Source organism: Citrobacter sp. LST-B2 (genome assembly GCF_057983045.1).
The window spans coordinates 4658759-4715828 of the sequence record NZ_CP192598.1 but is presented as its reverse complement, the minus strand read 5'-3'; the positions used below and the strand labels follow the sequence as shown (position 1 = coordinate 4715828).

Annotated in this window: 53 protein-coding genes (2 of these 53 cut by a window edge); 28 read left to right on the top strand and 25 right to left on the bottom strand. The window is 54.0% G+C overall.

Annotation, left to right across the window (positions count from 1 at the left end):
- On the bottom strand, positions 1 to 517 hold the 5' portion of the coding sequence (pepE, locus tag ACQ0PY_RS22745) for a dipeptidase PepE (protein ID WP_109739590.1). 173 nt of this gene lie to the left of the window's left edge; only the first 517 of its 690 coding nucleotides appear in the window; the start codon lies at positions 515 to 517; its stop codon lies off the left edge, out of view.
- Between the two features lie 812 nt (positions 518 to 1329).
- Here pepE and ACQ0PY_RS22740 point away from each other — a divergent pair.
- Entirely contained in the window at positions 1330 to 1875 is a 546-nt protein-coding gene (locus ACQ0PY_RS22740; protein WP_042998998.1) for a hypothetical protein, read from the top strand.
- Positions 1876 to 2147: 272 nt separating this feature from the next.
- Positions 2148 to 4838, top strand: a complete 2691-nt coding sequence (locus tag ACQ0PY_RS22735) for an autotransporter outer membrane beta-barrel domain-containing protein (protein ID WP_224788350.1) — start codon at positions 2148 to 2150, stop codon at positions 4836 to 4838.
- Between the two features lie 63 nt (positions 4839 to 4901).
- Here the strand turns inward: ACQ0PY_RS22735 and ACQ0PY_RS22730 are convergent, their stop codons facing one another.
- The 8 genes from ACQ0PY_RS22730 to ACQ0PY_RS22695 form a co-directional block, all read right to left on the bottom strand.
- Positions 4902 to 5714: a shikimate 5-dehydrogenase gene (locus tag ACQ0PY_RS22730; RefSeq protein ID WP_109739588.1), complete on the bottom strand. Its 813-nt coding sequence runs from the start codon at positions 5712 to 5714 to the stop codon at positions 4902 to 4904.
- Position 5715: 1 nt separating this feature from the next.
- Complete coding sequence (gene sorE, locus ACQ0PY_RS22725; protein WP_109739587.1) at positions 5716 to 6936, bottom strand: L-sorbose 1-phosphate reductase; 1221 nt, start codon at positions 6934 to 6936, stop codon at positions 5716 to 5718.
- Positions 6937 to 6989: 53 nt separating this feature from the next.
- On the bottom strand, positions 6990 to 7814 hold the full coding sequence (locus tag ACQ0PY_RS22720; protein ID WP_042999002.1) for a PTS system mannose/fructose/sorbose family transporter subunit IID: 825 nt from the start codon (positions 7812 to 7814) through the stop codon (positions 6990 to 6992).
- Between the two features lie 11 nt (positions 7815 to 7825).
- Entirely contained in the window at positions 7826 to 8623 is a 798-nt protein-coding gene (locus tag ACQ0PY_RS22715) for a PTS mannose/fructose/sorbose transporter subunit IIC (RefSeq protein ID WP_042999003.1), read from the bottom strand.
- A gap of 262 nt (positions 8624 to 8885) precedes the next feature.
- Complete coding sequence (locus tag ACQ0PY_RS22710; protein WP_042999004.1) at positions 8886 to 9380, bottom strand: PTS sugar transporter subunit IIB; 495 nt, start codon at positions 9378 to 9380, stop codon at positions 8886 to 8888.
- A complete protein-coding gene (locus tag ACQ0PY_RS22705; RefSeq protein ID WP_054176735.1) occupies positions 9380 to 9787 on the bottom strand; it encodes a mannose/fructose/sorbose PTS transporter subunit IIA in 408 nt (135 codons plus the stop codon). Before ACQ0PY_RS22705 ends, ACQ0PY_RS22710 begins: the two co-directional genes overlap by 1 nt.
- 9 nt (positions 9788 to 9796) lie before the next feature.
- Entirely contained in the window at positions 9797 to 10603 is an 807-nt protein-coding gene (locus tag ACQ0PY_RS22700; RefSeq protein WP_044268567.1) for an SDR family oxidoreductase, read from the bottom strand.
- Positions 10604 to 10673: 70 nt separating this feature from the next.
- The gene (locus ACQ0PY_RS22695; RefSeq protein ID WP_044268586.1) at positions 10674 to 11621 is read right to left on the bottom strand and encodes a sugar-binding transcriptional regulator; all 948 of its coding nucleotides are present in this window, start codon (positions 11619 to 11621) and stop codon (positions 10674 to 10676) included.
- 552 nt (positions 11622 to 12173) lie between these two features.
- Between ACQ0PY_RS22695 and rluF the strand changes: the two genes are divergently transcribed.
- Positions 12174 to 13049, top strand: coding sequence for a 23S rRNA pseudouridine(2604) synthase RluF (gene rluF / locus ACQ0PY_RS22690; protein WP_054176733.1), 876 nt, complete (start codon positions 12174 to 12176; stop codon positions 13047 to 13049).
- Here rluF and ACQ0PY_RS22685 read toward each other — a convergent pair.
- From ACQ0PY_RS22685 to rtcR, 7 genes are all read right to left on the bottom strand, one after another.
- Positions 13046 to 13318, bottom strand: coding sequence for a YjbD family protein (locus ACQ0PY_RS22685; RefSeq protein ID WP_042321003.1), 273 nt, complete (start codon positions 13316 to 13318; stop codon positions 13046 to 13048). The two genes, rluF and ACQ0PY_RS22685, sit on opposite strands and share 4 nt — an antisense overlap.
- A gap of 63 nt (positions 13319 to 13381) precedes the next feature.
- Positions 13382 to 14140, bottom strand: coding sequence for a DeoR/GlpR family DNA-binding transcription regulator (locus tag ACQ0PY_RS22680; RefSeq protein WP_044253400.1), 759 nt, complete (start codon positions 14138 to 14140; stop codon positions 13382 to 13384).
- Positions 14127 to 14990, bottom strand: coding sequence for a Cof-type HAD-IIB family hydrolase (locus ACQ0PY_RS22675; RefSeq protein WP_109739586.1), 864 nt, complete (start codon positions 14988 to 14990; stop codon positions 14127 to 14129). The genes ACQ0PY_RS22680 and ACQ0PY_RS22675 overlap by 14 nt, the downstream gene beginning before the upstream one ends.
- Before the next feature lie 15 nt (positions 14991 to 15005).
- Complete coding sequence (locus ACQ0PY_RS22670) at positions 15006 to 15848, bottom strand: beta/alpha barrel domain-containing protein (protein WP_044253395.1); 843 nt, start codon at positions 15846 to 15848, stop codon at positions 15006 to 15008.
- A gap of 27 nt (positions 15849 to 15875) precedes the next feature.
- The gene (locus tag ACQ0PY_RS22665) at positions 15876 to 17462 is read right to left on the bottom strand and encodes a PTS sugar transporter (protein ID WP_109739585.1); all 1587 of its coding nucleotides are present in this window, start codon (positions 17460 to 17462) and stop codon (positions 15876 to 15878) included.
- A 247-nt stretch (positions 17463 to 17709) separates the two neighbouring features.
- On the bottom strand, positions 17710 to 18648 hold the full coding sequence (gene panS / locus ACQ0PY_RS22660) for a ketopantoate/pantoate/pantothenate transporter PanS (RefSeq protein WP_042999013.1): 939 nt from the start codon (positions 18646 to 18648) through the stop codon (positions 17710 to 17712).
- Positions 18649 to 18759: 111 nt separating this feature from the next.
- Positions 18760 to 20340 carry an RNA repair transcriptional activator RtcR gene (gene rtcR / locus ACQ0PY_RS22655; protein WP_042999014.1) on the bottom strand — a complete coding sequence of 527 codons (1581 nt, stop codon included), beginning with the start codon at positions 20338 to 20340 and terminating at the stop codon, positions 18760 to 18762.
- Positions 20341 to 20791: 451 nt separating this feature from the next.
- Here rtcR and ACQ0PY_RS22650 point away from each other — a divergent pair, with 451 nt between their 5' ends.
- Genes ACQ0PY_RS22650 through ACQ0PY_RS22640 form a run of 3 tightly spaced genes read left to right on the top strand, consistent with a single transcriptional unit; the run spans position 20792 to position 23943 of the window.
- Complete coding sequence (locus ACQ0PY_RS22650) at positions 20792 to 21919, top strand: slipin family protein (protein ID WP_044326844.1); 1128 nt, start codon at positions 20792 to 20794, stop codon at positions 21917 to 21919.
- A 5-nt stretch (positions 21920 to 21924) separates the two neighbouring features.
- Entirely contained in the window at positions 21925 to 23151 is a 1227-nt protein-coding gene (locus ACQ0PY_RS22645) for an RtcB family protein (protein ID WP_109739584.1), read from the top strand.
- 6 nt (positions 23152 to 23157) lie between these two features.
- A complete protein-coding gene (locus ACQ0PY_RS22640; RefSeq protein ID WP_109739583.1) occupies positions 23158 to 23943 on the top strand; it encodes a nucleotidyltransferase domain-containing protein in 786 nt (261 codons plus the stop codon).
- A gap of 97 nt (positions 23944 to 24040) precedes the next feature.
- Here the strand turns inward: ACQ0PY_RS22640 and lysC are convergent, their stop codons facing one another.
- Entirely contained in the window at positions 24041 to 25390 is a 1350-nt protein-coding gene (gene lysC / locus ACQ0PY_RS22635; protein ID WP_042999018.1) for a lysine-sensitive aspartokinase 3, read from the bottom strand.
- Between the two features lie 293 nt (positions 25391 to 25683).
- Here lysC and pgi point away from each other — a divergent pair, with 293 nt between their 5' ends.
- From pgi to ACQ0PY_RS22610, 5 genes are all read left to right on the top strand, one after another.
- Entirely contained in the window at positions 25684 to 27330 is a 1647-nt protein-coding gene (pgi, locus tag ACQ0PY_RS22630) for a glucose-6-phosphate isomerase (RefSeq protein WP_044253378.1), read from the top strand.
- A gap of 403 nt (positions 27331 to 27733) precedes the next feature.
- Positions 27734 to 27976, top strand: a complete 243-nt coding sequence (gene yjbE / locus ACQ0PY_RS22625; RefSeq protein WP_042321038.1) for an exopolysaccharide production protein YjbE — start codon at positions 27734 to 27736, stop codon at positions 27974 to 27976.
- A gap of 63 nt (positions 27977 to 28039) precedes the next feature.
- Positions 28040 to 28678 carry a YjbF family lipoprotein gene (locus ACQ0PY_RS22620; protein WP_042999020.1) on the top strand — a complete coding sequence of 213 codons (639 nt, stop codon included), beginning with the start codon at positions 28040 to 28042 and terminating at the stop codon, positions 28676 to 28678.
- Positions 28675 to 29412, top strand: coding sequence for a capsule biosynthesis GfcC family protein (locus ACQ0PY_RS22615; protein ID WP_042999021.1), 738 nt, complete (start codon positions 28675 to 28677; stop codon positions 29410 to 29412). The genes ACQ0PY_RS22620 and ACQ0PY_RS22615 overlap by 4 nt, the downstream gene beginning before the upstream one ends.
- Positions 29412 to 31508: a YjbH domain-containing protein gene (locus ACQ0PY_RS22610; protein WP_090050358.1), complete on the top strand. Its 2097-nt coding sequence runs from the start codon at positions 29412 to 29414 to the stop codon at positions 31506 to 31508. Before ACQ0PY_RS22615 ends, ACQ0PY_RS22610 begins: the two co-directional genes overlap by 1 nt.
- Before the next feature lie 12 nt (positions 31509 to 31520).
- Here ACQ0PY_RS22610 and ACQ0PY_RS22605 read toward each other — a convergent pair whose 3' ends face one another.
- Both ACQ0PY_RS22605 and ACQ0PY_RS22600 read right to left on the bottom strand, forming a co-directional pair.
- The gene (locus ACQ0PY_RS22605; RefSeq protein ID WP_044264141.1) at positions 31521 to 31985 is read right to left on the bottom strand and encodes an acyltransferase; all 465 of its coding nucleotides are present in this window, start codon (positions 31983 to 31985) and stop codon (positions 31521 to 31523) included.
- Positions 31986 to 31995: 10 nt separating this feature from the next.
- The gene (locus tag ACQ0PY_RS22600) at positions 31996 to 32505 is read right to left on the bottom strand and encodes a GNAT family N-acetyltransferase (RefSeq protein WP_109739582.1); all 510 of its coding nucleotides are present in this window, start codon (positions 32503 to 32505) and stop codon (positions 31996 to 31998) included.
- Between the two features lie 140 nt (positions 32506 to 32645).
- Here ACQ0PY_RS22600 and psiE point away from each other — a divergent pair, with 140 nt between their 5' ends.
- Positions 32646 to 33056: a phosphate-starvation-inducible protein PsiE gene (gene psiE / locus ACQ0PY_RS22595; protein ID WP_042999025.1), complete on the top strand. Its 411-nt coding sequence runs from the start codon at positions 32646 to 32648 to the stop codon at positions 33054 to 33056.
- 92 nt (positions 33057 to 33148) lie between these two features.
- Here the strand turns inward: psiE and malG are convergent, their stop codons facing one another.
- The 3 genes from malG to malE all read right to left on the bottom strand — a co-directional run bounded on the left by malG (position 33149) and on the right by malE (position 36957).
- The gene (malG, locus tag ACQ0PY_RS22590; RefSeq protein ID WP_044253369.1) at positions 33149 to 34039 is read right to left on the bottom strand and encodes a maltose ABC transporter permease MalG; all 891 of its coding nucleotides are present in this window, start codon (positions 34037 to 34039) and stop codon (positions 33149 to 33151) included.
- A gap of 103 nt (positions 34040 to 34142) precedes the next feature.
- Positions 34143 to 35687, bottom strand: coding sequence for a maltose ABC transporter permease MalF (gene malF / locus ACQ0PY_RS22585; RefSeq protein ID WP_044253367.1), 1545 nt, complete (start codon positions 35685 to 35687; stop codon positions 34143 to 34145).
- 79 nt (positions 35688 to 35766) lie between these two features.
- Complete coding sequence (malE, locus tag ACQ0PY_RS22580; protein ID WP_109739581.1) at positions 35767 to 36957, bottom strand: maltose/maltodextrin ABC transporter substrate-binding protein MalE; 1191 nt, start codon at positions 36955 to 36957, stop codon at positions 35767 to 35769.
- 369 nt (positions 36958 to 37326) lie between these two features.
- On the opposite strand from malE, the gene malK reads away from it, so the two are divergent.
- The 5 genes from malK to ubiA all read left to right on the top strand — a co-directional run bounded on the left by malK (position 37327) and on the right by ubiA (position 42450).
- Entirely contained in the window at positions 37327 to 38436 is a 1110-nt protein-coding gene (gene malK / locus ACQ0PY_RS22575; RefSeq protein ID WP_042321056.1) for a maltose/maltodextrin ABC transporter ATP-binding protein MalK, read from the top strand.
- Between the two features lie 74 nt (positions 38437 to 38510).
- Positions 38511 to 39836, top strand: coding sequence for a maltoporin (locus ACQ0PY_RS22570; protein WP_042999029.1), 1326 nt, complete (start codon positions 38511 to 38513; stop codon positions 39834 to 39836).
- A 107-nt stretch (positions 39837 to 39943) separates the two neighbouring features.
- Positions 39944 to 40888 carry a maltose operon protein MalM gene (gene malM, locus ACQ0PY_RS22565; protein ID WP_044253364.1) on the top strand — a complete coding sequence of 315 codons (945 nt, stop codon included), beginning with the start codon at positions 39944 to 39946 and terminating at the stop codon, positions 40886 to 40888.
- A gap of 179 nt (positions 40889 to 41067) precedes the next feature.
- Positions 41068 to 41565 carry a chorismate lyase gene (ubiC, locus tag ACQ0PY_RS22560; RefSeq protein WP_042999031.1) on the top strand — a complete coding sequence of 166 codons (498 nt, stop codon included), beginning with the start codon at positions 41068 to 41070 and terminating at the stop codon, positions 41563 to 41565.
- Positions 41566 to 41577: 12 nt separating this feature from the next.
- Positions 41578 to 42450 (top strand): 4-hydroxybenzoate octaprenyltransferase, encoded by an 873-nt coding sequence (ubiA, locus tag ACQ0PY_RS22555; protein WP_044253361.1) that lies wholly within the window; start codon positions 41578 to 41580, stop codon positions 42448 to 42450.
- A 130-nt stretch (positions 42451 to 42580) separates the two neighbouring features.
- Here ubiA and plsB read toward each other — a convergent pair whose 3' ends face one another.
- The gene (plsB, locus tag ACQ0PY_RS22550) at positions 42581 to 45001 is read right to left on the bottom strand and encodes a glycerol-3-phosphate 1-O-acyltransferase PlsB (protein ID WP_042999033.1); all 2421 of its coding nucleotides are present in this window, start codon (positions 44999 to 45001) and stop codon (positions 42581 to 42583) included.
- Positions 45002 to 45171: 170 nt separating this feature from the next.
- Between plsB and ACQ0PY_RS22545 the strand changes: the two genes are divergently transcribed.
- The 4 genes from ACQ0PY_RS22545 to ACQ0PY_RS22530 all read left to right on the top strand — a co-directional run bounded on the left by ACQ0PY_RS22545 (position 45172) and on the right by ACQ0PY_RS22530 (position 48022).
- Positions 45172 to 45540 carry a diacylglycerol kinase gene (locus ACQ0PY_RS22545; protein ID WP_042999034.1) on the top strand — a complete coding sequence of 123 codons (369 nt, stop codon included), beginning with the start codon at positions 45172 to 45174 and terminating at the stop codon, positions 45538 to 45540.
- 122 nt (positions 45541 to 45662) lie between these two features.
- A complete protein-coding gene (lexA, locus tag ACQ0PY_RS22540; protein WP_042321072.1) occupies positions 45663 to 46271 on the top strand; it encodes a transcriptional repressor LexA in 609 nt (202 codons plus the stop codon).
- A gap of 85 nt (positions 46272 to 46356) precedes the next feature.
- Positions 46357 to 47682 carry an MATE family efflux transporter DinF gene (dinF, locus tag ACQ0PY_RS22535; RefSeq protein WP_044264129.1) on the top strand — a complete coding sequence of 442 codons (1326 nt, stop codon included), beginning with the start codon at positions 46357 to 46359 and terminating at the stop codon, positions 47680 to 47682.
- A 130-nt stretch (positions 47683 to 47812) separates the two neighbouring features.
- A complete protein-coding gene (locus ACQ0PY_RS22530) occupies positions 47813 to 48022 on the top strand; it encodes a CsbD family protein (RefSeq protein ID WP_044264125.1) in 210 nt (69 codons plus the stop codon).
- A gap of 77 nt (positions 48023 to 48099) precedes the next feature.
- On the opposite strand, the gene zur is transcribed toward ACQ0PY_RS22530, so the two are convergent.
- Positions 48100 to 48615: a zinc uptake transcriptional repressor Zur gene (gene zur / locus ACQ0PY_RS22525; protein WP_044264124.1), complete on the bottom strand. Its 516-nt coding sequence runs from the start codon at positions 48613 to 48615 to the stop codon at positions 48100 to 48102.
- Positions 48616 to 48896: 281 nt separating this feature from the next.
- Here zur and ACQ0PY_RS22520 point away from each other — a divergent pair, with 281 nt between their 5' ends.
- From ACQ0PY_RS22520 to pspG, 3 genes are all read left to right on the top strand, one after another.
- Positions 48897 to 50207, top strand: a complete 1311-nt coding sequence (locus tag ACQ0PY_RS22520; protein WP_044264122.1) for a conjugal transfer protein TraF — start codon at positions 48897 to 48899, stop codon at positions 50205 to 50207.
- 84 nt (positions 50208 to 50291) lie between these two features.
- Complete coding sequence (gene dusA / locus ACQ0PY_RS22515; protein WP_042999037.1) at positions 50292 to 51287, top strand: tRNA dihydrouridine(20/20a) synthase DusA; 996 nt, start codon at positions 50292 to 50294, stop codon at positions 51285 to 51287.
- A 133-nt stretch (positions 51288 to 51420) separates the two neighbouring features.
- Positions 51421 to 51663 (top strand): envelope stress response protein PspG, encoded by a 243-nt coding sequence (gene pspG, locus ACQ0PY_RS22510; protein WP_044257370.1) that lies wholly within the window; start codon positions 51421 to 51423, stop codon positions 51661 to 51663.
- 179 nt (positions 51664 to 51842) lie between these two features.
- Here the strand turns inward: pspG and ACQ0PY_RS22505 are convergent, their stop codons facing one another.
- Entirely contained in the window at positions 51843 to 52826 is a 984-nt protein-coding gene (locus ACQ0PY_RS22505; protein ID WP_061069528.1) for a quinone oxidoreductase, read from the bottom strand.
- 64 nt (positions 52827 to 52890) lie between these two features.
- On the opposite strand from ACQ0PY_RS22505, the gene dnaB reads away from it, so the two are divergent.
- The 4 genes from dnaB to aphA all read left to right on the top strand — a co-directional run.
- Positions 52891 to 54306, top strand: a complete 1416-nt coding sequence (dnaB, locus tag ACQ0PY_RS22500) for a replicative DNA helicase (protein ID WP_042321088.1) — start codon at positions 52891 to 52893, stop codon at positions 54304 to 54306.
- 95 nt (positions 54307 to 54401) lie between these two features.
- Positions 54402 to 55481 (top strand): alanine racemase, encoded by a 1080-nt coding sequence (alr, locus tag ACQ0PY_RS22495; protein WP_109739580.1) that lies wholly within the window; start codon positions 54402 to 54404, stop codon positions 55479 to 55481.
- Positions 55482 to 55611: 130 nt separating this feature from the next.
- Entirely contained in the window at positions 55612 to 56805 is a 1194-nt protein-coding gene (tyrB, locus tag ACQ0PY_RS22490) for an aromatic amino acid transaminase (protein WP_046401383.1), read from the top strand.
- Positions 56806 to 56979: 174 nt separating this feature from the next.
- Positions 56980 to 57070: the 5' portion of an acid phosphatase AphA gene (gene aphA / locus ACQ0PY_RS22485; protein ID WP_042999042.1), read on the top strand. Its footprint extends 623 nt past the window's final position; only the first 91 of its 714 coding nucleotides appear in the window; the start codon lies at positions 56980 to 56982; the stop codon falls past the right edge of the window.

Below are 57070 nucleotides of genomic sequence, written 5' to 3'. Positions count from 1 at the left end.
GTTCACGCGTTTCGCCTTTGTGTCCTTCCGGCAGCGCGTTAGTGAAATGCGGGTTAATCTGCAACGGGAACAGGCCCAGCGCATCAAAACCTTGCGGATCAACAATCGGCATGTCGTTGGTGGTGCGGATGGTCTTGCAGGCGAGGTTGGCACCCGCACTCCAGCCAATGTACAGCGCACCGCGTTTAACCACGTCAACAATCGGTGCCAGTAACCCGCGCTTGCGGCTCTCTTTCAGTAACTGAAAAGTATTACCGCCGCCGACAATCACCACTTCCGCATTTTCAATGGCCGCCACCGGATCAGTCACGGTGTGAATACCCACCACCTTGACGCCCATAGGGGCGAAGATTGCAGCCGTTTTTTCTGTGTATTCATCCCAGGTTTGCGTGACGCCTGCAAAGGGTATAAATACTGCCGAACGGCGCCCCTCAAGTTGCTCCGCAATCAGCGGCAGCGCATGCTCCATCCAGCCTTTACCCGGCAGTGTCGAGTTACTCAATAAAAGCAGTTCCATTCTTTCTCCCTGTAATCAGTAAATGACAAAACGCGGTCATGCTACCACTGACAGTGTAGCGCCTTACTGACATGGCTCACGATGTTGGAAGGGGGTGTAGAAAGGACCACTGACTCAATAATGAAAAATGCACGATATGCGTATTAAAGCGAGTGAAGATATTTCTCACTCTGCCAGTATGAACATGTAACGCCTTGATAATACAATAAACCAGGTGTGATTGAATTTATCGTAGTTGAAATGTTTATTCACTCTTTATGAAAAGTGAGAAGGGGATTTTTAAATTTTGACGGTTACTAATTTAAAACAGCAACATTGCGGCATTGCCCTGGATTTATCCCGAACAGGCTTAAGCGTATTGCGATAAGCACTATGAGGTTTCTGGCCCATGCTGAAGCATTGGCGTCTGTCCTCTGATCAACAACAGTGTCGCTATTTTCATTATTATGTAACTAAACATTTCAATTCGAATGGAAAAATTATTGTAACTCACTGAAATATAGGATTTTTACCAAAAATTAAAATTTATGTATCTTTTTGTTTTACTTACAAACAGTAAGGTAAATTCCGAAAAAAAGATCGATTACAACGATCGATACCTTTCAAGTGATAGTCTTTAACTATTGATTTTGTTTTATCGATCAGGTTTGACAATCAATATTGCTCATGTACTATTCTGTTTGAATCAATATTATACCGACAGCAGCAGAGTGGGTGTGCCGGACATCGTCAGAATAAATAACCTCGCCGGATAATAAATACCCCCTGAAAATAAAAAACAGGCTGTCCAGGATATAGGGAGCATCATCTGTATGACAAAGGAATATGTAAAGAAGAGCCATATTGCCAGTTGGCCTGAAAATGATGTTTATTTTTCCACGGGTATCTCTGCGCTGGCCAGAAAAGTGACTAATTCTCATTCCGGCTCAGACTATCTGTTTATTAATCTTAATAGTTATACCTTAAAGCTTTTTTTTCGATCGTTCTCTCAATTGAGCAAGAGTGGTTATCAGTTGATTATTATTTCAACCCAACGACTCATGCCGCTGGCTTTTTTCTGGCACCTGAAATGTCACGCCGTCAGCGCAATCTTCGAATCGCGTTGCTCTGTTCATGATGTTATTCGCGGTCTGGATACTGTCGCGACCGGGCGGCAGATCGTCTGGTCCTTCCCGGGGCCTGCCTGTTTACTCTCTTCAAGAGACGTTTTACTTCTGCGGCATTATCTTGAAGGGGGAAGTATGGGCTATTTACAAGAGAAACACTGCCGCGCGTATTCCACCTTGCAGGGATGGAAGACTACAGTCGCGCGGAAATTTAAAGTACGAAAACTCGAACATCTCCTTATTTCGAATTAATCATCATTGTCCAGTATGAATATTTCTGATGCCTGAGCGTCCAGTGGAATATTTATAAGCAAGATAGAACTGCCCGTTTAATAGGGATCTTATTAACTATGGATGTAGATATGAAACGCGTTTTTTACCATGCTTTTTTCCCCGCGTTATGTTTAACCGCGTACCCACTGACTGCGGCGGAAATGCTTCCCACACCTTATCCACCCGTGCAAACTACCACGATGCCGGACGACTTATTATCGAATTCGGATTATACGAATCACTGGGATTGGGTGAAAGAAACCTGGGAGAAAGGCTATTCCACTTTTTCCATCAAAGATAAAAAATATATTGCTAACCAGGAAATTACGCTGATCAATCCTGCTTTTTCTAAACAGGTCGTGACGTTATTAAATGAGTCGTATAGTTATAACAATACGTTGAATTCTGTGCAGCTTAATATCGGTGACGGTATATACGATGCCGCCGGTTCTGAAGCCGTGAATACCACGGTGAAAGGGGAATACACCAATAGTAAAGGGAATATTGAAACAGGTGTATTGCAACTTAATGGCGACGGGAAAGCCTTCCATACGCTGGTTGAGAATAACGGTGCCCTGACGATGAATGGTGATTCACAGGCGTATGACACCGTGGTGAAAGCCGGTGGTCGACAGACTGTTGGAGGCCGTGCTTATGCTCAGGCGAATCTCATCGATGGCGGTATTCAGGTGCTCTCAGTCACCAGTACGGCGTTGGCTGAAGATACCATTGTGCAAAACGGCGGCCAGCAAATCATTTATAACGGGACCGCGAAAAACTCGCACATTGGCGCCAACAGCTATCAGCTTGCCAGCGGTCTGGCTTTGGATACGTACCTGTATAACGGCGCATTCCAGCAGGTGTTTAGCGGTAAAGGCGAAGAGTTCGTTGCGGACCGCAATACCACCGTTTATGCCGGTGCGCGACAAACGATAACCTCGGGTATTTCAGAAAATGCGCAGGTCTATGGCACGCAGGTGATTACCGGCGTAGACGGTCAATGGAGCGATGGAGACTGGGTTTCCGACAGTAATTCCAACGTTCGTGTCAACGGGCAGCAGGCGAAAGACGCCACTATCCATGCCGGTGGTTTGCAACGTATTCAAACCGGCAATGCCGATGGCACACAGGTCTATGGCACTCAACTTGTCAATGGTCAGAAAGGTGGCTGGGTTGGGGGAAACTGGGTGGAGCAATCTGGATGGACCGGTGGCATTCGCGCTAACGCGACAAATACGACCGTTCATGCAGGCGGCCTTCAGCAACTTGCCTGGTACGGTGAAGCCAGTAATACGGTTATCGATGGCGGCCGTCAGGAAGTGCTTGCGCTGGGGCATATCTCGAACACAACGCTTCGCAATGGCGGGAGCAGCCTGATTGCCTATGGAGGCTATTCAACAGGGGCACTGACGGTAGAAGACGGTTCACTGACTATGGAAGGGGGAAGTGTACACGACTGGACGGGGAATCTGGGTAAGGGCGCCTGGGCCGCGTCGGTGGACTTACAAGGCCCTTCTTCCGTTCTGTACTTAAAACACAACGCGGATACTGCGGAATCCGTCACGACGATTAAAGCCTTAACGCATAATGGTGTGGTCAATTTTAGTGCGCCAGAGGGACGCGACGCGGGACAGTTTAACCGTCTTGAACTCACCACGCTGGAGGGGACCGGGACTTTCGTTATGAACACCAATCTGTCCGGCGGGATTGGGGATTTTCTGAACGTTTCCGATGCCGTGACGGGGCAATTTAAGGTCACGGTGCATGATTCCGGAAGTGAGTTACGCAGTCGAGCGGCTACTCCTTATCACTTAATTTATGCTAATGGGAGCGGGGCAGACACCTTTGCGATGACCAACGGCAGCGTCGATCTTGGTGCGTACAAATACTATCTGGTGCATGGCGCCGATAGCGATAAGGATAACTGGTATTTGTCACCGCAGGCGAATACGCCAGAACCTGAGCCAGGCCCGGATCCTGAGCCGGGTCCGGGACCTTCGCCTGAACCGAATCCTGAACCGGGAGTTAAGCCGGATTTATCAGAAAGCGCGAAAGCGGTTATTGCCATGGCGAATGTGACACCCACTTTGTGGGACGCTGAGTTGTCAACGCTGCGAACCCGTCTCGGTGAAATTCGTCAGATGCGTGACTACGAAGAGGGTGCATGGGGTAAATACATCAGTAGCCGCTACCGCGTTTCCACAGAGCACGTGGCTTACCGTCAGGATGTGAACGGTGTGATGCTCGGTGGCGATAAGCGTTTTGATTTAGAAAATAGCGCACTGATTATGGGCAGTATGGCTTCCTATACGCGTGCGGATCTCGACTCATCCAGTACCAATGGCAAAGCGGACAGTTACGGCATTGGACTGTACACGACCTGGTTACACAACAGCGGTTATTACATCGATGGTGTGTTGAAAGCCAACTATTTCCGTACGGAGAACAACCCCTACTTCAACGGCGGACGCACCCATGCGAAAGATAATACCGTTGGCGGCGGGGCTTCAGTCGAGATCGGTAAGCATATTGCGCTTGAGACGTGGTTTGTTGAACCCTATCTCCAGGCATCATGGTTTATTGGCGACCAGACCCACTACAAACTCGACAGTGGCATGTCGGTTAAAGCGGATGCTGCGCGATCGTTAAAAGGGGAAACCGGGTTAACCTTCGGTAAGAATGTGACGCTGGTAGATGGGACACTGTTACAGCCGTATGCGAGAGTGGCCGTTCGTCATGAGTTTATGAAGAACAACGACGTCGTCATTAACCACACTGAGAAGTTCAAAAATGACCTGTCAGGGACAAGCGGCAAATATGGCCTGGGGATGACCGCGAAACTAAGCGATCGGTGGTCCGCATGGGGAGAAGTCAGCTACGAAAAAGGGCAACATATCGAGACGCCTTATAGTGGTCAACTGGGTATCCGCTACAGTTTCTGAACGTTGTGATTACGCGTTTAATAACCCTCCTCAGCGTCATCAGAGGAGGGTTATTTGCACATGTTACCCCGCCCGGGCAAATTCAGCGGCTTCACTAATCAGCGCGTCATCCGGGCGTACGCCGGTGTACATTGCGAACTGCTCAACGGCCTGCAACGCAATTACTTCTGCGCCGCTGATGGTCTTTTTACCCAGCTTCTGCGCCAGTTTGATCACCGGGGTATCCGGCGGCAGGGCAACGACATCGAACACCACGCTGGCGTTGGCGACCATGGCTTCGCTGTACGCCAGCTCATCGCTCTCTTTACCTCCGGCCATGCCGACGGGCGTGACATTGACCAGAATGTCGCAGGCAATGCCTTCCGGCAGCGGCTGCCACTGAAAGCCATACTGTTTCGCCAACGCCGGACCGCTGTCCCGGTTACGAGCGGCGACGATCACATCGCGAAAACCGGCGTCGCGAAAGGCGGCAATCACCGCTTTGCCCATCCCGCCGCTGCCGCGAATCATCACCCGCGCAGTGGTGTCGAGCTGGTGGCTGGCAATCAGGCTTTTTACCGCCATATAATCGGTGTTGTAGCCCGTCAGTCTGCCGCCGTCATTGACGATGGTATTGACGGAATCAATGACTTTTGCCGATGGATCGACCGCGTCAAGAAACGGCATACAACTCTCTTTAAACGGCATCGATACCGCGCAGCCACGAATGCCTAACGCGCGAACCCCTTTCACCGCCGCTTCAATATCCTGGGTGGTAAACGCCTTGTAGATGAAATTTAAACCCAGCTTTTCATACAGATAGTTGTGAAAGCGGGTACCAAAGTTGCCGGGCCGACCGGCAAGCGACATGCACAACTGGGTGTCGCGGTTAATCATGTTAAATCTCCTCGGCGTGCGACAGTAAATACTGTTCGGCTTCCTTAGACCAAATCCCGTGATGGCGTTCCAGAATAGAGCACAGCGCGGGATCGTCAATCTGGCTGAGAGCGGTTAGCGGTAACGCTTTCCCGGTATAGACCAGTTTTTTACCGCCGCCCACTTTCGGCAGCTCCAGCGTGGTTTCTCCTGCGGTATTCAGCCCAAGAATGTGCGTGACCACTTTGGCGGCCTGCACTTTCTTCTCTTCAATCAGTTTAACCGCTGCGCGCATATCGTCAGTGTTCCCACCCGAGGTGCCCACGTAGTGAGTGAAGGCGTAATGCACATCGTAGAAGTTGATTGGGGCGCTGAACTGCTTGTCCTGCGGGCCGGCAAAGAAGTTCATGCAACCGTCGGGGGCGAGCAGGGAAGAGGCCAGGGTGACCAGTTGTTCGTTCGGCACGAAGACAAAAATATCATCAAAACCGTGGCCGCCGGTCAGCGCCATCAGCGTGTCGTAAGCGGCATCCTGTGCGTGCAGGTAGTGGATCAACGTTTGTGGTTCAGAAGGATAGTGTTTACGGGCATAGCTCAGCTTGTCGTGGTTAGTATCGGTCACCACCAGTAACGCCGGGTTGATCGGGCCATGCAGCGCGTAGTCGATCGCCAGCAGCCCCATTGGCCCCGTCCCGCCGAGGATCAGCGTGCGACCCTGCGGACGAATTCCCATGTTGTGGTTATAGGTGCCTTCCTGCAGGTGATAGTTGGCGTTGAACGCGCCGATCACGCAGGAGAGCGGCTCGACCAGCGATCCTTCAAAGTACGTTTCGCCTTCGTAAGCCAGCAGGCAGTCCTGTTCCATCACCACATTGGGGATCACGACGTGTGTGGCTTCGCCGCCTACCCACGGGAAGGAGTAACCGGGGCAATACGGGCGATCCGCCAGTTGCAGGTTCGCCTGAATCACATAGCGCTGGCCGGGCTGGAACTTGTGCTGCCACTTTTTCCCCACGGCGATAATATCGCCGCAGAACTCGTGGCCGATGATGATTGGGTGGGTCGCTACATCGTCCGGCACCTTTTTATGATCCTCACCCTGATTAGCCTCTTTCCAGGAAGAGAGGCACAGGCTGTCGGTGACCACGGTAGCCAGAATTTCATCGTCCTGCATCTCTGGAAGTTCGAACGTTTCCAGGCGCAGGTCGCGTTTGCCATAAAGGCGCAGAGCTGTTGTTAACATATATTCCACCTCATGTTGAGCGATAGCCCCGGCTGACCACCGGGGCGAAAAAATCAGGACAGGAAGCCCAGTGCGTTACCCATAATCCCCAGACCAAACAGGGCGAAGATCAGCCATACCGGGTTAATTTTCTTGTTGAGCAAACGAACCATCAGCATCGTCAGGCCCAGCGCCAGCAGGCCGGGGCAGAGCTGATCGAGGATGTTCTGCACGGTCATCGTGACGGTGCCGCCGTCCGCGCCGGGGGTTTGCGATACCACCAGTGGCACGTTGATGCTGGTCCACTTGGTGACCAGCACCCCCATCACAAACAGGCCGAGAATCGATGCGCCTTCGGTCAGTTTTTGCAGCAGGTTGCCGCCCATGTCACTGACGATGTTGACCCCTTTGTTGAAGCCAATTTGCAGGCCGTACCATTTCATCGCCAGACGGACTGCGTTGAAAATAAAGAAGAACAGCAGCGGGCCGAGCACGTTGCCGGACAACGCCAGCGACGCGCCGAGCGCGGCGGTGATCGGTCGCAACGTGCCCCAGACTAACGGGTCGCCAACGCCCGCCAACGGCCCCATCAAACCGACTTTGATGCCGTTGATCGCGCCATCATCGATTTCCGCCCCGTTCGCTCGCGCCTCTTCCATCGCGGCGGTCACGCCAATCACCGGGCCGCACACCGCGGGCGTGGTGTTGAAGAACACCAGATGACGCTTGAGTGCCGCCACCTGATCTTCTTTCAGCGGGTACAGGCGCTTGATGGCGGGGATCATGTCGTAGCAAAAACCCAGCCCATGAATACGTTCAAAGTTGAAAGACGCCTGCTGCAGGTTGGAGCGAACAAACATGCTAAACAGGTCAGATTTGGTCAGTTTTTTCTGTTCCATGATGGGCTCCGTTAGTCATCAAGCTGGTCAAGAGCGGTGGAGGAGGAGGTCTGCGTCTGCGGTTCGGCCTTACGCCACTGTGGGTTCAACTGGATATAGACCAGCGCAATAATCGCGCCGACGCCGCCAAAGGCCAGCAGACTCAGGTCGAGGTAACCACCGGCGATAAAACCGAGGAAGAAGAAGGGCATCAGGTACTTCACGCCCATCATGCGCAGCACCATGGCGTAACCGACCACCACGATAAAGCCACCGGCAATCTGCAGGCCGCGAGTGACGAATTCCGGGATGGCGTTGAGCATATTGCTGACCATATCTGCACTGACAAACAACGAGACAATTAACGCCGGGATGGCGACGCGTAACGCCTGGACGCCCAGCGCAGAGACATGGAGGATGTCGATGGTGCGAAAACGTGCGTCTTCTGCGGCCTTATCCGCCGCATGCTGGAACACCACGGTGATAGTCCGGGCGAAGACGGTCAGGACCTGGCCTGCCGCCGCGACCGGCAGTGCGATGGCGATACCGGTCGCGATGCTCTGTTGGCCGACGATAACCAGAATGGCGGAGATAATACTGGCGAGCGCGGAGTCCGGAGATTGCGCGGCACCAACGTTCATCCAGCCAAGCGCGATCAGCTCCAGCGTTCCGCCGAGCATCACCCCGGTTTTTAAATCACCGAGGATCAGGCCGATAACCGTACAGGCAATGAGCGGGCGGTGGGTCTGAAATTCATCCAGCACGCTGCCCATTCCGGCAATACAGGAAAATATAAATATGGCGATAATTTGTAGGGTACTGATTTCCATAATGGGTCACCTTAAAATGTGAACATCCCTGCCTGTTAAAGCATTTACACGTCGTCCTTCAGGCTGCCTCTTTGTTGGCTGAATTACTCGTCTCATCCATGAGACTCGCCCTGACGGGCCGTCGCTTCGCAACGTTCAAATCTGTTCCCGACAGATTTGTGACTCACCCCCAGTCACATCGTTATTTATGTTCCTGTGGATTCACTCATTTGCCGCCGTGATGCTTCCAGAATGACTGTGTAATAAATACAGGCGCTTTTATTTATTCCGCGAACGACTGTTCTTTTATTTTTTCGAGAATATTAATGGAGGGATCGGAGGCGACCACACGTAAATCCAGGGTGACGCCAAATTTATCCAGTTCGCGAAACGCATTAATATCATCGTCATCTAAGGATACGGCTTTGGTTAATTGTTTTTTACCCGGTCGCCAGGCCATGCCGCCAATATTTAAGGTGGCAATTTTTACGCCCTGTTTGACCATCGCCAGCGCATCCTGGGGGCGGGTAAATAAATAAAATACAGTCTCGTCCTGATACTGTGGATTATGATAAACCGCGACGGCTTTTTCGATATTCACCACGTTGACCTTCATTCCCGGTGGGGCGGCCTGGCGTAATAATGTCCGGCGCACTTCATCATTATAAACGTCGTCATTACAGATAATAATCCGCTGGGCATTCGCCACCTTCGACCAGACGGTGGTGACCTGACCGTGGATCAAGCGGTCATCAATACGGGCAAGGGTAATATTCATCAGAAATCCTCTTCGGTCGTTTCCAGATGCTGCCAGACCACGCAGGTTTGTTGTGCAATGGTCGTCAGGTGTTCGCACAATTCATCCACATTCATACTGCTCTGGTTATCTACCAGCTCCAGCGCCAGCGGCAGAGAAAGGCCGCTGATCACCCGGATGGCCGGATTGCGCATCGCCAGCGTTGCTGCGGCGTTCCACGGACTGCCGCACTGCAGGTCTACGGCAATCAGCCATTCGCTATCGGTGTGAGCGCTCACTAACTTTTCCAGCTTTGTGACGATGTCGCTGGCGTTCTCGCCGGGGACAAAGGCGACCGCCTCAACGTTGGCGTCACCGTAGACCATGTGCACCGATTCCAGCATGGCGCAGGCCAGTTTGCCGTGAGCACAGAAGATTGCATGGACCATAACGCCTCCTTAGCCGCGCGTTTTTCCGCCCGCAATGTTAGTGGTTACTCCGGTAATGTAGCTGGCACGTTCAGACAGAAGATAACAAACGAAATCAGCAACTTCGCTCAGGCGTCCCGAACGGCCAATCGGAATCGCGTTCTTGCTATAGCCTTCACGCAACTGATCAACGGTGATATTGCGGGTCCAGGCCAGCGCTTCTTCATATTCCGGCGTGCGCAGTCCCGTTTTTTCCAGAATCCCGGGTGCAATGCCGACCACGCGAATGCCGTGTTTACCCAGCTCTTTTGACCAGGAACGGGTGAAGCTATTCAGCGCCGCCTTCGTTGCGGCATAGCAGCTCTGGCCTTCTGACCCTTCCAGCCCGCTTTCCGAAGAGACATTGACGATAACGCCGTTACGCTGTTTCACCATTTGGCGCGCCACTGCCTGTGACATTAAAAACACGCCTTTCTGGTTGATATTGACCATTTTTTCAAACGCGGCTTCGTTTAATTCATACTTTCCTGCAGGCGCTTTTTCATCGACCAACAGGCGAGGAAAGTTAACGCCAGCGTTATTGACCAGACCGTCAATACGACCAAAGCGCTGGATGATTTCATCCACGGTGTGATTAACCTCTTTGGCGCTGGAAATATCTGTCGGCCAGAAGTGATAGTCGTTATTACCTTCATGCTTTGCTTCGCCGCCATGAATATCCGCCATCTGGACATTCGCGCCTTGTGATAATAATTCTTCGACAATGGCTAAGCCAATTCCGGATGCGCCGCCGGTTACAATAATGACTTTATCCTGTAGATTTAACCACGTTTGCATAATTAACTCCCAAATTCAGAGAAGGGGATCCTGCATAAAATAAATTACGTCAGGATCAAGATGTTTATATTTACTTCAACAATAATTCAGCGGTATGGCTATTAGTGACCAGCGCATTAATATAGTTTCCACGTAATGCGCCGAGAATGCCGCTAAGCTTTTCTTCACCCATTGCGATGCCGATGGAATAACGCGCTTGCTTTAATTTGTTGGTTTCGATGGAGAGCGTTTTTTCGCTCATCGTGGTCTCCACCGTCACGCCGTTAATATCGTAAAAGCGCGAGCAAATGTCTCCGGCAACCTGCCGGGCATGCAGGTCGTCACTCTCTTCGCTGCCGTAAAAGGCATGCCAGTTTGCACCGTCGCGAATTGCCGGAGAACCGATCCCTACCAGCGCAACATCCAGATTGTCCCAGTAGGCAGAAATCGAATTAAAGTGCTGGGACTGCATAATACCGTTGCGAATCAATGGATTTTCCAGCAGTGCCGGAAAATCAGCCAGATGTGATTCGCCTTTCAGCTTTGCCGCCGCGCCGTAGGTCAGCGTATTGACGTGATAGCGGCTCTCGAGCTTCCCGGATGGCCCGCCGATAATCGGCACGCAGATCAGCTGGCGTGACTGGCTGGCTGGCGACAACCCTTCGACCAGTGCGCGTACTGCGCGTCCCCAGGAAAAACCAATGATGTCGCCGGGTTCCAGTAAACGTTCCAGCAACTGCGCGCCGTGCACGCCCATCATGGCAAGTTGTTCCTCTTCCTGCTCGTTGTCGCAGGTGATCACCACCGCTTCTTTGAGGCCGAATCGTTGTTTAAGCTGCTGTTCCAGCCACAGGTTTTCGTTGTAATCGTAGTTGATGGCGATAGTGACGATGCCTTGTTCACGACCGCGTTTCAGCAGGCGGCTAATGGTGGTGCGATAAATCCCCAGTTCACGGGCGATCTGCGCTTGTGTCATATCCTGTTCGTAATAGAGCTGCGCTATTTTTACGATCAGGCGGATATCATCACTGTTTTCCATCGCCATTTGTAGACTCCTGCACATTTGTGCAAATCACCAATCTGCCCTCTTGATCTGATATAACCTCATAAAAGGGGGAGTTCAAAGCGATTTTCTCTTCTTTGTGCGTCATGGGCTGGCGATTAATGTTGCACATATGATGTGCGGAGCGCTCGTTGTTGGCACAGATGTGCACATAATCCTAATGTCTTGATTCTGTTAATTTTCATTCAACAAAATTGCACGTAAAGATCGGAGACACTTTTGTGTCGAAAGGTGTGGCGGATCACAAATAGCGCTGAGGCCATTTTGCACGATTATTTTTTATCGCCAGCAAGGTAAGGTATATTCCGCATTTATTACGCAAAGCATTCAGGATGTATCAAGGCGGCAAGGGAGCGAATCCTCAGGAGCATAGATAACGATGTGACTGGGGTGAGTGACAAATCTGTCAGGAACAGATTTGAACGTTGCGAAGCGACGGCCCGTCAGGGCGAGTCTCATGGATGAGACGAGTAATCTGGCAGCCAACGCAGAGACAGCCTGAAGGATGAAGTGTACAACGGAGAAATTATGCTGCCCGACTCATCAACACGACTCAACAAATACATTAGTGAAAGCGGAATCTGCTCGCGCCGCGAAGCGGATCGCTTCATTGAGCAAGGGAATGTCTTCATTAATGGCAAACGCGCCACCATTGGCGACCAGGTGATGCCTGGCGACGTCGTGAAGGTGAATGGTCGGTTGATTGAGCCGCGTGAAGCGGAAGATCTGGTCTTTATCGCGCTGAACAAGCCGGTGGGGATCGTGAGCACCACCGAAGACAGCGAGCGCGACAATATTGTTGATTTCGTTAACCACAGCAAGCGCGTATTCCCGATTGGCCGTCTGGATAAAGATTCCCAGGGACTGATCTTCCTGACCAACCACGGCGATCTGGTGAATAAGATCCTGCGTGCCGGTAACGATCATGAAAAAGAGTATCTGGTCACGGTCGACAAACCGGTTACGGATGAGTTTATTCGTGGGATGAGTGCCGGCGTGCCGATTCTGGGTACTGTCACAAAAAAATGTAAGGTGAAGAAAGAGGCGCCGTTTGTATTCCGGATTACCCTGATTCAGGGGCTGAACCGTCAGATCCGCCGCATGTGCGAACATTTCGGTTATGAAGTGGTGAAGCTTGAACGCACGCGCATCATGAACGTTGGCCTGTCCGGTCTGCCACTGGGAGAATGGCGTGACCTGACGGATGATGAGCTAATTACGCTGTTTAAGCTTATCGAAAACTCTTCTTCAGAAGCGAAACCGAAGGCGAAAGCGAAGCCGAAAACCGCGGGAATCAAGCGTCCGGTGGTGAAAATCGAAAAGACGGCGAACAAAGAGAAAGCGCGCCCGGCGGCAAACGGCAAACGCTTTACCTCGCCGGGGCGTAAGAAGAAAGGACGTTAACGTCTGCCGCGCGTTGGCGTATTCGCAGACCAGGAAAAAGAGGCTTCAGCATCCGGTTTATAAGCCTGCTTTTTCTTCAACTGGCGGGCTTTTTTTGCCTCGGCTTCGCGCAAGACCATCAGCTTATCAATGTACTCTTTCTTCACGCTGTTAGTCTCTGCGTTGGTCAATTGACGACCATGCGCGATACGGGCGCGATCCAGCAACGTTTTCAGTTCGCGCTGTTCGCGCTCGGTCATCTCTTTTTGGGTAATGCGGGGGAGTGCCATACGGGTGCCCTCTGTCTGCCTGGTGATTTCAGTGTACGGCAATACGCCTCGGGCGGATAGCGCTCAGTCAGCAATACGCAGTTTTCCTGCGAAATCCTGTTGTGTATAACCCGTTGTTTTAAATCCCTTATCCGTAATGATGTAATCGATCTCTTTGAGAGTCGCGATACACATCACGCCGTCCTGACCAAATTTAGTATGGTCAGCGAGAATCACGGATTTTTTACTCATCGCAATCATCGCTTTGGCAACGTATGCCTCGTCAAAGCTCTTCACGAGTACACCATGCTGCGGCGAAATGCCACCCGCACCGATAAAGCAAATATCAGCGTGAATCGCATTAATCTGCTGGCACACAGAGACGCCCAGATTGGCGCGGAAATGGTAATCGTATTCACCGCCTAAGACATAGACTCGCGCCTGGAGATTATGCTCTTTTATTTTATCGGCAATTAAGGCGGAATTGGTAATAACGGAAAACGCGAGAGGGGGTAAGTGTTCGGCAAGAATAAGATTCGTGGTACAGGAATCAATAAATAGCGTATCGCGCTCGCTGACCATTCCCGCCGCCACTTTGCCAATCGCCATTTTTTCTTCGCGATGGGCATCAATTCTCGCGCCAAATGCATCTTCCTGAACAACCTGTTTTTTGACCGCGCCACCGTGAATTTTGGTGATTTGACCTTCAGACTCCAGCAAAGAGAGATCGCGGCGAATGGTTTCCGAGGTCACGTTCAGCGTTTCTGATAATTTAATAACGGTCACTTCACCGAACTTGTTTAATTCATCAAGAATATGCTTTCTTCTTTTAATCGGGTTCATTATTTTCCGCCAGGGTCGAACTTTGCCGCATGGTAACTGGATGCGCAGAGCAACGCAACCACTCCAGCGCGCAGACGATACCCTCATCATCATTGGTGGTGGTTACATACCGCGCCTGATGTTTCACGCTATCTGGCGCGTTGCCCATTGCGATGCCGAACCCGGCAACGGCGAACATGCTGATGTCATTCTGTTGATCGCCAATGGCGGCAATCCCGGTGGGTGACAGGTTTAATTGTCGGGCGATTTCATTTAGCGCATAGCCTTTATTTATTTCGCTACGTTGAATATCAATATAATTCCCACCGGTGATTGTCGCCTTATAGTCATTGGGTAACTGACGACTTATTTCCCGACAGAGATCGTCGATCCTGGCGTGTTCTGCGACCAGCGTAATTTTAAATATATCGCGACGATTAAAGATATTCCCTGGCGCGGCGCTAATAAGCGGTAACGCAAATAAACTGGCCTCATAGGATGTCCACGGGGCGATAAGGCGATCGTCGCGGTGATAAATCGCCTGGGCAGTAAAAAAATGGTGAGGATAACGGGACAGCGAAATATGGCGGTCAATCTCTCTGAGATCCATCCGGGTAAGGGCCGCAGAATGCAGAATGCGTTGTGACGCCAGCTCAAGGATCTGTCCGCCGTTGAAGCCTGCGCACCAGTCAAACAGTGTCTCAACCTGCTGCTGTTGTAACAGGCGCGCCATTGAGGAGACCGGTCTGGCGGAACAGGCGGCCAGCAGACCGCCGCGCTGACGAAAGTCAACCAGCGCCTGAAGTGTGCGTGGCGTGATAGTCTTCTGCGACGTCAGCAATGTTCCATCCAGATCGGTAACCAGTAGCATTATTGTTCTCTGTCGTTAGGCATGAGCGATAAACGGGGTCACGGCCTCTTTGGCGGCATTGCAGACCATATTGTCGATTGCCGTACCGACGACCAGGATATTAACCCCGGTGTCCTTAAATGCTTTGGCATTGGCGAGGTTAATGCCTCCTTCCGCCAGCGTCGGGACGTCCACCGCGCCAACCAGCGCCCGAAGACGGTCTTTAATCATCTGCGGGATATCGCCTGCCGCCACGCCTTCATAGCTCATGCCGGTCATCAGGCCGATCATATCGACGCCAATCTCCTGCATACGTTTCGCTACGCTGGCGACCTCTTCCGGGGTGCGTGCCGGAATACCGAAGGTATGCAAATCATCCGGATGACCAATGTAGGCATCCACGGTCAGGCCATACTGATGGGCGAGGTTGACGATGTCCTGCAGGTCGTCCCAGTCTGATTTATGGGTATGTAAACCGTCAGCTCCGGCGCGGGCAATCTCCAGAATCTCTGTTTCGCTGAGCGGGACGGGCAGCGTTTCGGTAAACCCGCCCGCAATGCCCACGGTGATGAAGATGTCGTCCGGGACCACATTACGCACGCCGTGCACGGCTTCTGCCATCTGACCGTTGGTGATTTCGTGGCGGATTTGCTCCGCCGCGTGCATGTTACTCACCCCTTTGTGTCCGCGCGCCAGCGCCAGCGCAGGATGGTTCGGTTCGAGCAGTTTCACGCCTGCCTCACAGACCGCTTTTGCCAGGCGCGCATCGTCGCCGGTGATCCCCGTGCTGAGGATGGTTTGCCCGCCGTGCAGCGCGATGGCATCTTTCACTTTCTGTAACGCTTTGGCGCGTTTTTTATTCATATCGCCTTTAAACATGGTGTACCTCTGGTGTTGGTGCATTTATTAACGGGCAGACGCCACAGATTCACTCTGTACGACAGCCTTAAAACGGTTCGCAATGATGGTGGTGATACAGGTCATTGCCATGACAGTGAACATCACAATCGCCATCTGTAATGCGTTGCTGGATAAGAACGGTGAGGCGAACGCCGGGACGTAGGCCACCCCTTTGACGTTAAAGAAGCCGAGCATCATGCCGCCCATTCCGGCCCAGAAGATGGCGGAACCAAAGACGATTTTGTTAGCGAACATGAAAGGGTAGGCGGATTCCACAAATGTTCCGAAGCCCAGGTTGATAAGCAGGCCCGGTGTGGCGACGGCCGCTTCGCTTTTTTCGCGTGGTGCGATGACGTTAGCCAGGTTGATGCCGGCAGCAACCATCACCAGACCCACCATATCCACAGCGCCGAGGAAGCTGACGCCGGATTTCTCCATCTCCAGCAGCACCAGCGGTAGAATGACCGCGTGATAGACACCACCCAGAATGGCTGGCCAGATCACCAGACCGGCCAGCAGCCCGGCAAGAATCGGACTGAATGCCAGCGTGCTTTCGATAGCCAGCTTGATGTAGTTACCGGCGGAGAGCGCCAGGGGACTCAGCAGATAATGCATGATCAGGCCAGCAGCCAGACCCGAAATCCCGCCGGCAACGATGTTGACGGTGGTCATCGGGAAACGCCAGTTCAGGCACAGCTCAAACAACCAGCGCACAAAAATCCCGGCCATCAGACCGCCGATAATCCCCCCGATCAGGCCGCCTTCAACGGAAAGCACCCCGGCGACGACCCCGGCCACAATGGAGACTTCATCGAGTTCGGAGATCTGTTTTGCCGCCAGCACGGCAACCAGCACCGGCAGACCCTTCAGCAGGATTTCAAAGATATCGTTGAGTTTTTCCAGTCCGGGGATGTGGCTCAGGGCGAGTACGATCGCCATCGCGATAAAGCCTGGCAGCGCCGGGATCATGATGCTGCGGATGTTAAAGCGCTTAAGCAGACTCTTTCCGGAACCGCCTTGTGCAGGCGACGCGCTGCCCAACTGGGGTTTGTATTTGATACCCCAGTATTTACACAGCGAGGCGACGAAAGAGACCGCGCGAGTGCGGCTGGTGGTCCCCGTGGTGCCTGAGGTGGCGACCACATTGGCGCCCTTTGCGGCGACCAGCGCCATCGAGGTGCCGCCGGTGCCGACAATCGGGGTTTTCATTTCTACGGCGGCATCAAAAACGGCCTGGTTAGCTTTTACCGGATCGGCGCTCATCACTACGATACCGTCGATCTCACCGCTGCGGATCATCCCGGCTATCTGGCGATCGCTCTCAACGACGGAGGCATTCACCTCGGAGAGTTTGCCCTGGAAGATACGTTGTGGTTTTGTGTTGTTTTCTGTGGTTAAGGCATAGACGGCTGCTGGGGTGTCAGGTTTGGCGACATCCATCGACGCCTCTGCTCCAATGAACTGCACGGCAGCGACGGTGACACCCGCGGCTTCACACTGCTGATAAATCTCCTGGAGTAACTTCTCTGGCTCAGCGCCACCCAGGTTGTAGAGGTTGCCTCCACTGCTTCCAATAATCGCAATTTTTTTCATAGCGGCCTCAAAGAAAAGATAGGGTAGGGGGTTATCTGTGTTGTAGTGGAATCATATTCCCAAGCAAAACAAAATAAAGCAACATTAAAAGAACGAATCCAGCTCTCTATAAAATAATAAATTTATAATAATTAATTGAAAATAAAGGTATTAATTATATTTTTGTTTTGTGTTGATGTTTGTTGTTTTGTGATGAGGTTCAAACAAGGAAGGCAAGGAATGGGGGAAATCCCCCATTCGCAGGGGATCAATTTTCTTTGACAGCACTCTGCTGTTCATCAATCGGTTTACCGGACCAGTACCCCGCCAGCAGAGAGCCGGAAAGGTTGTGCCAGACCGAGAACAGTGCGCCGGGGAGGGCCGCGAGCGGGCCGAAGTAGATTTTACCCAGCGCGGCGGCGAGACCGGAGTTTTGCATTCCCACCTCGATCGCCAGCGTGCGGCAAGTTGACTCGTCAAAGCCAAACAAGCGCCCGCCCCAGTAACCGCCGAGCAGGCCGATGGTGTTGTGTAGGATCACCGCGATAATCACCACGAAGCCGACGGAGGCGATATGCGCGGCGGAACCGGCAACCACTGCGCTGATGATCGCCAGAATGCAGACCATCGAAAAGGCGGGCAGGTAAGGTTCAACTGCCTTCACGACGCGCGGGAACAGATGATGGATCACCAGGCCCAGCGCAATTGGGATCACCACAATTTGCAGGATGCTGAGCAGCATCCCCATCACATCCACCTGAATGTGCGCATCGACATACAGACGCGTCAGCAGTGGTGTGGCGACCACGCCCACCAGAGTGGAGACGGAAGAGATCGTTACCGAGAGTGCGACATCGCCTTTCGCCAGATAGATCATGACGTTAGATGCCGTGCCGCTGGCGACGCTTCCGACCAGCACCATCCCGGCGGAGAGTTCCGGCGGCATGTTAAATGCCATCGCCAGTACCCAGGCCGCCAGCGGCATCACCAGATAGTGCAGGAAAATTCCCGCCGCAACCGGTGCCGGGCGTGAGAGCACACGTTTAAAATCATCCACTTTCAGGTGGACGCCCATGCCGAACATAATCAGCATCAACAATGTGGCCACCCACGGACCGACAGGCGTAAAAGTGGATGGCGTGTAATACGCAATAGCAGAGAGCAGCAGCGCCCATAACGGGAACAGCCTGGTGAGAGTGGCGAGCATGTTGTTTTCCTTGCACGTATGTTGTGTTTGCTTGTTATTCACGGGTTGGGATCGAGCCCAACCATCATTATTGTGTATCGTGTGAAGAGGTATTATTCAAACAAATTATGCTTATGTTCTGACTTTGAGATTTTCCCAGCTCAGACCAAACCGAGCCAGGTACTTACGCAGACGGTCGGCATCGTTGGGATTGGCTTTCTTTTGTCGTGAGACGGCGAAGAGTTCACGTCCGGCTTCGGACAACGATGCGCTGCGGCGACAGACCTCAAGCACGGTTTCCAGTTGGCGGCGGTCAAAGAGGTCGAGTTCCATCTCCAGTTCCGGTTGCGACGGCGCCTCTCCCCAGCTCTCCTGCAAAAGCGCAATCTCTTCGTCGACAAGGGCCTGCGTGATACGTCCTTGCTCGGCCAGCGTCGCCATTCGCGCGACGGAGGAACTCAGTTCGCGGAAATTGCCACGCCACTGCGCCTGAGGTGAACAGGCAAACGCCAGATAGCGTTCACGTGCCTCCTTATCAAAACGAATCTGATTCTGTCGGCTGCGGGAGAAGCGTTGCAGCTCATACTCCACGTTAGGGGCGATGTCTTCACGCCGCTGTGCAAGGCCGGGCAGGGCAAAGCGCCACATGTTTATCCGTGCGTAGAGATCTTCGCGAAAACGCCCTTCGGCGACCCACTGCGGCATATCGCGATGGGTTCCGGCTATCAACTGGAAATCGCTGTACACCTCTTTATCTGAGCCAAACGGGAAGAAGGTTTTCTCCTCGATCGCTTTCAGTAGCATGGCCTGTTCATCCAACCCCAGTTCCGCGATCTCATCCAGAAACAACACCCCGCCGTCGGCTTCACGTAACAGTCCCGTTCGTGACGACAGTGCGCCCGTAAACGCGCCTTTCACATGACCGAACAGTGTCGACATGGCGTTATCGCCGCGCAACGTCGCGCAGTTCACTGCCACCAGTTTTCCACCCACCAGATGCCGTGACTGACGAAGCTGAAAAATCCGTTTTGCGAGGAAGGATTTCCCCGCACCGGTGGGGCCGGTGAGCAGGATAGGATCGCCAGAGCGCAAGGCGACGCGCTCAATACGGTCAATCAGTTTATTGAACGTGGCATTGCGCGTCTCGATACCGCCTTTGAGGAAGGAGATTGATTGCTGCTGCTCACGCTGAAAGCGACTGGTGAGTGTGGCATAGCGGCTTAAATCAAGATCGATCACCGAGCAGGTGCCAGCGGCAACATCCTCCTGCGGAGCGCCCTTCGGTGCGGGTCCGGTTTGCAGAAGGCTGGCGGGCAGATAGCGGGCTTCCGTCAGCAGGAACCAGCAAATTTGCGCCACATGAGTGCCGGTAGTGATGTGCACCAGATACTCTTCATTCTCGGTATCGAAAGTGTAATGAGTAGCAAAGTCGAGGAACGCGGCGTAGACCTCTTCGAAATCCCAGGGATCGGTAATGGGGATGGCATGTGGACGAACCTCAGTATGTGGAGAGAGCAGGCTAATATCTTCCGCTAACTGCTGACACATCCCGGCATCGCGTGGCTGGTGGATAAGCTCCAGCCGATCGACCGGGAAATCCGGCTGTTGGCACAGTCCGACCGTGGGCCGCCATTTCTTTAACCGGTTTGCCCGTTTGCCGCGTTTATCCAGCACCGTGCCCAGTACACCAATCACCACCCGTCGCTTTTTCATGTTTATCCAAAAAGATAAAGTTCGATAGGTAAGGATAAAAAACAGGCGAGACGTCTGCAATCATCATTTTTGGTGATGAAAATTAATTACTTATTAATCAATAAAGTAAAAAATAATTTCGTCTTTTTTTCGTTCTGGCACGCTTCTGGCAATAACTCTCTCGTCAACACGTTGAAAGCGCAGGGGGTTAAACCCCGCCGGCACGTCAGGAACGGCTGAGGCTGTATTCCGGAAGTGTTCCGTCAACCGATGACACCTGAACAATGGGTTCGATTCCCGATTCATTCTCCCAATGAAACTGGTTGTTAATCATAGAAATAAAAACGGGCACTGCGCAGTTAACAGGCCCCAAAACAGGTCGCCGGTCACGATGCCGCGCCGCAGGCAAAAGGGAATTCCCCTGTGGCCTCGCCTCCGCACCCGCACCTGACTTGATAAGGAAAAGAGAAAAATGACGAAGAAAATCACTATTCGTAAAGGACAATTAGGTCTGTTAGCCAAAAACGGCGACTACTATCAGGTTCTGGAGGCGGGTGAACACCGTCTGCCGTGGTTCAACACGCCAGAGGTGCTGGTGGTTAATCTGGACGGCAGCGAAGTGCCGGAAGCGCTGGCGAATTATTTACGCCGCTTTCAACCAGACTGGGTATCACGTTATGCCCTGGCCGTTGATCTTAACGACAGTGAAGCGGGCGCGTTATACATGAATGAGGTGTTGCAGGAGATCCTGCCTCCGTCAACGCGCCGTTTGTACTGGCGGGCCGACGAGGCGTTGAAACTGGTACGGATGGATACGCGTCAGGTTCAGGTGCCTGCTGAGGTCATGAATGCGGTTCTGCAACCGCGACGTAGCGGCGCGGTAAAAGGTCGTGAAGCGATGCTTACCGTACAGGTGCCTGCCTGGCACGCCGGAGTGTTGAAAATTGATGGCGAGACGCAGGCACTGCTGCCGCCGGGTCTGACGGCGTACTGGAAAGTGAATCATCTGGTTGACGCTGAAGTGGTGGATACCCGTTTGCAGGTGCTGGAAGTGGGCGGTCAGGAAATTTTGACCAAAGATAAGGTCAACCTGCGCTTGAATCTGGCAGCGAACTGGCGTTACCGCGATGTGTTGCTGGCGTTTGCACAGCTCACTAAACCGCTCGATCATCTGTACCGCGAACTGCAGTTTGCGCTGCGGGAGGCCGTCGGGACGCGCACGCTTGATGAGCTGCTGGAAGATAAACAGGTAATTGATGAGGTGGTCAGCGCACAGGTGAAAGACCGGATGGCGCCATATGGTATCGACGTGGCGTCGCTGGGTGTGAAGGACATTGTGTTGCCGGGGGATATGAAAACGATTCTGTCCCGTCTGGTTGAAGCGGAAAAATCGGCGCAGGCCAACGTGATCCGCCGTCGTGAAGAAACGGCAGCGACGCGTTCGTTGTTGAATACGGCGAAAGTGATGGAAAACAACCCGGTGGCTTTGCGTTTAAAAGAGCTGGAAACCCTCGAAAGAGTGGCAGAGCGTATCGATAAAATCTCGGTATTCGGTGGCCTGGACCAGGTTCTGCACGGCTTAGTGAATATTAAAGGATAAGAAACATGGCACATCACGACTATGCGCTGTTGACGTCGCAGAACGCGGCGCCGGTGAAAATGTGGACGCACGGCGTCCCGGTGGAACCCGAGGCACGCCAGCAACTGCTGAACACGGCGAAGATGCCATTTATTTTTAAACACCTGGCGGTCATGCCGGATGTGCATCTGGGGAAAGGGTCAACGATTGGCAGCGTGATCCCGACCAAAGGAGCGATTATTCCGGCAGCAGTGGGGGTGGACATCGGCTGTGGGATGATTGCGGTACGTACCTCGCTGCTGGCTGACGATCTGCCGGATAACCTCAGCGGGTTGCGGAGTGCGATTGAGCAGGCCGTTCCACATGGGCGGACCAATACACGTTCCCGTCGCGATAAAGGCGCGTGGGACACGCCGCCAGAGGAGGTGAGTACTCACTGGGGGACACTGGCACCGCGCTTTACGCGCCTGACTGACAAGTATCCCTCGCTGCTGAAAACCAATAACTATAAGCATCTCGGAACGTTGGGAACCGGTAATCACTTCATTGAAGTGTGTCTGGATGAGCAGCAGCGCGTCTGGGTGATGTTGCACAGTGGTTCGCGTGGTGTGGGGAATGCCATCGGCAACGTCTTTATCACGCTGGCGCAGCAGGATATGCAACAACATATCGCGAATTTGCCTGACCGAAACCTGGCGTATTTCCAGGAAGGGAGTCGGCACTACCACGACTACATTGAAGCGGTGGAATGGGCGCAGGATTTTGCCCGACAAAACCGGGAGGTCATGATGTCCCGCGTGCTGGCCGCGCTGTCGCGTAGCGTGAGTAAACCGTTTATCACGCAACAAGAAGCAGTGAATTGCCACCATAACTACGTGCAAAAAGAGCGTCATTTTGGTGAAGAGGTGCTGGTAACGCGTAAAGGTGCCGTTTCCGCACAAAAAGGCCAGATGGGGATCATCCCCGGATCGATGGGGGCGAAAAGTTTCATTGTGCGCGGGTTGGGAAATGAAGAGAGCTTTTGTTCATGCAGTCATGGTGCGGGAAGAACCATGAGCCGAACGGCGGCTAAAAAACGCTTTACCGTAGCGGATCAGATCCGCGCGACGGCCCACGTTGAATGCCGTAAAGACAGCGAGGTGATTGATGAAATTCCGCTGGCCTACAAAGACATTGATGCCGTGATGGCGGCGCAGTCTTCGCTGGTGGAGATCGTGCATACGTTGCGGCAGGTGGTATGTGTAAAAGGATAAAAGAAGATGACCAAAAATGCAGTGAGTGCCGCAATGTGCGAACGGGTCATGCGGCAGCTCAAAGAGATAGAAACCCGCTACGGCGTCAGGGTGCTGTATGCCTGCGAATCGGGGAGTCGTGGCTGGGGATTTGCCTCGCCGGATAGTGATTACGATGTGCGGTTTTTGTATGTTCATCCGCCGGAGTGGTATCTGCGGGTTGATGCGCCGCGTGACGTGATCGAGCTGCCAATCGACGATGAGCTGGATGTGTGCGGCTGGGAGTGGCGTAAAGCGCTGGGTCTGCTGAAGGGCGCTAACCCAACGCTGATCGAGTGGCTGGATTCCCCGGTGGTTTATCAGCAGGATGATGCTACGGTCAGTGCGCTTAAAGCGATGATACCGCAGTGGTTTTCTCCGCTTCGTGCGCGCTGGCACTACTACTCGATGGCGCGAAAAAACTTTCGCGGCTACTTGCAGGGGGAAACGGTGCGTCTGAAAAAGTACTTCTACGTCCTGCGTCCGCTGTTGGCGGTGCGTTGGGTTGAAGCAGGAAAAGGCGTTCCGCCCATGCGGTTTGCCGAACTGCTGGCGGGAAGCGATCTGGATGCGCCGTTACGTCAGGAAATAGATGAACTGCTGGTGCGCAAACAGCGGGCTGGGGAGGCGGAGTATGGTCCGCGTCGTCCGCTGCTACATACGTTTATCCACGCCGAACTGGCGCGAGGCGAAATCCCGCCAACGTTACCGGATAGCCGCGAAGGCGACGTGAAGGCACTGGATCGACTGCTTTACGAGACGGTGATGTCATGACTGTGTTGCCCGATGATGCTCACGCTTATCGAGCCGACACCGGCTGGCCTCCAGGCCGGATAAGGCGTTTCATCGCCATCCGGCATTCAGGCCTGTCTCACTCAAACAAATTATGGTGCAGTTTCTGTACCACCTGTTCTGCTTCGGTGCCAGGCACCAGGAAACAGAGGTTATGGCTGGAAGCGCCATAGCAAATCATGCGGATATTGAACGGTTCCAGTACGCCGAACACCTCTTTGCCGACACCGCAGGCTTTCGACAGATCGTTACCAATCAACGCGACCAGCGCGAGACCTTCTTCCACTTCCACCCGACACAAGGCCGACAGTTCCATTAGCAGCGACTGCGTCAGCAGCGTATCGCCGGTGGAGGTGGAACCGGTGGTGTCCAGCGTCAGCGCCACGCTCACTTCAGAGGTGGTGATCAAATCTACGGAGATATTATGGCGCGCCAGAATGCCGAACACTTCAGCCAGGAAACCGCGCGAGTGCAGCATATTCAGGCTGTGCAGGGTCAGCAGCGTCTGCTTACGACGCAGCGCCAGCGCGCGGAACAGCGGTGGATTCTGCGTTTTGTTACAAACCAGCGTGCCGCCTGCTTTCGGATCTTTACTGGATCCAACGAAGACCGGGATATCGCTGCGCACCGCCGGCAGCAGGGTGGCCGGATGCAGCACTTTCGCGCCGAAGGTGGCCATTTCCGCCGCCTCTTCAAAGGCGATTTCATCGATACGCTGGGCGGCAGGCACCACGCGAGGATCGGTGGTATAGATGCCCGGAACATCCGTCCAGATATCGACACGCGCCGCATGCAGCGCTTCGGCCAACAGGGCGGCCGTGTAGTCGCTGCCGCCGCGTCCGAGTGTGGTGGTACGCCCTTTGCCTTCGCTGCCGATGAACCCTTGCGTGATCACCAGCCCTTCGCTCAGACGCGGGGTCAGTTGCAATGTCGCCAGCTCCGCCAGCGCCGCTACGTCAGGTTCGGCACGGCCAAAGCGATCGTTGGTTCGCATCACTTTACGCACATCAAACCACTGCGCCTGAACGTTACGCTCACGCAGGATCTCAACAAACAGCAGGGTGGACATCAGTTCGCCGTGGCTGACCAGTTCATCCGTCAGTGCCGGGGAGGTGGCTAATGAGGCCGCTTCCGCCAGCGTGGTGATATTTTCCAGCAGGCGTTCAATCTCTTCACGAATGACGTTGGGATAACGCAGACGCTCCAGGATATCGAACTGAATTTTACGGATGGCGTCGAGCTTCTCAAAGCGAGCCTGTGGTTCCAGTCCTTCTGCCAGCGCCACCAGCAGATTGGTGATGCCAGCAGAAGCTGAGAGCACCACTACGCGCACGTTTGCATCGGAAAGCACCACGTCGGCGCTGCGGTTCATGGCATCAAAATCAGCGACGCTGGTACCGCCAAATTTGGAAACAACGATTTCTGTCATAACAACCTCGTGTCAGGGAGTGAGAAAGCGACCTGGGCACAAAGGCAGAACAGAAACCGGTGCAGGCGCAAATACCGTATTTATAAATAAAATGTGCAGACGACACTGTCAACGCCGGGATTATGCGGATTTTTCATGCTGGCAAGTGGCTGAGTAACCGTACTTATAACAACGCTGTTTTTTCACTGTATTTGACCGAAGCTAGGGCAACGGCACTAAAACAATCACACTTTTCTGTGACTGGCGTTACAATCGATCTCAGTCACAATTCTCAAATCAGAAGAGTATTGCTAATGAAAAACATCAATCCAACGCAGACCTCTGCCTGGCAGGCACTACAAAAACACTTTGACGAGATGAAGGACGTTACCCTCGCGGATTTGTTCGCGAAGGATAACGATCGCTTCAGCAAATTCTCCGCAACGTTTGACGATCTGATGCTGGTGGATTACTCCAAAAACCGCATCACCGAAGAGACGCTGGCGAAACTGCAGGATCTGGCGAAAGAGACCGATCTGGCGGGCGCCATCAAGTCCATGTTCTCCGGCGAGAAAATCAACCGTACGGAAGATCGTGCCGTGTTGCATGTGGCGTTGCGTAACCGTAGCAATACCCCGATTATGGTTGACGGCAAAGATGTGATGCCGGAAGTCAACGCGGTGCTGGAGAAGATGAAATCTTTCTCCGAAGCCATTATTTCGGGTCAGTGGAAAGGTTATACCGGTAAAGCGATCACCGACGTGGTCAACATCGGTATTGGCGGCTCCGACCTCGGCCCGTTCATGGTGACCGAAGCGCTGCGCCCATACAAAAATCACCTGAATATGCACTTTGTTTCTAACGTCGACGGTACCCATATCGCCGAAGTGCTGAAGAAAGTGAATCCGGAAACTACCCTGTTCCTCGTGGCGTCCAAGACCTTCACCACGCAGGAAACCATGACCAACGCCCACAGCGCGCGTGACTGGTTCCTGAAAACCGCCGGTGATGAAAAACACGTTGCGAAACACTTCGCTGCACTGTCTACCAATGCGAAAGCGGTTGGTGAGTTCGGTATTGATACCGCCAACATGTTCGAGTTCTGGGACTGGGTGGGCGGTCGTTATTCTCTGTGGTCAGCGATTGGTCTGTCGATCATCCTGTCTGTCGGCTACGACAACTTTGTGCAACTGCTGTCCGGCGCGCATGCGATGGATAAGCACTTCTCGACCACGCCTCTGGAGAGCAACCTGCCGGTGCTGCTGGCGCTGATCGGCATCTGGTACAACAATTTCTTCGGTGCTGAAACCGAAGCCATCCTGCCGTACGACCAGTATATGCACCGTTTCGCGGCCTACTTCCAGCAGGGCAATATGGAGTCCAACGGGAAATATGTTGACCGTAACGGCAACCCGGTGGATTACCAGACGGGTCCGATCATCTGGGGTGAGCCGGGAACCAACGGTCAGCACGCGTTCTACCAGTTGATTCATCAGGGAACCAAAATGGTGCCTTGTGACTTTATCGCCCCGGCGATTACCCATAACCCGCTGTCCGATCACCATCCGAAGCTGCTGTCTAACTTCTTCGCCCAGACTGAAGCGCTGGCGTTCGGGAAATCCCGCGAAGTGGTGGAGCAGGAATACCGTGACCAGGGTAAAGATCCGGCCACGCTGGAACACGTGGTACCGTTCAAAGTGTTTGAGGGCAACCGCCCGACTAACTCCATCCTGCTGCGTGAAATCACCCCGTTCAGCCTGGGGGCGCTGATCGCCCTGTATGAGCACAAAATCTTTACACAGGGCATCATCCTGAACATCTTTACCTTCGACCAGTGGGGCGTTGAGCTGGGTAAACAGCTGGCAAACCGTATTCTGCCGGAGCTGAAAGATGATAAGGCGATCGAAAGCCACGACAGCTCGACTAACGGATTGATTAACCGTTATAAAGCCTGGCGTTAATCTGCCAGCGTGCCGGATGGCGGCGAATGCCTTATCCGGCAAATTAATAATGAAATCAGCCGATATTATTATCGGCTTTTTTTATAAGATAATTCCGGTTGTCCGTGTTGTTCTCCACCGTTCTATATTGAGCATAATCCTAAAATAATAAATAACCGGAAAATAACGCCGTGTTATTTTAGGATAATACGGATCGTTCAGATGTCAGGTTTTAATGATAACTAATTGTTTTTAATGTTTATTGTTATTTTAATTAAAGTAAATAATTCAACAAAAGTCCAATTATCCTAAAACCATTCCGCTATTCCCCCTGCCGTAATTCGCATGCTTTAGTTGTGTATACTCGATCCCGCCCGAAACGCTTTTGGGCAAATCTCCATTCATTCAATGAAGGGAAATTGTTATGAAAAAAGTTCTGTATGGCATTTTTGCCATATCTGCGCTTGCGGCGAGTTCTGTCTATGCAGCCCCCGTTCAGGTGGGTGAAGCAGCAGGCTCGGCAGCAACGTCGGTGTCGGCGGGTAGCTCCTCGGCATCCAGCGTGAGCACCGTAAGTTCGGCGGTGGGTGTCGCTCTGGCGGCAACCGGCGGCGGTGACGGTTCCAATACCGGGACCACCACCACAACCACCACCAGTACCCAGTAACACCGGTACGTTTAACTCTAACCACACTTCGGTGTGGTTATTTTGCCCCTCTGGAGAAGAGTCGTGAAGCGACCTGCGCTCATATTACTTTGCCTGCTGTTACAGGCCTGCTCAGCCACCACAAAGCAGCTGGGCAACTCACTGTGGGACAGTCTGTTTGGCACGCCCGGCGTCCAGCTAACGGACGATGATATCCAAAACATGCCCTACGCCAGCCAGTACATGCAGCTCAACGGCGGGCCGCAGCTGTTTGTGGTGCTCGCTTTCGCAGAGAACGGGCAGCAGAAATGGGTGACGCAGGATCAGGCCACTCTCGTGACCCAGCATGGTCGTCTGGTGAAAACGTTGCTTGGCGGCGACAACCTTATCGATGTGAATAACCTCGCAGATGACCCGCTGAGTAAACCGAATCAGATCGTCGACGGTGCCACCTGGACCCGCACGATGGGCTGGACGGAATACAAGCAGGTGCGCTATGCCACCGCGCGCTCCGTCTTTACATGGGATGGCAACGACACGGTAAAAGTCGGTAGCGAAGAGACGCCGGTTCGCGTGCTGGACGAAACTGTCACGACCGATCAAGCGCGCTGGCATAACCGTTACTGGATCGATAACGAAGGGCAAATTCGCCAGTCGGAGCAGTATCTGGGCGCGAACTTCTTCCCGGTGAAAACCACGCTGATTAAGGCGGCAAAATCATGATGAAACGGACTCTTGCAGCGCTGATCTTCAGTCTGAGCGCGTCATCTGTTTTTGCTGCGGGGACCGTTAAGGTCTTTAGCGCCGGTAGCACAGAGCCGAAAACGCTTACCGGCGCTGATCATCTTATCGATCTGGTGGGACAGCCCAGACTGGCGAACAGCTGGTGGCCTGGCGCGGTGATCGCTGAAGAGAAAGCGACCGTGAAAGCGCAGGGCCAACAGCAGGCGCTGCTGGCGCGCCTGGCGGCGTTAAGCGCCAACGCAAGCGGGGACGATGCCGCCGCCATTAACGCGTTGCGCCAGCAAGTTCAGGCGCTGAAGGTGACGGGTCGACAGCTGGTGAATCTCGATCCGGACATCGTGCGGGTCAGCGAACGCGGCAATCCGCCGTTGCAGGGCAACTACACGCTGTGGGTCGGCGGGCAGCCGACGGACGTCACGCTCTTTGGCCTGATAAGCCGTCCCGGTAAGCAGCCGTTTATGCCCGGACGCGACGTCGTCAGCTATCTCGATGGACAAGACCGGCTCAGCGGCGCGGATCGCAGCTATGCGTGGCTTGTTTATCCCGATGGCCGAACGCAGAAGGTGCCGGTGGCGTACTGGAATAAGCGTCACGTTGAACCGATGCCTGGCAGCATCATTGTTGTCGGGCTGGATGATTCTCTCTGGAGCAGCGAACCGGAAGCGCTGAACGCTGACATTCTTCATACCCTGACGCAGCGGATACCTGAATAATGAAAAAAACATATCTGCTCAGCTTACTGGCGCTGGGCATCAGCGCAGCCTGCCATGCCGAAACGTATCCGGCGCCGATTGGACCCTCTCAGTCGGATTTTGGCGGCGTGGGATTATTACAGACCCCAACCGCGCGCATGGCGCGTGAAGGGGAGTTGAGCCTCAACTATCGTGATAACGATCAGTACCGTTACTACTCCGCCTCCGTACAGCTTTTCCCCTGGCTGGAAACCACGCTGCGCTACACCGATGTGCGGACCAAAAAGTACAGCAGCGTCGAATCGTTTTCCGGCGATCAAACCTACAAAGATAAAGCGTTCGATCTGAAGTTACGCCTGTGGGAAGAGAGCTACTGGATGCCGCAGGTGTCGGTCGGTGCGCGAGATATCGGCGGGACTGGCCTGTTTGATGCGGAATACCTCGTGGCGAACAAAGCCTGGGGACCGTTTGATTTCTCACTCGGCCTCGGCTGGGGATATCTGGGAACCAGCGGCAACGTCAGTAACCCGCTCTGTTCGTACAGCGATAAATATTGCTACCGCGATAACCGCTATAAACAAGCTGGCTCCATTGATGGCAGCCAGATGTTCCACGGCCCGGCATCGTTGTTTGGCGGCGTTGAGTACCAGACGCCGTGGCAGCCCCTGCGGCTGAAGCTGGAATATGAGGGCAATAACTACCAGCAGGATTTTGCGGGCAAGCTGGAACAGAAAAGCAAGTTTAACGTCGGCGCCATTTACCGCGTCACCGATTGGGCCGACGTTAACCTCAGCTATGAACGTGGTAACACCTTTATGTTTGGGGTAACGCTGCGGACTAATTTCAACGACTTACGCCCATCGTATAACGATAACGCGCGGCCGAAATACCAGCCGCAACCGCAGGACGCGATCCTGCAACACTCAGTGGTGGCGAATCAGTTGACGCTGCTGAAATACAACGCCGGACTGGCAGATCCGCAGATTCAGGTGAAAGGCGACACGCTGTACGTGACCGGCGAGCAGGTGAAATACCGCGACTCGCGTGAAGGTATTGAACGGGCGAATCGGATCGTGATGAACGATTTGCCAGAGGGGATCCGCACGATCCGCGTGACGGAAAACCGTCTCAACCTGCCGCAGGTCACCACCGAAACGGACGTCAGCAGCCTGAAACGCCATCTGGAAGGCGAACCGCTGGGACAGGAAACGCCGCTGGCGCAACAGCGCCTTGAGCCGATAGTACCGGAACGCACTGAGCAGGGCTGGTATATCGACAAGTCGCGCTTCGACTTCCACCTCGATCCGGTGCTGAACCAGTCCGTGGGCGGACCGGAAAACTTCTACATGTACCAGTTGGGTGTGATGGCGACGGCGGATCTGTGGATGACCGATCACCTGCTGACTACCGGAAGCTTGTTTGGCAATCTCGCCAATAACTACGATAAATTCAACTACACCAATCCACCGAACGATTCGAAGCTGCCGCGTGTGCGTACCCGCGTGCGTGAATATGTGCAGAACGACGTTTATGTGAACAACCTGCAAGCTAACTATTTCCAGTACTTGGGTAACGGTTTCTATGGTCAGGTCTACGGGGGTTATCTTGAAACCATGTATGGCGGGGCGGGGGCAGAAGTGCTGTACCGTCCGGTCGACAGCAACTGGGCGTTTGGTCTGGATGCAAACTACGTGAAACAGCGTGACTGGCGCAGCGCGCAGGACATGATGAAATTCACCGACTACAGCGTGAAGACCGGACACTTGACGGCCTACTGGACGCCGTCATTCGCCCAGGACGTGCTGGTGAAAGCAAGCGTCGGTCAGTATCTGGCGGGGGATAAAGGCGGCACGCTGGATATCTCTAAACGCTTTGACAGCGGCGTGGTGGTGGGTGGTTACGCCACGCTTACCAACGTCTCGCCGGATGAGTATGGCGAAGGGGATTTCACCAAAGGCGTCTACGTGTCGATTCCGCTGGATCTCTTCTCTTCCGGCCCGACCCGCAGTCGTGCGGCCATCGGCTGGACGCCGCTGACGCGTGATGGGGGTCAGCAGCTCGGACGTAAATTCCAGCTCTATGACATGACCAGCGATAAAAGTGTGAATTTCCGCTGAGTTAACGTGGTTTTATCCAGCCGGAAGACGGCGTAATAATCTGGCTGGATTACCCGCATATACGCCTTTTTCGGTGATTGATTTGGTCACCACGCTACCCGCACCGATAACTACGCCATCGCAGATACTGACCGCCAGTATTGTCGCGCCGCTACCAATGGAGACATCGTCACCAAGAGTAATTCGTCCCCAACTGCTGCGGTCGGCATTGGGTTTTCCTTCCCGAAACATATCGTTAGCGAACATGACGCCGTGGCCGATAAAGCAGCGGGAACCGATGGTGACATATTCGCAAATGAAGGTATGCGACTGGATTTTTGTCTCTGCGCCAATCTGCGTATTTCCCTGAATTTCGACAAAGGGGCCGACAAAAACGTTGTCACCAAGCCGGCAGTCGTACAGATTGGCGGGTTCATAAATCACTACATTTTCACCACAGGTGACATTGCGGAGGGTGGACTGATGAGTCGTTGCCATTTTGGGTCTCTCAGAGCGGTTTTTCCATAACGTGAAGCGTAGTGGTCTGCGACGTGGTGGAAAAAAAAGTGTCTTTCACAAAGGTCATTCCCTGCTGTTCATAGAACTGACGTGCCCGGGGGTTATTCGCCAGTACCTCCAGCCAGATCCGTGTTTCCCCTTGCGCTTTGGCCTGACGGACCACTTCGGCAAAAAGCTGTTCACCGTACTGTTTGCCAGTTTCGCCCGGCAGAAGGTAGATCTTATGCAGCAATGTCCCCGGCGGGTCTTGTGGCTCAAGGGCCTGATGTAACGAATACTTCGCAAAACCAATCGGGACGTCAGTAAAAGCGATCAACCAGAAGATGCCCGCTTCTGCGAGACTTCTGGCGATGGCGGGCAGAGAATATTCCTGCTCAAGATACGCCGCCAGTTCGTCATCATTTTTCCACAGATGGGCAAAATGATGACGATAGCTGGTATATCCCATTGTGCTCAACAGGCTGGCATCGTCTTGTATTGCCATTTGAAACCGAAGCATTTCGCCTTCCTTTCAGAATGTTAGGGTTGAAAGGATTGTCACACCCTTTTCTGGTTGCACAAAACATAAACAAAAAATATAGATCTCCGTCACATTTTTGCGTTATACAGGAACCTCACCACTGAGAAAGAGGTGCTGTTATGACGTCACTATCTCGTCCGCGCGTGGAGTTTATCTCTACGATCCTACAGACCGTGTTGAACCTTGGGCTGTTGAGTCTGGGCCTGATCCTGGTCGTATTCCTCGGCAAAGAGACACTGCATCTGGCTGATGTGCTTTTCGCGCCTGAGCAAGCCAGCAAGTATGAGCTGGTGGAAGGGCTGGTTGTCTACTTTCTCTATTTCGAATTTATCGCGCTGATTGTGAAGTACTTTCAGTCAGGTTTTCACTTTCCGCTGCGCTATTTCATCTATATCGGGATCACCGCGATTGTCCGGCTGATCATCGTCGATCACAAATCACCAATGGACGTGTTGATCTATTCGGCGGCGATCCTGCTGCTGGTAATCACCCTCTGGATGTGTAATTCGAAACGCCTGAAGCGCGAGTAAAAAAAGGGCGCTCCGTGGAGCGCCGAATTACAGTCACAAGTTGGATAAAACAAGTTGAGGGTGCAGTGGCATTACAGGTACTTCGATGAAACTTAACCTTTGACTCCGCCCGCCGTCAGGCCGTTGACCAGCCAGCGCTGCGCCAGCAGGAAGACCAGAGTGATTGGAATCGCGGACAGCACGGCGGCAGCGGCAAAATCGCCCCACAGATAGTTTTGTGGGTTGAGGTACTGCTGCATCCCGACCGCCAGGGTGTAGCTGTTCACATCACGTAGCAACAGTGAGGCAACCGGTACTTCGGTGATGGCGGCAATGAACGACAGAATAAAGACCACCGCCAGAATGGGCACCGACAGCGGCAGCAACACCAGACGGAACGCCTGCCACGGGGTTGCTCCATCCAGTGCGGCCGCTTCTTCCAGCGAGCCGTCGATGGTTTCGAAATAGCCTTTGATGGTCCACACATGCAGTGCGATACCGCCGAGATAGGCGAAGATCACCCCGCCGTGGGTGTTCAGACCGATAAACGGAATGTACTGACCGAGGCGATCGAACAACGCGTACAACGCGACCAGCGACAGCACCGCCGGGAACATCTGGAAAATCAGCATTCCTTTGAGCAGCGTGGCTTTGCCAGGGAAGCGCATACGGGCAAAAGCGTAGGCACAGGTAGTGGACAGCGCCACGATACCCATTGCAGTGATCCCGGCGATTTTCACCGAGTTCCACAGCCATAACAGTACCGGGAAGGGGGGCGGCGTGACGCGGCCATCAGCGTGTTCAACGCTAAAGCCCAGCGCCAGCCGCCAGTGCTCCCAGGAGATTTTTTCCGGGATCAGGCTCCCGGTCGCAAAGTTACCTTCACGCAGCGAGATGGCGATAACCATCAGCAGCGGGAACATGATCGCCGCGATAAATATCAGTAGCAGCAGGTGCGTGATAAAGAGGCGCAACTTTTGAGATTTCGGTTGGACCATAGCCATAATTTTTCTTCACTCCTTAATACCGCTCCAGGCTATTTCACTTGCCATTCTGAATGTTTGCAGCATCCAGACTGGCGGCGCCAATGACGCCTGGTGATGCTGATTAATCAAATTTCATGCGTGTGGCTTTCAGGTTCACAATCGCCAGGGCGCCGACCAGCAGGAAGATCAGCGTGGCGATTGCCGCCGCCAGACCAAAGTCCTGACCGCCGCCGCCTTCAAAGGCGATGCGATAGGTGTAGCTCACTAACAGGTCGGTATACCCGGCTGGCGTGGTCGTTCCGAGGCGATCCGGACCGCCGTTGGTTAACAGTTGAATCAGCACGAAGTTGTTAAAGTTAAAGGCGAAGCTGGCGATCATCAGCGGTGTCAGCGGCTTGATCAGCAGCGGGAGCGTAATCTTAAAGAAGTTCTGGAACGGGCCTGCGCCATCCATTGCCGAGGCTTCGTACAGGTCGTCCGGAATCGCTTTCAGCAAGCCCATGCACAGGATCATCATGTACGGATAACCGAGCCAGGTGTTGACGATAATAATCATCGAACGGGCAGTGGTCGGATCGCTGAACCACGCCGGTTTGATGCCAAACAGCGCGCTCAGCATCATGTTGATTTCACCAAAGCTCTGGTTGAACAGCCCTTTGAAAATCAGAATTGAGATAAACGACGGCACGGCGTACGGCAGGATCAGCAGGACGCGGTAAATGGCCTTACCTTTCAGCGATTCCCACTGCACCAGACACGCCAGCACCATCCCCACAGCGACGGTCAGAATCACGGTCAGCACTGAGAAAACCACCGTCCACACGAAGATGGCGAAGAATGGCTTCTGGATCCCTTCGTCCGTAAAGACGCGGGTAAAGTTATCCCAGCCGATGGTTACGGTGTAGCCTGGACTCAGCTTTTCATCACCCCAGTTGCCGTCCGCATTGATGGACTGGTAATAGCCGATGTCGTTATTGGGACGGTATTTCACGCCGCTCTGGTTGTTGGTCAACATGCCGTCATCAGCGAGGGTGTACAGCGGCTGCGTACCGGAGAACTGGCGCAGCGAGCTCATGATCACTTTGCTGCCATCGGGCATCACGGCGGTAATCTGATTCAGCGCCTGGCGATTCTGGGTGATGATGCGCAGCGTTGCGCGTTCACCGGTTGGCAGGGCGTCTGTCTCTTTCAGCGCCAGCTTTTGTTCGCCACCAAATTTAAAGGCGTCGGAGAGGTAATTCTTTCCGGTTTCGCCGTCGGTGAGGGCCAGTTGCCACTCTTCACCGGCAGGATACAGCCCGAAGTTAAAGGATTTACCCGCCTGATAAGAGCGGTCCATCAGCACCTCTTGGGCGCGTTCGAAAGTGAGCTGGTTGGTGCTGCTGTAGTTGGTAAAGGCAATGGCGATGGTGCAAATCAGCGGAAACAGGACAAACAGCCCCATACCAGCCATGCCTGGGTAAACGTAGCGCCAGGCGTAGGTCTTACGGTTGGCAAAAATGTACAGGCCAGCAGAGCTTAAAATCAGCGTCATGATGGCGAACAGGTACTCCCCCTGTGCATACATTAAAACAACAAGGTAACCCACCAGCAGGCCCAGCAGACCTATCACTGACCATTTCAGCGTGTCGCTTTGCCACCAATGTTTCTTTTTAATGACATCCATGGGGATCTTCCTCTACAACGGTGAAATCTTGTCGTGAATGTGCCTGATAAGCGCAGCGCCATCAGGCACATCGACAGCATTACTTGGTGATACGGCCCTGCGCGTCTTTCAGTGCTGCGTCAACGGTCTGACGACCACTGGCGGCGTTGATGACTGCCGTACGAACCGCGTACCAGAACGCAGACATCTGCGGGATGTTCGGCATGATTTCGCCTTTCTGGGCGTTATCCATGGTGGCGGCGATACGTGGGTCTTTCGCTAATTGATCCTGATAGGATTTCAGCGCCACGGCGCCCAGCGGTTTGTCCTTGTTCACTTCTTCCAGACCCTGATCGGTCAGCAGGTAGTTTTCCAGGAACTCTTTTGCCAGTTCTTTATTCGGGCTGGCGGCGTTAATACCGGCACTCAGCACGCCGACGAACGGTTTAGACGGTTTGCCTTTGAAGGTTGGCAGCAGGGTGACGCCGTAGTTCACTTTGCTCTTATCGATGTTCGTCCATGCCCACGGACCGTTGATGGTCATCGCCGTATCGCCTTTGTTAAAGGCCGCTTCGGCGATCGAGTAGTCGGTGTCGGCGTTCATGTGTTTGTTCTTGATGAGGTCAACCAGGAAGCCCAGACCCGCTTTCGCGCCTGCGCTGTCGACGCCCACGTCTTTCACGTCGTACGTGCCGTTTTCAAACTTGAATGCGTAACCGCCGTCGGCAGCAATCAGCGGCCAGGTGAAGTACGGCTCTTGCAGGTTGAACATCAGCGCGCTCTTACCTTTCGCCCTCAGCTCTTTATCCAGTGCCGGAATTTCTTCCCAGGTCTTCGGCGGGTTTGCCACCAGGTCTTTGTTGTAAATCAGCGACAGCGCTTCAACCGCGATCGGATAGGCGATCAGTTTGCCGTTGTAACGCACGGCATCCCAGGTGAACGGATAGAGTTTGTCCTGGAACGCTTTATCCGGCGTGATTTCAGCCAGCAGGCCAGACTGTGCGTAACCGCCAAAACGATCGTGCGCCCAGAAAATGATGTCCGGACCGTCACCAGTTGCCGCGACCTGCGGGAATTTCTCTTCCAGCTTGTCCGGGTGCTCGATGGTCACTTTGATACCGGTGTCTTTCTCGAATTTTTTACCCACTTCGGCCAGGCCGTTATAGCCTTTGTCGCCGTTAATCCAGATAACCAGTTTACCTTCTTCAATTTTGGCCAGAGCCGGTGCGGAAATCATCATTGCTGCGAGGGCGGACAATGCGAAAACGCGTGCGCCAGTCTTGATCTTCATATCTGCCATCCTTTTGGTGATGTGCTCGTGGTAAGACTTCAGTGGTTCAACGTGACTCAGTCTCCTTATTTGACATCCTCTTTCCATCCTCCTTACCCCTACGCCCCACCCGCTCTTTATGTGATCTGTGTTGCAGAAATATGAGTAATGCGTACTGGCGCACATAAAAACAGACTCATTTTTGCGGGGGACATCACGAAATTACGCGATGTCCCCCGGCCTGGGTCTCAGACTTCCTTCCCTCATCCTCCCGACTCCTCCCCCATAAAAAAGCTGGGGGGTGGAGGATTCACGCTCGCAGTGAATCCCGCATAGTCGGGCCATCATGAATGTTGCTGTCAATGACAGGTTGTAACGAAGGGAGAAGGCATGGCGAGCGTACAGCTGCGAAATGTAACGAAAGCCTGGGGTGATGTGGTGGTATCGAAAGATATCAATCTCGACATTCACGAAGGGGAATTCGTGGTGTTTGTTGGACCGTCAGGCTGCGGCAAATCGACCCTGCTCCGTATGATTGCCGGACTTGAAACGATTACCAGCGGAGATCTCTATATTGGGGAAACCCGCATGAACGATATCCCCCCTGCGGAACGTGGCGTCGGGATGGTCTTCCAGTCCTACGCGCTCTACCCCCATTTATCCGTTGCCGAAAATATGTCGTTTGGCCTGAAACTGGCGGGCGCGAAAAAAGAGGTAATGAATCAGCGTGTTAACCAGGTTGCCGAAGTGCTGCAACTGGCGCATCTGCTGGAGCGTAAACCGAAAGCCCTTTCTGGGGGACAGCGCCAGCGCGTGGCGATTGGCCGTACGCTGGTGGCGGAACCGCGTGTGTTCCTGCTCGATGAACCCCTCTCCAACCTTGATGCCGCGCTGCGCGTGCAGATGCGTATCGAAATCTCCCGTCTGCATAAACGCCTGGGTCGCACGATGATCTACGTCACCCACGATCAGGTCGAAGCGATGACGCTGGCCGACAAAATCGTGGTGCTGGATGCCGGTCGCGTCGCGCAGATTGGCAAGCCGCTGGAACTGTATCACTACCCGGCAGACCGCTTCGTCGCGGGTTTTATTGGTTCACCGAAGATGAACTTCCTGCCGGTGAAAGTCACCGCAACCGCCATCGACCAGGTGCAAGTGGAACTGCCGAACCGTCAGCACGTCTGGCTACCGGTCGACAGCCGTGATGTGCAGGTCGGCGTAAATATGTCGCTAGGTATTCGTCCGGAACATCTGCTGCCCAGTGATATCGCCGATGTCACGCTGGAAGGCGAGGTTCAGGTCGTCGAACAGCTTGGTCACGAAACACAGATTCATATTCAGATCCCCGCCATTCGTCAAAACCTGGTGTACCGCCAGAACGACGTGGTGTTGGTAGAAGAGGGCGCCACATTCGCTATTGGCCTGCCGCCAGAGCGTTGTCATCTGTTCCGTGAAGATGGCACCGCATGTCGTCGGTTGCATAAAGAGCCCGGTGTTTAAGGTGTCCCATTAAAAAAAAGCGCAAAACCCTACGGTGAAGCGTGCAAAGAAAAGCAATGATCTCAGGAGATAGAATGATGATTACTCTGCGCAAACTCCCCCTGGCGGTTGCCGTCGCAGCAGGCATTATGTCTGTTCAGGCAATGGCAGTGGATTTCCATGGTTATGCTCGTTCCGGTATCGGCTGGACGGGTAGTGGCGGCGAACAACAATGTTTCCAGGCAACCGGTGCTCAAAGTAAATACCGTCTTGGCAACGAATGTGAAACGTACGCGGAACTTAAACTGGGCCAGGAAGTCTGGAAAGAGGGCGATAAGAGCTTCTATTTTGACACCAACGTTGCCTACTCCGTGGCACAGCAGAATGACTGGGAAGCCACCGACCCGGCATTCCGTGAAGCGAACGTACAGGGTAAAAACCTGATCGACTGGCTGCCTGGCTCCACCATCTGGGCAGGTAAGCGCTTCTATCAGCGTCACGACGTTCACATGATCGACTTCTACTACTGGGATATTTCAGGTCCTGGCGCCGGTATCGAAAATATCGATCTGGGCTTCGGTAAACTGTCTCTGGCCGCCACCCGTTCTCAGGAAGCTGGCGGCTCTTACATCTTCAGCAGCAATGATATCTATGACCGTTACAAAGACACGGCGAACGACGTTTTCGACGTGCGTTTAGCCGGTCTGGAAACGAACCCGGACGGCGTGCTGGAACTGGGTGTTGACTACGGTCGTGCGAACAAAACTGACGGCTACAGCTATGCCGACGGTGCCACTAAAGACGGCTGGATGTTCACCGCTGAACATACGCAAAGCATGCTGAAAGGCTACAACAAGTTTGTCGTTCAGTACGCTACCGATGCAATGACGACTCAGGGTAAAGGGATCCCGCAGGGCTCCTTCACGGGTAACAACTACAACCCAGATACGGAAATTGGCGTCGTTAACAACGAAATCAACAACAACGGTAGTCTGGTGCGTATCCTCGACCACGGTGCTATCTCTCTGGGCGACCGTTGGGACCTGATGTACGTCGGTATGTATCAGGATATCGACCGTGACGATAACAACGGTTCAACCTGGTATACCGTCGGTGTGCGTCCGATGTTCAAATGGACACCGATCATGAGCACCCTGATGGAAATCGGCTACGACAACGTGAAGTCTCAGCGTACCGACGACACCAACAACCAGTACAAAATTACCCTGGCGCAACAGTGGCAGGCTGGCGACAGCATCTGGTCCCGCCCGGCTATCCGTGTCTTCGCGACCTACGCGAAGTGGGATGAGAAATGGGGTTACGACAACGGCATTGCCTACAGCGATACCAGCGCGCGCACCTACAGCCGTGGCGACAACGATGAGTGGTCCTTCGGTGCTCAGATGGAAATCTGGTGGTAATCCGGCACTAACCTGACGTAGCGAGGGGCGTAAGCCCCTCTGTTTCTCGCGGTTTAGCGCGCTATTGCCTGGCCACCGCTGAACCCACGCTTTCTGAGGTGATAACAATGAAAATGAAGAAAAGTCTCGTCGCCCTTTGTTTATCCGCAGGGTTAGTTGCCAGTGCGCCGGGCATCAGCCTGGCTGACGTGAATTACGTTCCACAGAATACCAGCGCCGCACCGACGATTCCGACGGCGGCACTCCAGCAGTTAACCTGGACGCCGGTTGACCAGTCCAACACGCAAACCACACAGCTTTCGACCGGCGGTCAGCGTCTTGATGTCGCGGGCATCTCCGGTCCGGTTGCCGCTTACAGCGTACCGGCGAACATCGGGGAGCTAAACATAACGCTCACCAGCGAAGTGAACAAACAAACCAGTGTCTTCGCGCCCAACGTCCTGATTCTCGATCAGAACATGACGCCTTCTGCGTTCTTCCCCAGCAGCTATTTCACCTACCAGGAACCGGGCGTGATGAGCGCGGATCGTCTGGAAGGGGTGATGCGCCTGACGCCAGCGCTGGGCCAGCAGAAGCTTTATGTTCTGGTCTTTACGACCGAGAAAGATCTTCAGCAGACCACCAAACTGCTCGATCCAGCGAAAGCCTACGCCAAAGGCGTGGGTAACTCGGTGCCGGATATTCCGGATCCGATTGCCCGTCATACTACCGACGGTCTGCTGAAGCTGAAAGTGAAAACCAGCAGCAGTTCCAGCGTGCTGGTGGGGCCATTGTTTGGTTCTTCCGGCCCGGGTCCGGTGACGGTAGGCAATACCGCCGCACCTGCACCGACCTACGCTGCACCTGCTGCCGCGCCGGTGGTTGCACCTGCGCCCGCGAAGAAAAGCGAGCCGATGTTGAACGACACCGAAAGCTACTTTAACAAAGCGATTAAAGACGCCGTCGCGAAAGGTGACGTTGATAAAGCGCTGAAACTGCTTGATGAAGCTGAACGTCTGGGATCAACATCTGCCCGTTCCACCTTTATCAGCAGTGTAAAAGGCAAGGGGTAATTTCTCCCCACATTGCTGATTTGCAACAACTGGTGCGTCAACTGGCGCACCTTTTTTTTAGCATTTCCTGCGACTTGTTACGTTTCTGTTGCGTAACAGATCACTTAATTATGTTTCCATCTTCCGTAAGCGCTTTTCTGCGATACAATGCCTTTCAGTTATGAAACGGAGAGTCAGGCATGTCACACCCCGCGTTAACGCAACTGCGTGCGCTGCGCTATTTTGAAGAGATTCCCGCCCTGGATCCAGAACAGCTCGACTGGCTGCTACTGGAAGATTCCATGACAAAACGTTTTGAACAACAGGGAAAACGGGTCACGGTGACCCTGATCAGGGAGGGATTTGTCGGTCAAAATGAGGTGGTGGAAGAGCTGACGCGACTGCCAAAAGAATCCCGCTACTGGCTGCGTGAAATCCTGCTCTGTGCCGATGATGAACCCTGGCTGGCTGGACGCACCGTGGTGCCTGAATCCACGCTGTCCGGCCCCGAACTGGCCTTACAACACTTAGGCAAAACCCCGCTGGGGCGTTATCTGTTTACATCATCGACGTTGACCCGAGATTTTATTGAGATTGGTTGTGATGCCGGGCTGTGGGGACGTCGTTCCCGCCTGCGACTGAGCGGTAAGCCGCTAATGCTGACCGAACTGTTTTTACCTGCATCGCCGTTGTACTAAGAGGAAAATAAAATGGAGTGGAGTCTGACGCAAAATAAGCTGCTGGCGTTTCACCGCTTGATGCGTACGGATAAGCCCATCGGCGCCTTACTGCTGCTCTGGCCGACGCTGTGGGCTCTGTGGGTAGCGACCCCTGGCGTCCCTCAAGGGTGGATCCTGGCGGTGTTTGTCGCCGGGGTCTGGCTGATGCGTGCCGCCGGATGCGTGGTTAATGACTATGCCGATCGAAAATTTGACGGACACGTAAAACGCACGGCGAACCGCCCATTACCTAGCGGCGCAGTGACGGAGAAAGAGGCCCGGACGCTGTTTGTGGTGCTGGTACTGCTCGCTTTTCTGTTGGTATTAACGCTCAACACCATGACCATATTGCTGTCGGTTGCAGCACTGGCGCTGGCGTGGGTCTATCCGTTTATGAAGCGCTACACCCACCTGCCGCAGGTAGTGCTGGGGGCGGCGTTTGGCTGGTCGATCCCGATGGCCTTCGCGGCGGTGAGTGAGTCGGTACCCTTGAGCTGCTGGCTGATGTTCCTGGCCAATATCTTGTGGGCGGTGGCCTACGACACGCAGTACGCGATGGTTGATCGCGATGACGATCTGAAAATCGGCATTAAATCGACGGCCATTCTGTTTGGCGAACATGACAAGCTGATTATCGGTATCTTGCAGGTGGCGGTGCTGGCGCTGATGGCGCTGATTGGCTGGCTGAACGGTCTGGGGCTGGGTTATTACTGGTCTGTGCTGGTCGCGGGCGCGCTGTTTGTTTATCAACAGAAACTGATTGCCAACCGCGAACGCGAGGCCTGCTTTAAAGCATTCATGAACAATAACTACGTCGGGCTGGTGTTGTTTATCGGTCTGGCAATGAGCTACTGGCACTTATAAAGCATCTTGCCCGGTGGCGCTGCGCTTATCGGGCCTACCAAACCGTAAGCCGATGTAGGCCGGATCAGGCGGAACGCCGCCATCCGGCAATCTAACATAAAAAAGCCGGTCATCTTGACCGGCTTTTTCTTTACTCGCTCTGCGTCGCGCTCTCGATGGTGAGGCGTACATCCGACGTGATGAGTTCCGCCAACATCTGATACACCTTCATCGTTTCGCCCGGCTCCGCATCGCCGGTATCGCTGATGTAACCCTCGTCACGCAGAGTCAGCACCAGTGAGCTGAACACCGCCTTGTCGAAGAATTCCGGCGCGTTAATACCGTGCAGCACGGACAGACGCTGCGCCACGGTGCGGCTTTCTTTCTCCAGCGTCCCGCGGTTGATCGACGGGTTAGCGCTCAGCAGCCAGAAGGTGATGGCATAACGCTGCAGCGTTTCGCGCGCACCCGCGGCCAGCAGTTGCAGCGTACGGGAATGAGCCGGATTGATATGCAGTTCATCATCCTGAACGGTAATCAGCCCCTGACGCTGCATTTCAGCCGTCAGCGCGTCAATCACGTCTGCCAGCTCATCGCGCTCCCAGCGCAGGAACAGCTCGGCTTTCAGCATCGGGTAGAGCACGTCAACGTGTTGCAGCAACGCTTCGCGGGAAATATGACGATGCTGGGTGACGATCGCCGCCATCAGTGACGGTAGCACCAGCATATGCGCGATGTTATTGCGATAGTAGGTCATCAGGACCGCCTGCTCGCGCGGCAGAATGATGATATCGCCAATGGTATCCTTCTCGACTTCGAATTTGTTCATCTGCAACGCGTGATCGATAAGATCGCTGGCGTTGACAGACGGCACGGTCGAATCAGAGGAATACGGCACGTTGCGCATCAGATCCAGGTAACAGTTGAGCTGCTCGGTCAATTGTTCGCGGGTCAGCGAACGCTGGCGAGACGCTAACAGCGCGGTGCAGCACAGGTTCATGGCGTTCGCCGCACCCGCATTGTTAATACGCACCATCAGCTCCGCCGCAATCCCGTTTACCGTCGGCGTCAGCCAGGCTGGACGCACGGCTTCGATCGGATCGATAGACTCGCGCCACTCCGGCACGTGGTGATTCAGGTAGGTCATCAATGGCATTGGCTCGCCAAAGTTGACGTAGCCCTGACCGAGATTACGCAGCTTGCTCAGGCCACGCAGCATCTGCGGCAGGCTCTCTTTCTCTTTGGTCGCGCCGCGCAGCTCTTTGGCATAGGTTCCTACTTCCATCACGTGCTCGTAACCGATGTAAATCGGCACCAGAGTGATCGGACGGGTGCCGCCGCGCAGCATCGCCTGGATGGTCATCGACAGCGTGCCAGTTTTTGGGTCCAGCAAACGGCCGGTACGGGAACGACCACCTTCGACAAAGTATTCAACCGAGTAGCCGCGGCTGAACAGTTCGCCCAGATACTCACGGAAAACCGTGGAATAGAGCTTATTGCCCTTAAAGGTACGACGAATAAAGAACGCGCCCAGGCGGCGGAAGATCGGGCCTGCCGGCCAGAAGTTCAGGTTGATACCTGCAGCGATGTGCGGCGGCACCAGCCCCTGGTGATAGAGCACGTAGGAGAGCAGCAGGTAGTCCATGTGGCTGCGGTGGCAGGGAACATAAACAATTTCGTGCCCGTCGTGCGCCAGTTGGCGAACGCGTTCTGCGTTGTGAACGTTAATCCCCTGATACAGCCGGTTCCAGGTGAAGCCCAGAATACGGTCGGTCAGGCGAATCATCTCGTAAGAGAAGTTGGCGGCGATCTCTTCCATCAGCGCAATGGCGTTTTGCTGCGCCTTTTCATGGGAGATTTTCTTGCTGCGCGCTTCGTCTTCTACCGCGCGGGCAATTGCTTTGGAGGCCAGCAGCTTGTTGAAGAGATCCTGACGCGCAGGTAAACGCGGCCCCACCGCGGCAAGGCGCTGACGGGCGAAGTGCATACGCGCCACGCGAGCCAGTTTCTGCGCAATGGTTTTATCCGTGCCGTGCTCATCGGCCATTCGGCGCAGAGAGACGGAAGGCGAGAAGCGGACAAAGCTGTCGCGGCCAAGCCAGGAGACGGCAAAGAATTTCTGAATGCCGTTAAGCATGCGCAGCGGCGGGTTAACCTCGCCCTTTTCACGACCCGGAGAACGTCCAAACATCACCGACACCGGCACCATTTGCACATCCAGATCCGGATTGCTGCGATGCAGGTCGAGATAGTTATGGAACAGCTTGATGGATTCTTCTTTCGGCGTGTAATAGGTGAAGACACGCGGTCCGCCGTGAATGAACACATAGCGCGGCAACTGTGTGCCATCGATCTCCAGCGGTTCTAACGGGTCGGGGAGATCGTGCGCCAGACATTGCGCGCGCAGCGTCAGCAAGTCCGCTTTGGAGTTGTACGGTAAAACGTACATAATTGGGCGAGAGGTATCGAGTCCCAATTCCGGGGCAGGATCTGCCGGAATAGACTTGCTTTTTACCAGTACACTTAATGGTAAATTCAGGATTTTGTAGTAAATTCGTGGCCAGCCGGACATAAACGATGTAAAGCCTCTGGTTAATAATGCAATTGCGTTGCAAGGATATCAGAAAGTCATGTGAATTTCTGGTCTATCCCGTCATACTTCGCGCCGCGTTGCCCTAACTCGAATTACATGAGTTAACAAGACAATGTCATTGACGCCAATAATGCAAAAAGGTTCTTTTAATGGCTAATAATACCACTGGATTCACCCGAATTATCAAAGCTGCAGGCTATTCCTGGAAAGGTTTTCGCGCCGCGTGGATTAACGAGGCCGCGTTCCGTCAGGAAAGCGTGGCGGCGCTGCTGGCCGTGGCTATCGCCTGCTGGCTGGACGTGGATGCCATTACGCGCGTTCTGCTGATAGGCTCTGTCATGCTGGTCATGATTGTTGAAATCCTGAACAGCGCCATTGAGGCGGTAGTGGACCGTATCGGCTCTGATTATCACGAACTTTCTGGTCGCGCAAAAGATATGGGGTCGGCGGCGGTGCTGCTTTCTATCATTGTGGCGCTGATCACCTGGGGACTCCTGTTGTGGCCACATTTTCGCTAACGTTTTTCGACCCTGATTCCATAACCGGCTAAATCTGCTGTCGAATGTGTAGTTTGTGGTTCCAAAATCACCTTTAGCTGTATATACTCACAGCATAACTGTATATACACCCAGGGGGCGGAATGAAAGCGTTAACGGCCAGGCAACAAGAGGTGTTTGATCTCATTCGGGATCACATCAGCCAGACAGGTATGCCACCGACGCGTGCGGAGATCGCACAGCGTTTGGGGTTCCGTTCCCCAAACGCGGCTGAAGAACACCTGAAGGCGCTGGCACGTAAAGGGGCGATTGAAATCGTCTCCGGTGCTTCTCGCGGCATTCGACTGCTGCAGGAAGAAGAGGAAGGGTTACCGCTCATCGGTCGCGTTGCGGCGGGCGAGCCGCTGCTGGCGCAGCAGCACATTGAAGGCCATTATCAGGTGGATCCATCTTTGTTTAAGCCGAACGCCGATTTCCTGCTGCGCGTCAGCGGAATGTCGATGAAAGACATCGGCATTATGGATGGCGATCTGCTGGCGGTACACAAAACCCAGGACGTGCGTAACGGTCAGGTGGTTGTAGCGCGTATCGACGATGAAGTGACGGTCAAGCGCCTAAAAAAACAGGGCAATAAAGTTGAACTGCTGCCCGAAAACAGCGAATTTAAACCAATCCTGGTTGACCTTCGCGAACAGAATTTTACCATCGAAGGACTGGCCGTTGGCGTCATCCGTAATGGTGAATGGCTGTAGTATTTCTTTAGGCCGGATAAGGCGTTTACGTCGTTATCCGGCACTCTCACCACTCTCGTTATGACCTCTTCTCAGGCTCGTCTCCATGCCTTTTTTTGCTTCTGCTGACAAAGCACTCTGGCGCCTCGCCTTACCGATGATTTTCTCCAATATCACCGTTCCGCTGCTGGGACTGGTGGATACGGCGGTCATTGGTCACCTGGACAGCCCCGTCTATCTCGGCGGTGTGGCAGTAGGCGCAACCGCAACCAGCTTTCTGTTTATGCTACTGCTCTTCTTACGGATGAGCACTACCGGGCTGACGGCGCAGGCATTCGGCGCGAAGAATCCTCAGGCGCTGGCGAGGGCTCTGGTGCAACCGCTGATCCTGGCTTTGGGCGCAGGGACATTGATTGTTATCTTCCGCACGCCGATTATCGACCTGGCGCTACACATTGTTGGCGGCAGCGAAGCGGTGCTGGAACAGGCGAGGCGATTCCTGGCCATTCGCTGGCTGAGCGCGCCGGCGTCACTGGCGAATCTGGTTCTGCTCGGTTGGTTACTGGGCGTGCAATACGCGCGTGCGCCGGTGATCCTGCTGATTGTCGGCAATATCCTGAACATTGTGCTCGACCTCTGGCTGGTAATGGGGCTGCATATGAACGTGCAGGGGGCCGCACTGGCGACGGTGATTGCGGAATATGCGACGTTGCTGATCGGTTTGTTGATGGTGCGTAAGGTCTTGCACTTGCGGGGCGTCTCTCTCGTCATACTCAGGCAGGCCTGGCGCGGCAACTTTCGTCGCCTTCTGGCGCTCAATCGCGACATCATGCTGCGTTCGCTGCTGCTGCAACTCTGTTTTGGTGCCATTACCGTGCTGGGGGCCAGACTGGGTAGCGATATCATCGCCGTTAACGCCGTGTTGATGACGTTGCTGACGTTTACGGCCTATGCGCTGGATGGCTTTGCCTACGCCGTGGAGGCGCATTCCGGTCAGGCCTATGGCGCCCGCGATGGCAGTCAGTTGCTGGAGGTCTGGCGCGCGGCGTGCCGTCAGTCAGGTATTGTCGCACTGCTGTTCTCAGTGGTTTATCTGCTCGCGGGCGAACAGATCGTCGCGCTGCTGACATCACTTCCGCAAATCCAGCAACTGGCCGATCGCTATCTGCTCTGGCAAGTGATTTTGCCGTTGGTCGGCGTCTGGTGCTATCTGCTGGATGGTATGTTTATCGGTGCAACGCGGGCGGCTGAAATGCGTAACAGTATGGCGGTCGCGGCTGCCGGGTTTGCGCTGACCCTGCTGGCGCTCCCCGTATTGGGGAATCACGGTTTGTGGCTGGCGCTGGCGGTTTTCCTGACGCTGCGCGGACTGTCATTAGCCTGGATCTGGCGGCGCCACTGGCGGAATGGGACCTGGTTTTCGGCTTCGTGATGGTTAAAGATTCTGAATAGTGAATTGAACCCAGAATCTCTGACTACACTTAATCTCACGTCCAGCAGAAAACGAACGCAGTTGGGCGGTTTACTCTCACTATTCACAGCCTAATAAAGAGGACTTTATGATGAATAAAGACGAAGCCGGCGGTAACTGGAAACAATTTAAAGGTAAAGTGAAAGAGCAGTGGGGCAAACTGACCGATGACGATATGACAGTCATTGAAGGTAAGCGTGATCAACTGGTCGGTAAGATTCAGGAACGTTATGGTTACGAGAAAGACCAGGCGGAGAAAGAGGTCGTTAGCTGGGAAAAACGCAACGACTATCGCTGGTAAGCTACCCTCATACCCGTGAGTACATGGATGTAAGCCCCTCTGTTTGCTTCGGGCGGCATAGCATGCCGCCCATTTCCTTAACGGGGTTTCTTTTTAACCTGAATCGAATGATCGTGCTGACACTCGCCAGGGTGACGGCAGGCTTCCACTTCCACGCAGGCTGAGCATAATCCGTGTGCTTCAATCACATTGTGGCGCAGGGCAAACCCCATCTTCGCCGCCAGCATATGCATAATGTCTTCCACGCCCTCCGCACACTCTTCTTTCACCGCACCACAGCGGTCGCAGATAAACATCGCGGAAGTATGAGTTGGCTGATCGAACAGGTAACACAGCACGTAGCTGTTGGTGGATTCAACCTTATGCACAAACCCTTGTTCAAGCAGAAAATCAAGTGCGCGATAGACCGTTGGCGGCTTGGCCTGCGGTTCTGATTCACGCAGCAGGTCGAGCAGATCGTAAGCGCTAATTGCGCCTTCCTGAAGGCTCATCAGACGCAACACCTCAAGGCGCTGTGGGGTCAGGCGCACATTGCGTTGCGCGCACAGTTTTTCAGCTTGCGCCAGCAACTCTTGCGTTGTGGTCTTTTCCATTGGGCACCTCGGATCGCGTGAAGTAAGAAAACCCTCACTTTATCATGTTATGGGAGAAACGCCGAGATCCAGGCCGGCACGATAAATCGCCTGCTAATCTTTCCCTGTTTCGCATTCTCTTCTATACATATTGATGTCTGTCACATAATAAAAACGTTCCAGCAAGTTCTGCATGGAGCGAATAGCGTCATCTTCACCCATTTTATCACAGCAATAGTCCTACTCAGCCGCGTTGATACTGGCTGAGGCATTATTTCACCTGCAAATAAAATAGGTTTACTGTGAATAAAAATTTTAATTTTTCGGTGGTGGCAATTGCGGTCTCGTTCCTGGTTTCCCAACAGGCGAACGCGGCGAATACCTGGGCGGAAGCGCGTAACGACGCGATGGGCGGAACGGGCGTGGCGTCGGCAAATTATGGTAGCGGGGTTCTCATTAACCCGGCGTTGCTGGCGAAAGCGAAGCCTGAAGACAGCGTTACCGTGATTCTTCCGGCGGTCGGTGCACAAATCACCGACAAAGATAATCTTCAGGATGAAATTGATGAGATCAGCGACAAAATCGATTACTACGATGAGGTGGTTGATAATCTGACGCCGCAGGAAGTTTTGCTCAACCCGCGCGGCGTGTTGAATCAGTTTCAGGGCGCGGCACGCGATCTTGCCGATGAACTCGAATACCTGAAAGGGAAAACGGCACGCGCCAGTGCAGGGGCGGGACTGGCGGTGAGCATTCCCAATGAGACGCTTTCCCTGGCTTTCGTGGCGAAGGGCTATGCGCATGGACGGGTCAGTTCATCCATTGATCAGGGTGATATTGACTATCTGCGCCGGATTGAGGGCAGCGATACCTATGCGCTCGTTGAAGCCGGGAAGGCGGCGATTGAAGGCTCAGATGAGATAACCAAACACCTCAACTCGACGGCATCGGGACGCGCGGCAATTGTTTCAGATTATGGTATCGCCGTTGCCCGACAGTTTACGTTCGGCGATGTGCCGGTGTCGATTGGCGTTACGCCAAAACTGCAAAAAACCTGGCTCTACAATTACACCACCTCTATCTATAACTACGACAGTAGCGACTGGAACAGTAGTCGTTATCGTAATGATGACACTGGTTTTAACGTCGACGCCGGGATTGCGGCGGACTTTGGTGAACACTGGACGGTGGGGATCAGCGGGCAGAACCTCATTTCACGCGATCTGGATACCAAATCGATCACTATCACCCACGGCATGACGGGTGAAACGCGAAACTACAAAGACACGTACCAGATTCGCCCGCTGGTCACCGCCGGTGTGGCGTGGCAAAACGAGCTGCTGACGCTGAGTGCAGACGGTGATTTGACCGAAACCAAAGGTTTCAAAAGCGAGGAAAACTCACAGTATGTCGGCGTTGGTGCTGAAGTCCGGCCGCTCGACTGGCTGGCCGTGCGTGCCGGTTATCGTGCTGACGTGAAAGATAACGACAGCAACGTCTTTACCGGCGGCGTCGGGTTTGCCCCGTTCAACCGCGTACATCTTGACTTGATGGGACTGTATGGCGAGGACGAAACCTGGGGCGCAGGCGCGCAGGTCAGCGTGACGTTCTGATGGGGATAACCGGAGACATTACGTCTCCGGTTTTGCCTGTGCTATAGTAGCGCCCCCAATTTACAGGATGCTCAAAAAACCACCATGTCACCAGAATCACAATCTGCCTTTCCCGCTCACCGTTTTTCCATCGCGCCTATGCTCGACTGGACGGACAGACACTGCCGCTACTTCCTGCGCTTATTGTCTCGCCAGACGCTGCTCTATACCGAGATGGTGACGACGGGGGCGATTATTCATGGCAAAGGAGATTATCTGGCATACAGCGAAGAAGAGCATCCGGTCGCTCTGCAGCTAGGCGGCAGCGATCCGGCAGCGTTGGCGCACTGCGCGAAGCTGGCTGAAGCGCGCGGCTACGACGAGATCAACCTCAACGTCGGCTGTCCGTCCGATCGTGTACAAAATGGCATGTTTGGCGCCTGTCTGATGGGCAATGCGCAATTGGTGGCAGACTGCGTGAAGGCGATGCGTGACGTGGTGTCGATTCCGGTGACCGTGAAAACCCGTATTGGTATTGACGATCAGGATAGCTACGAATTTCTTTGCGATTTCATCAATACGGTGTCTGGTCGCGGTGAGTGCGAGATGTTCATCATCCACGCTCGTAAGGCCTGGCTCTCCGGATTAAGTCCGAAGGAAAACCGTGAAATCCCGCCGCTGGATTATCCGCGTGTATATCAACTGAAACGCGATTTCCCGCAGCTGACGATGTCCATTAATGGCGGCATTACGTCGCTGGAACAGGCGAAGGCGCATCTTGAACATATGGACGGCGTGATGGTCGGGCGCGAAGCCTATCAGAACCCTGGCATTCTGGCCGCTGTCGATCGCGAAATATTTGGCTCCTCAACTGCTGATGCCGATCCGGTTACGGTGGTGCGGGCCATGTATCCTTATATCGAACGTGAACTGAGCAAGGGCACGTATCTTGGTCATATTACGCGCCACATGCTGGGGCTGTTTCAGGGGATCCCGGGGGCGCGCCAGTGGCGTCGCTACCTGAGCGAAAACGCCCATAAAGCCGGTGCCGATGTTAATGTGCTGGAGCATGCGCTGAAGCTGGTGGCCGATAAGCGTTAGATTTTCACTAAAAAGTAGTCAATTTCACCACGCCCTGCAAAGTTTTGCGGGGCGTTTTGCTGAAAAATCAAGAAATTAAGTTTGGCATGATTTTTGTAATGGTCTGGGCAGGAATTCATTATGGGAGAGCATCATGCTGGAACTACTTTTTGTGCTTGGCTTCTTTATCATGCTGATGGTCACCGGCGTCTCGCTATTGGGCATTCTGGCCGCGCTGGTTGTTGCCGCGTTCGTGATGTTCCTTGGCGGCATGTTTGCACTGATGATCAAACTCTTGCCGTGGTTGCTGTTGGCTGTTGCGGTGGTGTGGGTGATTAAAGCGATTAAGTCGCCAAAAATCCCACAATATCAGCGCAATAACCGTTGGCGTTACTAAAGATGTGAGGGATGCGTCACAACCTGTAACTTTGGCGTCAGAACCAAATAGGAATTGACTACCAAATCTGTCAGTATTGCGCGACTAACAGATTCATCGAGCTGTACCCTACATACAGCCGAACTAAAAAAGAAAGGGCTTCCCAATGGGAAGCCCAATTTCTTTCAGGAGCAAGGGAATCAAGGGATCAGCAAACTCGAACCCTGCGTTGCCCGACTCTCCAGCACTTCATGCGCGCGCCGTGCCTCTTTCAGCGGATATTTCTGACGGTCTGGCACATCCACTTTGATCACGCCGCTGGCGATCAGCGAAAACAGTTCGTTACTGGCTTCGGTCAACTCTTCCGCGTTGGTGATGTAGCCCTGAAGAGAAGGGCGCGTGGCGTATAGCGAACCTTTCTGATTCAGAATCCCCAGGTTCACGCCGGTCACCGGGCCTGACGCGTTGCCAAAACTGACCATCAGCCCCCGACGCTGCAGACAGTCCAGTGAGGCTTCCCAGGTATCCTTACCGACCGAGTCATACACCACGCGGACTTTTTTGCCGCCGGTTATCTCTTTAACCCGTTCGACAATGTTCTCTTCGCGATAGTTAATCACCTGCCATGCGCCGGCATCCAGCGCTCGCTGTGCCTTTTGCGCGCTGCCAACGGTGCCAATCAGTTTCGCGCCCAGCGCTTTCGCCCACTGACAGGCAATCAGCCCTACGCCGCCAGCGGCCGCATGGAACAGGAACGGTTCGTCGGGCTTGATTTCGTAAGTTTTGCGCAGCAGATAAAAAACGGTTAGTCCCTTCAGGAAAGAGGCGGCAGCCTGCTCGTAAGAGATGGCGTCAGGCAGGATAGCGGCTTTATCGGCCGGTACGTTGTGGACCGAACTGTAGGCGCCGAGTGCGGACTGCGCATACACCACGCGATCGCCTGCTTTAATATGACGGACGCCGTTGCCGACTTTGCTGACGATGCCAGCTGCTTCGGTCCCTAAACCGCTGGGCAGCGCGGGGGGCGGATAGAGCCCACTGCGAATATAGGTATCAATAAAGTTAATGCCGATCGCTTTGTTTTCGACCTGGATTTCGTTTGCTGCGGGATCGGCAGGGGTAAAGTCCACGGCCTGAAGCACGTCAGGGCCACCATGCTTGTGAAATTCAATTCGTGTTGCCATGATTTCTCCAGTATCATCGGAAGATTAGCGTCAACTCACTTTTATCTCGGTAACTCCATTCACTATGGCAGGAAATAAACCCTTCAACAAACAACAGACTGATGTCCGTGATCGCGACCCACAGGTTGCCGGACTGAAAGTACCGCCGCACTCGATTGAAGCGGAACAGTCGGTGTTGGGCGGTTTAATGCTGGATAACGAGCGCTGGGACGATGTCGCCGAGCGCGTGGTAGCGGAAGATTTTTATACCCGTCCACATCGTCACATCTTCACAGAAATGGGGCGGTTGCAGGAAACCGGCAGTCCGATAGACCTGATTACGCTCGCGGAATCGCTGGAGCGGCAAGGGCAACTGGACAGCGTCGGCGGTTTTGCGTATCTGGCTGAACTCTCCAAAAATACGCCAAGTGCCGCGAATATCAGCGCCTATGCGGATATTGTTCGCGAACGTGCGGTGGTGCGCGACATGATTGCCGTCGCCCATGAAATTGCGGATGCGGGTTTTGATCCGCAGGGGCGCACCAGTGAGGATCTGCTCGATCTCGCCGAGTCCCGCGTCTTTAAAATCGCGGAAAGCCGCGCCAATAAAGACGAAGGCCCGAAAAACATTGCCGATGTGCTCGACGCGACCGTTGCGCGTATCGAACAACTGTTCCAGCAACCGCACGACGGGGTGACGGGGGTTAACACCGGCTATGACGATCTCAACAAAAAGACCGCAGGCCTGCAGCCTTCGGATCTGATAATCGTCGCGGCGCGTCCGTCAATGGGAAAAACCACATTTGCGATGAACCTCGTCGAAAATGCGGCGATGTTGCAGGATAAACCGGTTCTTATCTTTAGTCTTGAGATGCCCTCTGAACAGATTATGATGCGTTCTCTGGCCTCGCTGTCCCGCGTGGATCAGACCCGTATTCGTACCGGGCAACTGGACGATGAGGACTGGGCGCGCATTTCCGGCACGATGGGCATTCTGCTGGAAAAACGTAACATCTATATTGATGACTCCTCCGGTCTGACGCCAACGGAAGTGCGCTCCCGCGCGCGCCGTATCGCTCGCGAACATGGCGGTATCGGGCTGATTATGATCGACTACCTGCAATTGATGCGCGTGCCATCGCTGTCCGACAACCGTACGTTGGAGATTGCTGAAATTTCCCGCTCGCTGAAAGCGCTGGCAAAAGAACTGCATGTGCCGGTCGTGGCGCTGTCGCAGCTTAACCGCTCGCTGGAACAACGTGCTGATAAGCGCCCGGTCAACTCCGACCTGCGTGAATCCGGCTCCATTGAACAGGATGCCGACTTAATCATGTTTATCTACCGTGACGAGGTTTATCACGAGAACAGCGACCTGAAAGGGATTGCGGAAATCATCATTGGTAAGCAGCGTAACGGCCCCATCGGGACCGTGCGACTGACCTTTAACGGACAATGGTCGCGCTTCGATAATTATGCGGGACCGCAGTACGACGACGAGTAAATCCTCGTCATCCTTTGTGCCGCAGCGGCGTTGACCGTCTTGCTGTGACGCAAATGATTGAGAAGATTATTTCTTTATTAAGGCAAGGAATGACAATGCAAGCGGCAACTGTAGTTATTAACCGCCGCGCTCTGCGACACAACCTGCAACGTCTGCGTGAACTGGCGCCTGCCAGCAAGCTGGTTGCGGTCGTGAAAGCGAACGCTTACGGACACGGTCTGTTAGAGACCGCGCGAACGCTCCCCGATGCTGACGCTTTTGGTGTGGCGCGTCTCGAAGAAGCTTTACGTCTGCGAGCAGGGGGGATCACGCAACCCATCCTGCTGCTGGAAGGCTTTTTTGAGGCATCCGATCTGCCCACCATTTCCGTACAACACCTGCATACGGCGGTCCATAACCAGGAACAACTGGCCGCGCTGGAAGCCGCCGAACTGGATGAACCGGTGACCGTGTGGATGAAACTCGACACCGGCATGCATCGTCTGGGCGTGCTTCCTGAAGAAGCGGACGCCTTCTGGCAGTGCCTGACGCAATGTAAAAACGTGCGCCAACCAGTTAATATCGTCAGCCATTTTGCCCGTGCGGACGAGCCGGAATGTGGAGCGACCGAACGGCAGCTTGATGTGTTCAATACCTTTTGTGAAGGCAAAGCGGGTCAACGCTCGATTGCCGCCTCCGGCGGGATTTTACTCTGGCCGCAGTCGCATTTTGACTGGGTTCGTCCTGGCATTATTCTCTACGGCGTGTCGCCGCTGGAAAACCAGTCCACAGGGGCCGATTTTGGCTGCCAGCCGGTCATGTCGCTGACTTCCAGCCTGATTGCCGTGCGCGAGCATAAAGCGGGCGAGCCGGTAGGCTATGGCGGAACGTGGATCAGCGAACGTGATACACGTCTTGGCGTCGTGGCGATGGGCTATGGCGATGGTTATCCGCGCGCTGCGCCATCCGGTACGCCGGTGTTGGTGAACGGTCGCGAAGTACCGATTGTGGGTCGCGTAGCGATGGATATGATTTGCGTTGATCTCGGGCCGCAGGCGACAGACCTGGCCGGTGACCCGGTGATTTTATGGGGAGAGGGACTCCCGGTGGAACGCATTGCGGCGATGACTAAAGTCAGTGCTTATGAGCTGATTACCCGCCTGACTTCACGGGTGGCAATGAAGTATATCGATTAAGCGGGCGTGTGGAGTGCCGGATGGCGGTGTAAACGCCTTATCCGGCAATATTCCCACCAGGCGCTCGATCTTCCTCTCCATCCGGTTTATTGTGTCTTAACCCCTGCCTGTAAACCTGGAGAACCATCGCGTGTTTCAAAAAGTTGACGCCTACGCTGGCGACCCGATTCTGTCGCTCATGGAGCGGTTCAAAGAAGATCCGCGTAGTGACAAAGTGAATCTGAGTATCGGTCTGTATTACAACGAAGACGGGATTATCCCGCAGTTGAAAGCGGTGGCGGAAGCCGAAGCGCGTCTTAACGCGCAGCCGCACGGCGCTTCGCTGTATCTGCCGATGGAAGGGTTGAATACCTATCGTCATACTATCGCGCCATTACTGTTTGGGGCTGATCATCCGGTTCTCCAGCAGCAGCGTGTGGCGACGATCCAGACATTGGGCGGCTCTGGCGCGCTGAAAGTGGGTGCCGATTTCCTCAAGCGCTATTTCCCGGATTCCGGCGTGTGGGTCAGCGATCCGACGTGGGAAAACCATATCGCGATTTTTGAAGGGGCTGGATTTACCGTCAGCACCTATCCCTGGTACGACAATGCTACCAACGGCGTGCGTTTCAACGATCTGCTGGCGACCCTGAAAACGCTGCCTGCGCGCAGTATCGTCCTGTTGCATCCTTGCTGCCATAACCCGACGGGTGCGGATTTAACGCACGCGCAATGGGATGCGGTGATTGAGATCCTGAAAGCGGGCGATCTGATCCCGTTCCTCGACATTGCTTATCAGGGCTTTGGCGCTGGTATGGATGATGATGCTTATGCTATTCGCGCGATTGCCAGCGCCGGGCTGCCTGCTCTGGTGAGCAACTCATTCTCGAAAATCTTCTCTCTGTACGGCGAGCGTGTCGGTGGGCTTTCTGTCGTCTGTGAAGATGCCTCCACCGCAGGCCGCGTACTGGGGCAACTGAAGGCGACCGTACGTCGTAATTACTCCAGCCCGCCGAACTTTGGGGCGCAGGTGGTCGCGACGGTGCTCGGCGATGACGCGCTGAAAGCCAGTTGGCTGGCGGAAGTGGAGGCAATGCGAACCCGTATTCTGGCCATGCGTCAGGAGCTGGTGAACGTGCTAACCGCCACCATTCCGGGCCGTAATTTCGACTATCTGCTGCAACAGCGCGGCATGTTCAGCTACACCGGGCTAAGCGCGGCTCAGGTCGATCGCCTGCGCGACGAGTTTGGCGTCTATCTGATCGCCAGCGGGCGTATGTGCGTGGCCGGTCTGAACGTGGCGAATGTGCAGCGTGTAGCGAAGGCCTTTGCTGCGGTCATGTAATTCCTCTCAGGCCGGTTGAACCGGCCTTTTTCCTTCTATATGTGATCCTCCTCTTTTTCCAGGGTTAAACCGCAGAAAATCCTTCCTTTCATCTGCCGCTGGGGTTATGGTCAGAGAGTTTGTCGAATAGTCGTACTAATAAAATCATAACTAAATGACTTAAAAGGGAAAAATATGCGAAAGATCACACTGGCGTTGAGCGCCATCTGCTTACTTTTCACGTTGAACCATCCTGCCAGCGCGCTGGCTTCTTCACCTTCCCCAT

What these genes read in the sequence shown, in the direction of transcription:
- zur (WP_044264124.1), bottom strand. Translation starts at nt 48,615, where the DNA reads ATGGAAAAGACCACAACGCAAGAGTTGCTGGCGCAAGCTGAAAAACTG.
- pgi (WP_044253378.1), top strand. Translation starts at nt 25,684, where the DNA reads ATGAAAAACATCAATCCAACGCAGACCTCTGCCTGGCAGGCACTACAA.
- ACQ0PY_RS22545 (WP_042999034.1), top strand. Translation starts at nt 45,172, where the DNA reads ATGGCTAATAATACCACTGGATTCACCCGAATTATCAAAGCTGCAGGC.
- ACQ0PY_RS22645 (WP_109739584.1), top strand. Translation starts at nt 21,925, where the DNA reads ATGGCACATCACGACTATGCGCTGTTGACGTCGCAGAACGCGGCGCCG.
- ACQ0PY_RS22570 (WP_042999029.1), top strand. Translation starts at nt 38,511, where the DNA reads ATGATGATTACTCTGCGCAAACTCCCCCTGGCGGTTGCCGTCGCAGCA.
- ACQ0PY_RS22715 (WP_042999003.1), bottom strand. Translation starts at nt 8,623, where the DNA reads ATGGAAATCAGTACCCTACAAATTATCGCCATATTTATATTTTCCTGT.
- malM (WP_044253364.1), top strand. Translation starts at nt 39,944, where the DNA reads ATGAAAATGAAGAAAAGTCTCGTCGCCCTTTGTTTATCCGCAGGGTTA.
- ACQ0PY_RS22720 (WP_042999002.1), bottom strand. Translation starts at nt 7,814, where the DNA reads ATGGAACAGAAAAAACTGACCAAATCTGACCTGTTTAGCATGTTTGTT.
- dusA (WP_042999037.1), top strand. Translation starts at nt 50,292, where the DNA reads ATGTCACCAGAATCACAATCTGCCTTTCCCGCTCACCGTTTTTCCATC.
- dnaB (WP_042321088.1), top strand. Translation starts at nt 52,891, where the DNA reads ATGGCAGGAAATAAACCCTTCAACAAACAACAGACTGATGTCCGTGAT.
- ACQ0PY_RS22680 (WP_044253400.1), bottom strand. Translation starts at nt 14,140, where the DNA reads ATGAACCCGATTAAAAGAAGAAAGCATATTCTTGATGAATTAAACAAG.
- malG (WP_044253369.1), bottom strand. Translation starts at nt 34,039, where the DNA reads ATGGCTATGGTCCAACCGAAATCTCAAAAGTTGCGCCTCTTTATCACG.
- ACQ0PY_RS22740 (WP_042998998.1), top strand. Translation starts at nt 1,330, where the DNA reads ATGACAAAGGAATATGTAAAGAAGAGCCATATTGCCAGTTGGCCTGAA.
- panS (WP_042999013.1), bottom strand. Translation starts at nt 18,648, where the DNA reads ATGCTCGCCACTCTCACCAGGCTGTTCCCGTTATGGGCGCTGCTGCTC.
- sorE (WP_109739587.1), bottom strand. Translation starts at nt 6,936, where the DNA reads ATGTTAACAACAGCTCTGCGCCTTTATGGCAAACGCGACCTGCGCCTG.
- ubiC (WP_042999031.1), top strand. Translation starts at nt 41,068, where the DNA reads ATGTCACACCCCGCGTTAACGCAACTGCGTGCGCTGCGCTATTTTGAA.
- lysC (WP_042999018.1), bottom strand. Translation starts at nt 25,390, where the DNA reads ATGACAGAAATCGTTGTTTCCAAATTTGGCGGTACCAGCGTCGCTGAT.
- ACQ0PY_RS22600 (WP_109739582.1), bottom strand. Translation starts at nt 32,505, where the DNA reads ATGCTTCGGTTTCAAATGGCAATACAAGACGATGCCAGCCTGTTGAGC.
- ACQ0PY_RS22650 (WP_044326844.1), top strand. Translation starts at nt 20,792, where the DNA reads ATGACGAAGAAAATCACTATTCGTAAAGGACAATTAGGTCTGTTAGCC.
- dinF (WP_044264129.1), top strand. Translation starts at nt 46,357, where the DNA reads ATGCCTTTTTTTGCTTCTGCTGACAAAGCACTCTGGCGCCTCGCCTTA.
- ACQ0PY_RS22695 (WP_044268586.1), bottom strand. Translation starts at nt 11,621, where the DNA reads ATGGAAAACAGTGATGATATCCGCCTGATCGTAAAAATAGCGCAGCTC.
- ubiA (WP_044253361.1), top strand. Translation starts at nt 41,578, where the DNA reads ATGGAGTGGAGTCTGACGCAAAATAAGCTGCTGGCGTTTCACCGCTTG.
- malF (WP_044253367.1), bottom strand. Translation starts at nt 35,687, where the DNA reads ATGGATGTCATTAAAAAGAAACATTGGTGGCAAAGCGACACGCTGAAA.
- yjbE (WP_042321038.1), top strand. Translation starts at nt 27,734, where the DNA reads ATGAAAAAAGTTCTGTATGGCATTTTTGCCATATCTGCGCTTGCGGCG.
- ACQ0PY_RS22685 (WP_042321003.1), bottom strand. Translation starts at nt 13,318, where the DNA reads ATGGCACTCCCCCGCATTACCCAAAAAGAGATGACCGAGCGCGAACAG.
- ACQ0PY_RS22610 (WP_090050358.1), top strand. Translation starts at nt 29,412, where the DNA reads ATGAAAAAAACATATCTGCTCAGCTTACTGGCGCTGGGCATCAGCGCA.
- ACQ0PY_RS22705 (WP_054176735.1), bottom strand. Translation starts at nt 9,787, where the DNA reads ATGGTCCATGCAATCTTCTGTGCTCACGGCAAACTGGCCTGCGCCATG.
- malE (WP_109739581.1), bottom strand. Translation starts at nt 36,957, where the DNA reads ATGAAGATCAAGACTGGCGCACGCGTTTTCGCATTGTCCGCCCTCGCA.
- ACQ0PY_RS22665 (WP_109739585.1), bottom strand. Translation starts at nt 17,462, where the DNA reads ATGAAAAAAATTGCGATTATTGGAAGCAGTGGAGGCAACCTCTACAAC.
- rluF (WP_054176733.1), top strand. Translation starts at nt 12,174, where the DNA reads ATGCTGCCCGACTCATCAACACGACTCAACAAATACATTAGTGAAAGC.
- ACQ0PY_RS22730 (WP_109739588.1), bottom strand. Translation starts at nt 5,714, where the DNA reads ATGATTAACCGCGACACCCAGTTGTGCATGTCGCTTGCCGGTCGGCCC.
- ACQ0PY_RS22675 (WP_109739586.1), bottom strand. Translation starts at nt 14,990, where the DNA reads ATGCTACTGGTTACCGATCTGGATGGAACATTGCTGACGTCGCAGAAG.
- rtcR (WP_042999014.1), bottom strand. Translation starts at nt 20,340, where the DNA reads ATGAAAAAGCGACGGGTGGTGATTGGTGTACTGGGCACGGTGCTGGAT.
- plsB (WP_042999033.1), bottom strand. Translation starts at nt 45,001, where the DNA reads ATGTCCGGCTGGCCACGAATTTACTACAAAATCCTGAATTTACCATTA.
- ACQ0PY_RS22615 (WP_042999021.1), top strand. Translation starts at nt 28,675, where the DNA reads ATGATGAAACGGACTCTTGCAGCGCTGATCTTCAGTCTGAGCGCGTCA.
- ACQ0PY_RS22530 (WP_044264125.1), top strand. Translation starts at nt 47,813, where the DNA reads ATGAATAAAGACGAAGCCGGCGGTAACTGGAAACAATTTAAAGGTAAA.
- ACQ0PY_RS22700 (WP_044268567.1), bottom strand. Translation starts at nt 10,603, where the DNA reads ATGCAAACGTGGTTAAATCTACAGGATAAAGTCATTATTGTAACCGGC.
- alr (WP_109739580.1), top strand. Translation starts at nt 54,402, where the DNA reads ATGCAAGCGGCAACTGTAGTTATTAACCGCCGCGCTCTGCGACACAAC.
- ACQ0PY_RS22505 (WP_061069528.1), bottom strand. Translation starts at nt 52,826, where the DNA reads ATGGCAACACGAATTGAATTTCACAAGCATGGTGGCCCTGACGTGCTT.
- ACQ0PY_RS22710 (WP_042999004.1), bottom strand. Translation starts at nt 9,380, where the DNA reads ATGAATATTACCCTTGCCCGTATTGATGACCGCTTGATCCACGGTCAG.
- ACQ0PY_RS22605 (WP_044264141.1), bottom strand. Translation starts at nt 31,985, where the DNA reads ATGGCAACGACTCATCAGTCCACCCTCCGCAATGTCACCTGTGGTGAA.
- psiE (WP_042999025.1), top strand. Translation starts at nt 32,646, where the DNA reads ATGACGTCACTATCTCGTCCGCGCGTGGAGTTTATCTCTACGATCCTA.
- ACQ0PY_RS22670 (WP_044253395.1), bottom strand. Translation starts at nt 15,848, where the DNA reads ATGTTTAAAGGCGATATGAATAAAAAACGCGCCAAAGCGTTACAGAAA.
- malK (WP_042321056.1), top strand. Translation starts at nt 37,327, where the DNA reads ATGGCGAGCGTACAGCTGCGAAATGTAACGAAAGCCTGGGGTGATGTG.
- lexA (WP_042321072.1), top strand. Translation starts at nt 45,663, where the DNA reads ATGAAAGCGTTAACGGCCAGGCAACAAGAGGTGTTTGATCTCATTCGG.
- ACQ0PY_RS22640 (WP_109739583.1), top strand. Translation starts at nt 23,158, where the DNA reads ATGACCAAAAATGCAGTGAGTGCCGCAATGTGCGAACGGGTCATGCGG.
- pspG (WP_044257370.1), top strand. Translation starts at nt 51,421, where the DNA reads ATGCTGGAACTACTTTTTGTGCTTGGCTTCTTTATCATGCTGATGGTC.